We start from the raw sequence: 57671 nt of genomic DNA on the forward strand, positions 1-57671 counted from the left end.
GCGGATCAGTTGATTGGTCCCGGTCACCGCACGCACCACGCCATCCAGCACCACATCCGGCAGGCTGCCGAGCGCACTGCCGCCACGACGCAGGAAGCCGAGAATGCGCTCGCGGCTGTCCAGCTCCGGATGTGCATCCGGATCATGTCCGGCAATCGCCAGCAATGCGCGCAATGCGGCGATGGCATCGGGCTCCGGCTCGGCCCGCCAGCACTCGCTGGGATAGGCGTCCAGCAGCACCAGCTCGCCGACCTCGCGCCCGATCTCATGCAGTCGCACCGCCATCGCCTGCGCGAGGATGCCCCCCACCGACCAGCCCAGCAGGTGCACCGGCCCCTTCGGCTGTAGTGCAACCACGCGCTGCACGTAGTCGTTGGCCATCGCCTCGATGCTGCTCGGCAGCGGCTGCCGCGCGTCCAGTGCCGGCGACTGCAGGCCATACACCGGGCGTGCCGGCTGTAGTGCCCGGGCCAGGGTGCGGTAGTTCCAGGCGATGCCACCGGCCGGGTGCAGCACGAACAGCGGCGTGGTCCCGGCCGCTTCGGTCGCGGCCAGCGCGATCACCGGCCCCAGCGCGTGATCGGCCAGCGTGGGCGGCTCGGCAATACGAACCGCCAGTGCTGCCACGGTCGGCTGGGCAAACAAGGCCCCCAGACCGAGATCGCAGCGCCAGCGCTGCTCGATCGCCAGCAGCAGGTGCACCGCCGACAGCGAGTCACCGCCGAGACTGAAGAAATCCGCATCCACCGCCACCGGTGCCTGGCGCCCAAGCGCCTGGGCGAACAGCACGGCCAGCTCCTGTTCCAGCGGCGTGCGCGGCGCCAATCCGGCAACCTCATTCTGCGGCGGCTTCGGCAGCGCGTTGCGGTCGAGCTTGCCATTGGCGGTCACCGGCCAGTGGTCCACACCGACAAATGCCGACGGCACCATGTAGTCCGGCACGCGCGTGGCCAGATGACTGCGCAGCAGCACAGCGTCGGCAAGCGCGGTTGGCACATAGGCCACCAGCCGGGCATCGCCGGGAACGTCCTGGCGCAGCAGCACTTCCACGCGCTCCATGCCGGGCAGTTCGCGCAGTGCCGCCTCGATCTCGCCCAGTTCGATGCGCAGGCCACGCAGTTTCACCTGATGGTCGCTGCGGCCCAGGTACTCGACCGCGCCATCGCCACGCCAGCGTGCCACGTCGCCGGTGCGGTAGATGCGCTCGCCCGCCAGGAACGGATCAGCCAGGAAGCGTTCGGCGGTCAGGTCATCGCGGCCCAGGTAGCCACGCGCCAGCTGGACGCCCCCCAGGTACAGGTCACCGGGCACGCCCACCGGCACCGGCTGCATGCGGGCGTCCAGCACGTACAGGCGGGTATTCCAGACCGGGAACCCGATCGGCACCGGCCGCGAACGATCCTGCGCCGACGCTGGCCAGTAGCTGACGTCCACCGCAGCTTCGGTCGGGCCATACAGGTTGTGCAGTTCGGCGTGCACGCGTGCATGGAAGCGCTCGCGCAGCGCTGCATCCAGCGCCTCTCCGCTGGTGAACACCCGACGCAGCTGCAGTTCCGCCGAAGCCGGCGCAACGAGGAAGGCATCGAGCATCGAAGGCACGAAATGCGCCGTGGTGATGCCCTGCTCGCGGATCAGCCGGGCCAGTTCAGTGGGATCGCGATGCGCGTCCGGCCCAGCGACCACGAGGGTGGACCCGCACAGCAGCGGCAGGAAAAATTCCCAGACCGAGACATCGAAGGTCGCCGGGGTCTTCTGCAGCACGCGATCATCGGCACGGAAGCCATAGTGCTCGCGCATCCACAGCAAACGGTTGACGATGGCGCCGTGTTCGATGACCACGCCCTTGGGCTCGCCGGTTGAGCCCGACGTATAGATCACATAGGCCGCATCGCTGGGCGCAGGATCGGCCCATGGTGCGGCAAAACTCAGCGCAGTCCACTGCTCCGGCGCAAGCACCGGCACATCGGCCATACGCGCCGAGACGTCCGCAGCGGCCAGCACGCACACCGGCTGTGCCGAGGCGAGAATGCGCGCCAGGCGCTCATCGGGATGGGCAAGGTCCAACGGCAGGTAGGCGGCTCCGGCCCGCAGCACCGCGACCAGCGCGATCACCAGCTCCAGCGAGCGCGGCAACGCCACCGCCACCACGCTGCCCGGGCCGACGCCCATCGCACGCAGCTGTGCGGCCAGTGCGAAACTGCGCGCTTCCAGTGTTGCGTAGTCCAGCGTGGAAACACCGAAGACCAGCGCGGGTGCGTGCGGATCACGGTCCATGCCCTGCTGCAGCAGTTCAACCAACGTTGTCGGTGGCAGCGCATGCGCGGTGGTATTGAAACCATGCACGACCTGCTGCGCTTCTTCGACGGTGGCCAGCGGCACGGCCGCGATGTCTTCAGCCTGCAGTGCCGCCGACACGAAATGCAGCAGCCGCGCCGCGTGCGCCTGCACATCTTCGCGACCGTACAGCGCGGGGTTGGCCTCGATCTCCAGATCCAGCAGGCTCTGGCCATCACCACGGAAGCCCAGCGTCAGGTCATCCACCGGGCCGGTGCACAGCACCTCCAGTGTCGCCTGCACGCCTGGCAGGGCCAGTGGCCTGTAGAACGGCTGCACATTCACCAGCGGACCGTGCAGGCGCTGCTGCGCGCCCACCAGGCCCAGGTCCCGGCGCAGCTGTTCGCCTCGGTAACGGCCGTACTTGCGACCCTGGCTGAGCTGCCGGCCCAACCCGCGGGTAAAGGCCTCGACACTGCCCTCGCTGGCGGCCACGCGCAGTGGCAACACATTCATCACCATCGCCGGCACCCGCGCCGACGCATTGCCGAGCCGCCCCATGTAGGGCACGCCCAGCACCACTTCATCGGCGGCGCTCATCCGTCGCAGGTACTCGGCCGACAACGCGGCCAGTACATCCGGCCAGGGCTGAAGCCAACGCACCGAGGCCTGCAGCAGCTGCCCACGGAACGCCGCATCGAGCGGCTGCACCCAACGCACCGCGTCGTCGCTGGCCGCATGCGTACCGGCCAGGCCCACGCCTGCCGGTGCGCCCTGCATGTGCTCGCGCCACCACTGCCCGGCGTGCGCGCGACGCGGATCGGCACGATAGGCGACGTCATCGGCCAGCACGCCCGCCAGCCCCGGCAGCGGCTCACCGGTACGGCCGGCATACAACGCGCACACGCGATCCGTGAACAGCGCCATGCCGTAGCCGTCGGCAGCCAGATGGTGCACACGCAGGTACCAGACCCAACGCTGCCCGCCCAGATCAAGCAGCAGCTGCTGGCTGATCCGGTCGCGGGTGGGATCCACCGGGCTCAGCCGGTCGGCCTGCATCAGGCCACGCGCCCCAGCTGCGGGATCTGCTTCGGCGGAAACGTCTCGCACCGAAAGCCGTGGCACATGTGCCGGGTCGTACCACTGCAGGGGCTGGCCGTCGTCGCCCTCGGCAAAGCGCAGCGCGAAGGCCTCTGCCTCAACGGCGGCCTGGTCTGCCGCTGCGACGAACGCTGCCACATCCAATGGCCCATCGATCCACACCGCATGTGCCGTGTTGAACGACGGGTTGTCCGGTGCCAGCCGCTGTGCGAACCACAATCCCGCCTGCGCCTCGGTCAATGCCACCGGCGTGGCCAGCGCGACGGCGTTCATGCGCTCTGTGCGGCCTGCAGCTTCTGCACCACGCCCCACCACTGGCGCAGCGTGGTGTGCTCGGCCAGCTGCGAGAACTCCAGCGGCAGGCCGGTGTTGCCCCACGCCAGCACCAGCCCGAGCATGCGCATCGAATCCAGGTCCAGGTCGATCAGGTTGTCGTCGTCACCGATCTCGGCCGGTGTGCACTCCAGGACACGCGCCACGTCGGCACGCATCCGTTCCAGATCCAGCGCCTCACCGGTGGCAGCCATCACAGCACCTCCAGCAGCTGGTCGGTGGTCATCGGCACGCCACTGGTGCGCGCAATCCAGTGCAGCGCCTGATCGTGATCGGCACGCGAAAAATCCGCCACCGCATCGGCGGCAATGAACGCTTCGATGTCGCGCTGGAAGGCTTCCACCACGGTCGCGGTGCAGCCGATATGGGCGTACACGCCGGTGACCAGCAACTGGTCACGGCCGCGCACCCGCATCAGCGTTTCAAGGTTGCTGCGCTGGAAGGCGCTGTAGCGGTGCTTGACCAGCACGTGCTCCCCCGGCTGCGGTGCCAGCGCCTCGATGATCGGCTCGTGGTCGGCACTGCGGCGCATGCCCGGCCCCCACAGGTCGGCCTGCAGGCCACGGTCGCGGCGGTCCTGGTCGCCATGCTGGGCGGTGTAGAACACCGGAATGCCGTGCGCGCGGCAATGCGCCAGCAGGCGTGCGATGTTGTCCACGGCCGGCCGCAGCGGTGCATTGCCGGCGTCGAATGCGGCCAGGAAGTAACGCTGCATGTCGTGCACCAGCAGCGCGACACGATCGCGCTGCGGGCGCCACGGTCCACGCGCCTGCGGCAGTTCGGCGGCGGTCGGCAAGGGATAGTCGGTGATACGGGGCAGCGCCATCAGCGCGTTCCTCCTGTCTGTTGCAGATGACGCGCGCGCAGCTGCGCGCGCAGTTCGCGGCGGCTGATCTTGCCGACCGCAGTGGTATCGAAACTGTCGACGAACACGACCTGGTCGGGCACCTTGAATGCGGCCAGGCCGCGCCCGCGCATCCAGGCTTTCAGTGCCGGGGCCTTGAACGCTTCGCCCTGCGGGATCACGAAGGCGCAGCTGCGCTCGCCCAGGTACTCGTCGGGAATGGAGACCACGGCCGCATCGAACACGCCTGGATGTGCCAGCAGGTGGTCCTCGATCTCCTCGGCGGAGATCTTCTCGCCGGCGCGGTTGATGTGGTCACCCGCACGGCCCTGTACGACCAGGTAGCCACCGGGCAGCTGCTGCACACGGTCACCGGTACGGTAGAAACCGTCGTCGGTGAACGAGCGCGCATTGGCCACCGCATCGTTGTGGTAGCCGCGGATGGTGTAAGGGCCGCGCGTCAGCAGATGCCCCACCTCGCCCTCGGCCACCGGCTGGTCATGGTCATCGACCACGCGCACTTCGTCGTCAGGACTGATCGGTCGCCCCTGGCAGGCCACGATCAGTTCTTCCGGATCGTCCAGGCGGGTGTAGTTCACCAGCCCTTCGGCCATGCCGAACACCTGCTGCAAGGTGCAGCCGAGGCCGTCGATCACCCGCCGCGCGGCTTCCGGCACCAGCTTGGCGCCGCCCACCTGCAGCACCTGCAGGCTGGACAGATCATGCTTGCTGGTTGCGGCCGCCTGCGCCCACAGCAAGGCCAGCGGAGGCACCAGGCCACAGCAGGTCACCCGCTCCCGCGCGATCAGCGGGAAGGCCGCATCCGGGCCGGGGCCCGGGCTGAGCACCACGCGGGCACCGGCGTACAACGCGCCGAAGAAGCCCGGCGAACTCATCGGGAAGTTGTGCGCGGCCGGCAGCGCGACCAGATACACGCTGTCGCGGTCGATGCCACAGATCGCATTGCTGGCGCGGAACGAATAGATGTAGTCGTCGTGGGTGCGCGGAATCAGCTTGGACAGCCCGGTGCTGCCACCGGAAATCTGCAGGAACGCCACCGACTGCGGGTCCGGATCGGCCGGCAACTGGCCGCGATCGCCCTGCAGCGTCTCCAGTGCGGTGTATTCCTGTGCATCGCCATCGATCACCACCTCGCGTATGGCGGGCACTTCAGCCTGCAGCGCCCGCGCCAACGTACGATGATCGAAGCCGTCATGCACGTCGGTGGTGATGTAGGCACTGGCCTCGGCCTTGTTGGCGAAATGCACCAGTTCGGTGACGCGGTGCGCAGGCAGCGCGTACACCGGCACCAGCCCAGCGCGGAACAGGCCACAGACCGTAGTGATGAACCCTGCGCTGTTGCCCAGCTGCACCAGCACCCGCTCGCCCGGCTGCAGGCCGAGTGCCAGCAGGCCGGCGCCGATGCGTCCGGCCTCGTGCCATAGCTGCGCGTAGCTCAGGCGGACATCACCGGCGACCACCGCGATATCGTCGGCGTAGCGCTCCGCCCGCTCACGCAGGAACGCCGGGAAGGTCTCGCCGCGCCAATGCCCTGCCTCGCGATAGCGGGCGACCAGGTCATCAGGCCACACCTGCTGCAGTGGCAGGCGGGAAGAAACAGAGGAAGCGTTCATGCAGCAGGCTCGATGGTGGGCGCCGGCTCATGGACGCCGAGCGCATTCAACAGGGCAGCGAACTTGGCTGCGGTTTCGGCAACCTCTGCCTCGGGTTGCGAGTCAGCGACGATGCCAGCACCGGCATACAGGCGCAGCTGCGCGCCCTGCAGTCGTGCACAGCGGATCGCCACATACCAGTCGCCGTCACCCTGTGCATCCAACCAGCCCACCGCCCCGGCATAGAAGCCACGCGGCACCGGCTCCAGCTCGCGGATGCGTTGCAGCGCCGCCAGCTGCGGCGTTCCGCAGACCGCTGGCGTGGGATGCAGCTGCGCCAGCAGTTCAGCGGCGGACGTCTGCGGATCCTTCAAGGTGGCGTGGATGCGGGTACCGAGGTGCCACATGCTTGCAGTGGCATGCAGCACCGGGCGCGGCTGTGCATCGATGTGGCTGCAGTAAGGCGCCAGGCCATCGACGATGGCCTCGACCACATGCCGGTGCTCGTCATGGTCCTTGGTCGAGGCCAGCAGCGCCTGCGCGGCACGCTCGTCCTCTGCGGCATCGGCGCTGCGCCGGGCGGAGCCCGCCAGCGGGTGCGACAACAGCTCGGCGCCGCGCTTGCGCAGCAGCAGCTCCGGGGTTGCCCCCACCAGCCAGGCTGGCGCCTGACCCGGCTCCACCGGCAGCGGCACAGCATAGGTTGCCACCGAGGGATCTGCACCAAGGCGTGCCAGCAGCACATCCGGAGACAGTGCCTGGCGGGTGCGGGCCAGCAGGCTGCGCGCCAGCACCACCTTGTGCAGGTTCTGCTCGGGCGCACGCAAGGCCTGCACAGCCGCAGCGACTGCGGCGGCATAGTCCTGCGGCGCAGGCTCGGCCAGCAGGGCGCCGTCCATCGGCGGTGCGGCCTGCGGCTGCAATGGCAGAGCCGGCAGCAGCCGCTCAGGCTGGTAAAGCGCATCGTCCGCACGCGGTTCGAACGGCACAGCGCCAACCAGCAGGCCCGGACCGCCGCGCTGCTGCGCAAAGAACTCCGAAACGCGTTCTGCCAATGTCGCCAGTGCACCGGCCGGCAGCGTGGCGCGGCAACCGCGGGCGTGCACGTGCTGGCCGGCATGCTGCAGCAGGAACAGCGACGCGTCGTCACTGCTCTCCAGCGGCACTGGCGCTGCTTCCGGCCACGCCCCCTGCATCAGGGAATCGTTCATGGGGTCTCCTTCATCCGATGCGCTGCGGCCAGTGCGCACAGCAACTGCAGCAGCGCACCGACCAACAGGTAAGGCAGGCTGTGCCCGCCGCGATACAACAGCGTGCCGAGCATCGGCCCGGCCACCATGCCCAGTCCCTGCGCGGCAGCGACGGTGCCAGCGGCAGCCCCCTGCTCGTGCGCTTCCACCGCGTCAGCGGCCAGCGCCTGGAACGAGGGGAATACGAAGCCCATGCCAAACGCCGCCAGCGCGTACGCCGCTGGCAACTGCCAAGCCTGCTGCACGCCTGCCACCGAAGCGAAGCCGATGCCGGAAATCAGGGCACCCACGACGATCCAGCGGCGTGGATGCACGTCCAGCTTCATCACCAGCGCCTGCGCCAGGATCAGGCCGACCCCGACCGCTGTGAGTGCAATGCCGGCCATGCGCGCGCCCGCCGCCGCATCCAGGCCCAGGCGATCGATCGCGAAGAAGCCCACCGTGACCTGCGCGATGGTCACCGAGACCATCGCGATGAACGCCGCCAGCTGTGGCAGGCGAAGGCGGGGGTCGAGGCGACTCATCGGCGTGCGACGCTGTGCGTTGCCAGCGGCCACCGGGGGCGTCGCCGGCAGTCGCCAGGCCAGCAGCGCCAACGCCACCAATGGCAGCAGTGCAGCCACATACAGCGCCAGCGAGAGATTCGTATAGGCCAGCCAGCCAGCGGCGGCCGGGCCCAGCACCATGCCCAATGCATTTGCGCTGCCCAGCCGCGCGAGGAAGCTGGCACGCTGTCCAGTTGGCGCCTTGTCGGCGATCAGAGCCGCAGCGGTGGGCGGCACTGCGGCGTAGAACAGGCCGATCAGGCCACGCGCGCCCACCAGCACCAGTACCGATACCAGCACTGGCGGCACCGCCTGCAGGGCAACGTCGATGAACACCGCCAGCGCGATGTAGACAACGGTGTAGGCACTCATCGCCAGCATCAACACCCGTTTGCGGCCGATGCGGTCGCTGAGCTGCCCCCACGGGCGCGCGGCCAGCATCCACAACACGCCTGCGGCGGTGACTGACAGCCCGGCATGCCACTCGGACAAACCGAGCATGCGGACTACCGGGCCGATCACGGCGACGAAGGACATCATCGCCATGGTGCCGATCAGGGCAGCCAACACCAACGCCGGCAAGCCGGGAACGACGGGACGTGCGTGCATGAAACACCAGCCGTAACAGGAAAGGATGGCCGGGCGCACCTGCGCGCCCCACCCGACACCGGCCCTGCTCAGGACCGGATGCCACCCTCAAATGATAACGGCTCGTATTTGCATTTGATACCCATTCTCTTGAATGGGCGCGCAACAGTGGGTTCAGCGCATTGCACGCAGGCCCAGCAGGCCGCGACGCTTGAACCACCATTCCAGTGGCAGCGTCACCAGCGGCGGGATCGCTGCCAGCAGTGCCAGGGCGCTGGCCCACCACGGCCAGCGCAGGCGCACCGCGGCGAACAGGGTGACTGCCACGTACACCAGGAAGGCCACGCCGTGCAGGGGCCCGAACAGCTTCACCAGCGCCACGTTGGCCATGGGGCCGTACTTCATCCACATGCCGATGAGCAGGCCGGCCCAGGTCACGGCCTCGATGAAAGCGACCGCGGCGAACAGGCGTCCGGTCGGGTGCATGGGGGAACGTTGGGTCACACGGGGCTCCGGCATCGGGATATCAAATGCGAATGATACGCAGATGCGAACATTCCGGACACCGGCGGGTAGCGCCGGGCCATGCCCGGCGAGCGCAGCGGTGGCAACGATAGAGCGTGTCCACCAAGGTGGACACCTACCGGAGCATATGCGGCAGCACCTGCTCTCCAATCTCGCGCAGCACCGCGTCCATCGGCCGCCCGTTGTCGACCAGGTTGAACATCACGTGCCCCACGCCCTGCGCATGCACGCGCAACAGGTAGTCGCGCAGGCCGTCGCGGCCGACCTTCAGCCCCAGCGGCAACGGCTCGGGTGGCGCCTGCGGATCGGCCTGCAGATCCAGCAGCATCGACTGCACGAACGGCTTGGCTGGCCCAGCGCCTTGCGCCTGCGCCTGTTGCCACAGGCCGATGCGTCCTTCCTGCGCGGCCTCTTCGCGGTGATAGGTGGCCCAGCCTTCGGCTTCGCGTGCGATCCACTGCAGGCTCTGCCGCGCCGTGCCCACCACCAGCATCGGAATGCGCGCGGCCGGGGCCGGCAGCACGTCGAAGCCACCGGTGGCCTGCACTACCGCTGCCCTTTCTTCGGCCTCCGGTGACAACGCCGCGCGCAACAACGTCCAGCGTTCGCGGAACGTCGCCGCCCTGCCCTGCAGATCCTCGCCGAATGCGGCGAACTCTTCCGGGCGATCGCCCGAACCCAGGCCCAGCACGAAGCGGCCGCCACTGATCCGGTCCAGGCTCAAGGCCGACTTCGCCACCTGCAGCGGCTGGCGCAACGGCAGCACAATGGCCGCGCTGCCAACCACGATGCGCTCGGTCGCCGCAGCCAGCATGCCCAGCCACAGGAACGGGTCATCCAGCGCGCTCGCTGTCGCGTCCGGACCCTGCGGCACCATCAGTGGCACATCACGCGTCCACAACGCTGCGAAGCCCAGGTCATCGGCCAGCCGTGCGATGCGCCTGGCGTCATGCGGATCGGCCAGCTCATGTGTGGCGACAGGCGTCATCAGGCCCAGGCTCAGGCCCTGTTGCGGAAACAAGGCAGCATAAGCAGGATTGAAATCACTCATGCCCGCAGCTTAGCGTGCAGGCATGGGGCAACGATGACGCGCCGCCCACCACCGGAAGAACACTGCATGCCGAAGATCCGCCCCGCACGTGTCGATGACCTGCCCGCGATCAGTGCGGTGTGCCTGGCCGCGTTCAACGCGGCGGTAGCACCGACGCTCGGCGCGGACGGCATCGCCACGTTCGCCAGTGTCGCCGCCGCCGACGCATTCGGTGTGCGCCTGCAGGGCGACAACCAGATCCTGGTCGCCGAACAGGAGGACCGCGTCGTCGGCGTGATCGAACTGAAGGCGGGCCGGCACCTTGCGATGCTGTTCGTCGATCCCGCCTGCCAGGGCCAGGGCATCGGCCATGCCTTGTTCGAGGCGGTGCTGCCGCAGGTGCGCGAGCCGGTCCTGACCGTGCGTGCTTCCCTCAATGCAGTGCCAACCTACCTGCGCTACGGCTTCGTGCTGGACGGCGATGTCGGCGAGTTCAATGGGCTGGTGTATCAGCAGATGGTGCGGGCAGCGGCCTGAGGGCATCCGCCCGGCAATGCCCGGCGGGCGTCATGCCCTGCTGCACGCCCGTCATGAGCAAACTGAATCAGCAGGCTCCCCGGCCGTTCCTACAATGGCCTGTCACCCCGCCCTTCGAGATGCTGCCGATGCGCGTCGCGCTTTCCGTGTTGCTGCTGGCTTCGGCGCTGAGCGCCTGCACCCCGGCCCCGGTTTCCACCGCCAACTCCGCCGAGGCACCCGCACGGGCCACGGCCATCGCCTGGCGCCAGGGCGATGTGGACGATGCCTTCGCCGAGGCCGCCGACAGCGGCAAGCCGGTGCTGCTGTACTGGGGCGCGGTCTGGTGCCCGCCGTGCAACCAGCTCAAGGCCGGCCTGTTCAAGGACCCCGCCTTCATCGCGCTGACCGGCAAGTTCGTGCCGGTCTATCTGGATGGCGACGAGGAAGGTGCGCAGGCCTGGGGTGAACGCTTCGGCGTGCGCGGCTACCCGACCCTGATCGTGCTCGACCCGGAGCGCAACGAAATCACCCGCGTGGCCGGTGGCAACGATGCAGCCGAACTGACCCGCGCACTGACCCTGGCCGCCGGCCGTCGCAGCGCGGTCGCCGCTACGCTGGCCACCGCGCTCGCCACGCCGGACAGGCTGGCCGCCGAGGATTGGCAGGTGCTGGGCGACTACGGCTGGGAGGTTGACGCCAATCGCCTGGCCGGTGATCGCAAGACTGCCGAGGTGCTGCGCCAGCTTGCCAGAACCGCACCGGATGCCGCCCTAAAGCGCCGCTTCGCCCTGCTGGCATTGGCTACCGCGGAAAAGCAGGATGCACCGCCCACCGAGGTGCGTGAGCTGCTGCAGGCCGTGCTGGCGCAGCCGGCCGAAGTCCGCCGCAACCGTGAATTGCTGGGCTATGCAGGCGCACAGCTGGTCAAGCAGGCCAGTGCTGGGCCGGCTACCAGCAATACGCTGGGCCAGCAGCTGCTGGTCGCGCTGGAGCGCGCAGATGCCGAGCGCGGCGACCGCGCCGACGACGCATTGTCACGTGCGCTGACCGAAGTATCCCTTGCCCGCCAGCAGCAGCCGAAGGGTGCACTGCCCGCCGCGCTGGTTGATCGGGTCAAGCAACGCGCGGCTGCTGCCGACGCTGCCGCCACCGATGCGCATGCGCGCCAGGCCACGATCAGCAGCGCGGTCTACGCACTGCGCCAGGTCGGCGACGACGCAGGCGCCGAGTCGCTGTTGCTGGCAGAGCTGAAGCGCAGCGAGCAGCCGTACTACTACATGCCCGAACTGGCCGAACTAGCCGAGCAGCGCGGCGACACCGCCGGTGCGCTGGAGTGGCTGAAGCGGGCCTACGACGGCGCACAGGGCCCGGCAACCCGGGTGCAGTGGGGCGTGCTGTATGTGGAAGGCCTGCTGAAGCTGGCACCGGACGATGCACCACGCATCGAGCAGGCGACTGCCTCGCTGATCGCCGAGCTGGAGGCACAGCCGTCGGGCTACCACCAGCGCACCCGCCAACGCTTCGAGCGCCTGGCCGGGCAGTTGAAGGCGTGGAGCGGCAAGCACCAGGGCGCGGAGACGCTGGCGCGGTTGCAGCAGCGGATGCAGCAGGCGTGCGGGGAGCAGGTGGATGGCGCCTGCAAGAATTGGTTGAGTTGAGTTGATGAGAACGCCGGCGGCTGGTTCGCCTGCCGGCGCTTTTGTTGATACGTGTGGGAGGGGCGGGGGCCGCACATCAGCGCGCCGGTGAGGTTCGAAAAGCGGGTTCAGTAGTGCCAGCCCATGGCTGGCAGCTCGCATTGCATGAATGCTGCCAGCCATGGGCTGGCACTACTGAACCCGCTCTTCCTCTTGCCTTTGACTCCGTCTCCGCGCCGCCGCAGGGAGCTGTCCTGCTGAGGTTGATGGGAGGAATCAAAGCGACGAACGCGCGCATGTCAATCCCGCCCCTTGACCTCAACCAATGTTGAGGTGCGATAACGATCTCCCCACGGCCAGCCTCTCTGGCCTTCCCCACGGAGATTGCTTCGATGTCGTACTCGCTTCCCCCGCTCCCCTATGCCTATGACGCCCTCGAGCCGCACTTCGATGCGCGCACGATGGAGATCCATCACAGCAAGCACCACCAGACCTACGTCAACAACCTCAATGCCGCCATCGAACAGGCCGGCCTCGCCGATCAGCCGGTCGAGGCACTGATCACCCAGCTCGATACCGTGCCCGAGGCGCAGCGCGGCGCCATCCGCAACAACGGCGGCGGCCACGCCAACCACAGCCTGTTCTGGACCGTGCTCAGCGCCAGCGGTGGCGCACCCGATGATGAACTGGCAGCGGCCATCGACCGCGACCTCGGCGGTTTCGATGCCTTCAAGGACGCCTTCACCAAGGCCGCGCAGACCCGTTTCGGCAGCGGTTGGGCCTGGCTGACCAGCGATCGCGACGGCCGACTGCAGGTGGAAAGCAGCGCCAACCAGGACAGCCCGCTGATGGGTGCAGCCGTTGGCCTGTCCGGCAACACCCCGATCCTCGCACTGGATGTCTGGGAACACGCCTACTACCTGCACTACCAGAACCGCCGCCCGGACTACATCGGTGCGTTCTTCAACATCATCAACTGGGCCGAGGTCGGCCGGCGCTACCGCCAGGCCCGGGCCTCATGAGCGGAGAGACACTGCCGTACGCCGGGCCGTGGGCGGGGGTCTTCCCCGCCCCGGCGCCGGTGCCGTCGGTCGAGATGCCGCCGCGTGCACTGCGGCGGCTGCTCGGTCACTTCCCCACCGGCGTGGCCATCGTCTGCGCGCGCGATGCACAGGGCAAGCCGGTCGGCCTGACCATCAACTCGTTCGTGCCGGTGTCATTGCAGCCGCCACTGGTGCTGTGGAACCTGGCGTTGCACGCACAGAGCCTGTCCACCTTCCAGCGCGCCACCCGCTTTGCAATCAGCGTGCTGGCAGCCGACCAGGAAGCGCTGGCCCGGCGCTTTGCCGATCCGCAGGTCCGCAACCGCTTCGACGGCCTGGCATTGCTGGATGATGACGAGGATGCCCCACCACGCATCGCCGGTGCGGTCGCCCACCTCACCTGTACCCGCCACGCGATGTGGCCGGTGGGCGATCACCTGCTGCTGGCCGGGCGCATCATCGAGGTTCACGAGAACGGCGGCGCGCCGCTGCTGTTCCATCGTGGCCGCTTCCAGCCCGGCCCCACCGAACTGCTGGTGGAGGTACGCTGATGAACATCGAAGCCCTGGAATGCATGCTTGCCAACGGCAAGGACGGCGCGCTGCTGCGCTTCGGCCTGGGCAAGGGCTGGCTGGATGCCGGCAACCCGGTGCGCGCGGCCACCCACCTGGGCCGTTGCGTGGCCCTTGATCCGCAGTACTCGGCCGCCTGGAAGCTGCTCGGCAAAGCCTGGCTTGCCGGTGGCCAGCCGCAGGCGGCGCGCGAGGCGTGGCAGCGTGGACTGAGCGTGGCCGGCAGCAAGGGTGACCAGCAGGCACGCAAGGAAATGCAGGTCTTCCTGCGCCGCCTGGACCGCGAACAGGCGGCCCTGGCGAAGGCGGGCTGAGTCGATCAGCCCGCGTTGGCCGATGCCGGTGCGGACATGATGTCCGACATCGGCAGGCGGCGCGGCTTGCTCGGGAACGCGTGGCGCAGGATGCGCCAGACCACCTGGCCGAACTGGCGCGGCAGCGAGCCGTTGTTGTAGTGCTGGCCGTAACGGCGGCAGATGTCCTTCACTTCCTTGGCGATGGCCGCATAGCGGTTGGCCGGCAGGTCCGGGTAGAAGTGGTGCTCGATCTGGTGGCTGAGGTTGCCCGACAGCACGTTGATCAGGAAGCCGCCGCTGATGTTGGACGAACCGCGCAGCTGGCGCAGGTACCAGTGGCCACGCGATTCATTGCGCAGGCACTCCTTCGGGAAGGTTTCCGATTCGGCGGTGAAGTGGCCGCAGAAGATGATCACGTAGGTCCAGATGTTGCGCAGGCCGTTGGCCACCATGTTGCCGAGCATCACGGTGAGGAAGAACGGGCCGGCCAGCAGCGGGAAGAACACGTAGTCCTTCAACACCTGGCGGGCCATCTTCCGTGCCACCGGGCGGGTCTGCAGCCACATCGCACGGGCACTCATGCGCCCCTTCAGCCAACGGCCCAGGCGCAGGTCCTGCGCGGCCACGCCCCACTGGAACAGCAGCGCGAAGATCGGCGCGATGATCGGCTGCAGCAGGTAGAACGGCTTCCAGCGCTGTTCCGGGAAGATGCGCAGCAGGCCGTAGCCGATGTCATCGTCCATGCCGCGCACGTTGGTGTAGGTGTGGTGGCGGAAATTGTGGGTCTTGCGCCAGTTGTCGGCGGTGGCAACGATGTCCCACTCGTAGGTATTGCCGTTGAGCTTGGGGTCGCCGGTCCAGTCGAACTGGCCGTGCATCACGTTGTGGCCCAGTTCCATGTTCTCCAGGATCTTGGACAGCGCCAGCAGCAGCGTGCCGGTGATCGCGGCCGGCCACAGCAGCGGCATCCAGAACAGCGGCGAGAACGCCGCCAGGAACAGCAGGCCACGGCCACCCACGCCGAACCAGCGCACGGCGGCGGCCACGCGGCGGATATAGCGGGTATCGGAGGCGCCGAGGCTGTCGATCACACGGTCGCGGATCGCGTCGAGTTCCTCACCGAAGGCATGCATCTCGGCGGTGCTCAGTGCACGGTCGGTAGCGCGGGTCATGGCAGGCGTCCTCAGAGATCCAGGGTCAGGTCGGTGGTCGGTGCGCTCACGCAGATCCGCACCGGCTGTGCCGATTCGGACTGCAGGTCGCCGGTGCGCAGATGGCGGGTGGCGCCACTGACGCGATCACAGCTGCAGGTGTTGCAGATGCCCATGCGGCAACCGTGCTTGGGCTTGATGCCATGGGCTTCCAGGCTTTCCAGCAGCGAGCGGCCACGTGGCACGCTCAGCTGGCGGCCACTGCGGGCCAGGGTCAGCGACACTTCGCCCTCACTACTGGCATCGCGGAGCGGCGCCGGCGGGGTGAAGGCTTCGGCCTGGAAGCCGGCCACCTGGTGCACCAGGCGTTCACGCGCGGCGGCAACGAACCCATCCGGGCCGCAGGCCAGCACATGGCGCTGCGCCAGCGGCGTGTCATCGCCTGCCACCTGCAGATCGTGGGTATCGATGCGGGCGGCCGGCGCCGCGCCCTCGCGGGTGGTCAGCAGGTGCACGCGCAGGTTCGGGTGCGCTGCGGCCAGCGCCTGCAGCTCATCACGGAACTGCAGATGGGCGGCGGTGCGCTCCCAGTAGAACAGGTCCACCGGTGCTGCCAGCGGGCGCTGGCAGGCGTCGCGCAACAGGCTGCGCATCGGCGTGATGCCACTGCCGGCCGCCAGCAGCAGCACCGGCGCTGCGGCCGGCATGTGGAACTCGCCGAAGGCGGCATCGAGGCGGAACAGTTCGCCCGGCTGCGCATGGTTGGCCAGATGCTGGCTGACCCGGCCGCCGTCGATCGCCTTGACGGTGATCGCCAGCTCGCGCGGCCCAAACGCGGTGGGGCTGTAGCTGCGCTGCCACAGGCGTCCTTCAATCTCGACGCCAAGGGTGACGTGCTGGCCGGCGCGCATGCCGGCCCAGTGCCGGTTGGTGCGCAGGACCAGGGTCGCCGCGCCCTCGCCGGCCGGCTCGCGCCGGACCAGGCGGGCCATTGGCTCGCGCAGGGTCCACAGGGGATTGAGCTGGCCCGCCCAGAAGTCGAACAGCGACGGCGACAGCCAGCGGTACGGAGAGAACAGGGACGGACGGACGACAGCGCTCATGGGCGCACTATACGGGCGCACATACACCTGTGTATACATGTGTATATTGAACCGGATTGGGTATGATTCAGCCTCGCCCCACCGGAACCCCCATGGCCGCCGCCACCGCCTTGTCGACGCCCGAAGATGCCAACAGCCCGGCCCGCCGTACGGTGAGCCGCGAGGATCTGCTGGCCGCCGCCCTGAAACTGATCGGGCCGCACCGCAGCCTGTCCACGCTCAGCCTGCGCGAAGTGGCACGCGAGGCCGGCATCGCGCCCAACAGCTTCTACCGGCAGTTCCGCGACATGGACGAGCTGGCCGTGGCGCTGATCGATGCGGCCGGCCGCTCGCTGCGCACCATCATCGGCGAGGCCCGCCAGCGCGCCACCTCCACCGCCACCAGCGTAGTGCGCGTTTCCGTGGAGACCTTCATGGAGCAGCTGCGTGCCGACGACAAGCTGCTGCACGTGCTGCTGCGCGAAGGTGCGGTCGGCTCGGACGACTTCAAGCACGCGGTCGAACGCGAGCTGCACTACTTCGAGGAAGAGCTGCAGCACGACCTGGTGCGCTTGGCCGCACTGGATGGCGCGGTGCTGCACGCCCCGGAACTGGTGGCCAAGGCCATCACCCGGCTGGTGTTCGCGATGGGCGCCACCGCCATGGACCTGCCGCCGGAGAGGGATCCGGAACTGGTCGAACAGATCTCCACGATGATCCGCATGATCATCGTTGGCGCCCGTACCCCCGCCGCATTCCGCCGCGGCTGATTCCCAGGCCGCTGCCGGATGGGCAGCGCACGGCCCTGCCGGCGCGAATTCACTCACGTCCCTTTTTACGTCGACTGCTGCGGCGCAGCAGTCCGTCCGCGCCTGCCGGCGGGAACTGAGCGATCCATCACATATCCACATGCGTGAATGGCACTTCGCGCAATTCCGACATGGCCTTCATGACGCCATCACCTGCCGTGCACTATTCCGGCACGGCGACCCATTCAGCTGAATACGTCAATGAACGGCGTTTGAACCCAACCGGTGTCGCTGCAGGCGTTTCAGATTAGTTGCATGGCCCAGGCAAGACCCGAACCTCAGAGTGCCGCCTCCGGACCTGCGGTTGCAGGTCCCTCCCAACAGCTTCAAGGAGAAACACCCATGCGCACGATGCAGTTCACGCCGAAGTTTCCTTTCACTCCCATTCGCTCCGGACTGAGCCAGATTATTGCCATCGCATTGGTTCTGGCCGCTGGAGCGTCGGGGGCGCAGGCCCAATCAATCGGCCCAGGGCAAACACTCTTGATCACGCCGGGCAGCCCTCGCGAAGGCACCCAAGTATCGCTGGCCGGTGGAACGCTCATTGTTCGCGACGCAAGCGTAGACAGGATCAGCTCGGCATCAACTGCAGGTGGTCAGCCGTCAAGCATCCAACTGTACGGCGCAACACTCAACAACACCTCAACAACACCGAGCCAGGTTTCAAACAGCAATGCCATCCTTGATAACTCAACGGTTCTCGGTGGCATGACCCTCTCTTCGCAACGAAATTCCCCCGAGCGCCCCCGCGCTTCAATCACAGCAAACGGAAGCCAGATCAGTGGGCGTCTTTTCGCACTCAATGCAAACGCCGGCGGCACCTTGAATGCCAGCAGGACACAATTGACCAGCGACATGATTGCAATTCGAATTGGCGCTGCTGCAGTCAACCTTCGGAATGGGTCCAGCGCCATTGGCGAAGACAATGGCATTCGCATGAGCTATACCACCGTGCTCGCTGCCGAGTCTCCCGACAGCTCCTACTGGGGACTGCTCGTGGATGATTCGCGACTGGAAGGCCGAGCGGGTGCCGCACTGTCGCTTGCTGCCGGGACGCATCCGGAAGTCATGCGTGTCACCCTGCAGAACGGTGCTGTGCTGGTCGGAGGCAATGGGAACATCATTGACATCGGCAGCGATGCTACCTATGACGTCACCGCCCGCACCTCCAAGCTGGACGGCGACATCACCATCGCCGATACCGCAACCGGCACGCTGCGCTTCCTCGACGGCCTCGACCTCACCGGCCGCATCCTCGGCCCGGCCGACGTCATCGTCGACCAGGGCGGCCGCTGGACGCTGTCCGGCGACAGCAACACCGGCAACCTCACCCTGGGTGCGGGAAGTGACATTTTCCTTGGTGCTGCAAACACTGCGGCCTATCCGCAGCTGACCGTCAACGGCAACTACACCGGCAATGGCGGCACCCTGCACTTCAACACCGTGCTGGCCGGCGACGACGCGGCAAGCTCGCGCATGCACGTCACCGGCGATACCAGCGGCACCACCCAGGTCACCGTCAACAATATTGCCGGCGCCGGTGCCCAGACCGTCAACGGCATTCCGCTGGTGCAGGTGGACGGTGCCAGCAATGGCAGGTTCACCCTGCAGGGCCGCGCCATCGGTGGCATGTACGAGTATTTCCTGCACAAGGGCACTCCGGGTGCCGCCAATGGCAACTGGTACCTGACCTCGGCCTACACCGGTAATCCGTGCGACATCAATCCGTCGCTGCCGGAGTGCCAAGGCACCGGTCCGGTAGATCCGGTCGACCCCGTGGACCCGGTCGATCCCATCGATCCGGTCGATCCGGTCCCCGTGCTGCGCCCGGAGCCTGGCGCGTACCTGGCCAACCAGGCCGCGGCCGTGCAGATGTTCCAGCTGCGTCGCCACGACCGCGGCGAGCCCGGTTTCGACCGCGCCCGCATCGGTACCTGGGTGCGCGCCGGACGCGACCAGCTGCAGGCAAACGTGGCCGGCCAGGTCGATGCCCGCACCCACATCAACACCCTGCAACTGGGCAGTGATGTCTGGCGCTGGGGCGATGGCCGCGGCCAGGTCGGCGTGATGCTCGGCGGCGGCGAGGCGGCCACACAGGCGGTGTCGACGCTGAGCGGTTATGGCACCCGCGGCAAGGTCAAGGGCAAGTCGGCGGGTGTCTACCTGGGCTGGGTGCAGGATGCACAGAGCAGTGCCGGCCTGTATGTGGACGGCTGGCTGCAGGCGGCGCGCTTCGACAACGAGGTGCAGGGCGAAGGCATCGCCCGTGAGACCTACGACTCCAGGACCCGCAGCGCGTCGCTGGAAGCCGGCTATGCCTGGGCCATCCGCAGCAGCGAGGCCAGCACGCTGTACCTGCAGCCGCAAGCACAGCTGACCTGGACCGACTACGACGGCGACAGCCTGGTCGAGGCCAATGGCACCACGGTCGAAGACGGTCGCGGCGGCGGCCTCAACAGCCGCCTCGGCGTGCGCCTGTTTGGCCAGGGCACGCTGCAGGGCAACCGCGTGCAGCCGTTCCTGGCGGCGAACTGGCTGCGTGGCCAGCGCGATGAAGCCATGCGCTTCAACAGCGAGTCGTTGAGCGCTAAGACCCCTGAGAACCGCTACGAAGTGCAGGCCGGTGCCCAGCTGCAGCTGGGCCAGCGCTGGAGCGCATGGGGTGACCTGCGCGTACAGCGTGGCGACAGTGGCTACCGCAACCACGGTGCCCAGGTGGGTCTGCGCGCCGCCTGGTAAGGCCAACGCCGCCCCGGGCCCAGGCCTGGGGCGGCGTTCCTCAACTCCTCTCGCACCCTGCCGTGCATGACATCCGGCAGGGTTCTGGTTCTTATGTGTAATGTTATAACACTATCGTCCGCGATGTTCTGATCCCGCTCTCGGCGTTGTGATTGCACTGACTTATTTATATAGCAATTGCTATATCTATAACCCTCTGCTTTCATATGCGTCAGCCAGGTCGCCCTCGCCGCCTTTCTCCCCACAAGGACGACGCCCCCATGCCCGTTGCCAATCCCCTCTTCCGTCGGCTGCCCTTGGCCGCCGCCATCGCCCTGACCCTGCCGCTGCCCGCACTGGCAACCACACCGAAGCCGACCGAACTGGACCGCGTGCAGGTCAAGGTCAGCACCGCCACCCGCAGCGAACGCCTGCTGTCGGATGTCCCGATCCGCACCGAAGTGCTGCGCAAGGAAGACATCGCGCTGCGCGCGGCCACCGACTTCTCGCGCGCCGCCGAGCTGATCAACGGCCTGCGCGTGGAGAGCAACTGCCAGAACTGCAACACCAGCGAAGTGCAGCTGCTGGGTCTGCCCGGCGCCTACAACCAGCTGTTGTTCGATGGCATTCCGCTGCTGTCCACGCTGGGCAGCGTCTATGGCCTGGAACAGATTCCGGCTGGCTTCGTCGACCGCATCGAAGTGGTCAAGGGCGGTGGTTCGGCGCTGTACGGCCCAGGCGCGGTGGCCGGTGTGATCAACCTGATTCCGCCGCTCCCGGCACGCAGCGGTGGCCATGTGCAGGCCGGCGTGGATGTCCTGAAGAGCACGCCACAGAAGAACGCCGACGTGCGCCTGGACCTGGTGGCGAAAGATGCCGACGCCGGGCTTTCAGTGATTGCCCAGCGCAACTGGAACAGCGGCATCGACTACAACGGTGACGGCTACACCGAAATTACCCGCAAGAATCTCAAGGTCGGCGGGCTGCAGGCCTGGTATGCGCCCACGCCGGGCACGCGGCTGCGCCTGGACCTGCAGGTGACCGATGAAACCCGGCGTGGCGGCAACCGACTGGAGCAGCCGGAATACCTGGCCAACATCGCCGAATCGCTGGATACAAAATACCGCCGCGGCAGCGTGTCGTGGGACCAGGAAATCAATGCTGACGTCGATTTCCGCCTGGCTTACGCCTTCGCCGACATCGACCGCGACAGTTTCTACGGCGGTCTGGGCGACGTCGTTACCGATCCCTCAGCGCCCGGCTATGACCCGTCGCAGCTGGACCACAACGTGGCCGGCAGCGCGGCCTCGCGTTCGTGGCGCCAGTACGGTCGCACCCACAACCCGCTGCACTACATCGACAGCCAGTTGAACTGGCGGCTGGGTGCGCACGCGCTGGCCTTCGGCGTGCAGTACAAGCACGAGGCGCTGCGCGACGACAACCGCACCGGTGACGGGCAGCGTATTGCCGTGCTGGAGGATGCCACCTTCCACAACCTGGGCGCCTTCATCCAGGACGAGTGGAGCCTGCGCGACAACGTTGACCTGGTGCTGGGTGCGCGCGTGGACAAGAGCTCGGAGCTGGACAACGCGGTGTTCTCGCCGCGCATCGCGCTGGCCTGGCAGGCCACGCCGAACCTGAAGTGGCGGGCCGGTATCGCCACCGGCTTCCGCGCACCGGAGATCTTCGTCGAGGATGTGCATGTCGATACGCTGGGTGGCGAACAGGTGCGCGTGCGCAACACCGACGGTCTCAAGGAAGAGCGCGCGTTGACCACCCTGTTCGGCTTCGACTGGCGATCGGACCCGGCCAATCCGGTGTGGAGCTGGGATGCCACCGCCTCCTATGCACGAATCCGCGACACCTTCGCACTGGGCGAGATCCAGCGCGGCGATGACGGACAGTTGAGCCAGCTGCGCTACAACGCTTCCGGCTCCAACGTGCTGGGCGCGGAAACCAATCTCGGTTGGCAGCCATCGCCGCAGTGGCGCCTGACCGCGGGTGCCTCGTGGTACCGCTCGCGCTTCCGCGAACCGCAGCGCATCTTCGACGACACCGGCGACGGTGGCGACACCGTCATCGAAAGCCGCGACTACCTGAAAACCCCGCGCTGGACCGGCCTTGCCCAGCTAAGCTGGATGCCCGCCGAGCCGTGGGAAGCCTTCGTCGCGCTGCGCCATACCGGCCCGATGTCGGTACTGAACAACCGGTTGGGCGAACTGCACCGCACACGCTCGTTCCTGGTCACCGATCTTGGCGCGCGCTGGCACCGGCATCTGGGCGCACAGGCGCAGCAGGAAGTGTCGGTGGCCGCGGGCGTCAAGAACGTGTTCGATCAGCGCCAGAAGGATCTGGAGGTAGGCGCGCTGCGTGACAGCGACTACGTCTACGGGCCGCGTTTCGCGCGCTCGTGGTACGTCAACCTGCGTTATGCGTTCTGAGCCACTACGAGCGCTGTTGCTGGCCTGTGCCCTGCTGCTGGGCGCGCCGGCGATGGCTGCGGACCTGCACGCGCAGGTCTCGGCCTCGCTGATGCGGCCGGAACAGCGCTCGCTCCGGCCGATGCAGTGGACGCCGCCGCCGAAGCTGGTGGCGCTGTACTTCGGTGCTGACTGGTGTGCACCGTGCCATGCCTTCGTACCCACGCTGCGCAGCGTGCGTGATGCGCTGCGCGAGGCCGGCGCCGATACCGAAGTGGTGTACGTCAGTCTGGATGAGGGCGAGAGTGCGCTGCGCCGCTACATGCACGCGCAGGATATGCCGTGGCCGGTGCTGGACCCGCGCCGCGCCGCGCGCATGCCAGCGCTGCAGGCCCTGGCTGGGCTGGCACCACCGAATCTGGTGCTGATCGATGCCGACGGCACGGTGCTGGCCAATGGCTGGCAAGGGCGCCGCTACGAAGGCCTGCAGCCGGTGTTGAAGGAATGGACGAGACGCGCGTGCGCGCAAGCGCAGGCCCGTTGCCCCAACGGCGCCATCCAACCACGGTAGCGCCGGGCCATGCCCGGCGAAAGCCATGAAGGCGGCGACGCGCCCGCCGGGCATGGCCCGGCGCTACCGCTACGGCGCCCCGCCCTCGGCCTTGCGCACGAACGCCTCGAACAGCGCCAGCGTCTGCTCGCTCACATGGTGCTCGATGCCCTCGGCATCACGCCGCGCGGTATCCGCGTCCACGCCCAGCGCCAGCAGGAAACGCTCCACGGTCTGGTGCCGCTGGCGGCTGGCATGGGCCAGCGCATCGCCTTCCGGGGTCAGGAACACGCCACGATACGGGCGCTGCACCACCCAGCCATCACGAGCCAACCGCCGCAGCATCTTCGCCACGGTGGGCTGGGCCACGCCCAGGCGGGTGGCGATATCGACCTGGCGGGCCTCGCCGCCATCGGCCAGCAGGTCCGAGATCAGCTCGACATAGTCCTCCACCAGCTCCATCCGGTGCGCCTCGCGCACTTGCCGGAAGCTCTCGACCTGGCGCTCGGCCTCGATCAAGGGGGTGCTTTTCAGCGATGTCGAATCGTCGGTCTTGCCCACGCCTGCGCCTGTCCTTCCGGTCTACTCCGGGTTTGAAACTGAATTCTGGACCAGTAACGCGATAAAGACGATTGTTTCACATTGCTAATGACTATAGCAGGAGCTATATTCGGACCTATGAACACCCTGGCACCCCGCGACCCTTCGGCCCCCACCCCGGCCAGCCTGGGCGCGCTCAATGCCTCGGTGGCGGTGCCCGACAAGGGGCACTGGTGGTTCCGCCTGCTGGCCTTCCTCGGCCCGGGCTACATGATCTCGGTCGGCTACATGGACCCGGGCAACTGGGCCACCGACCTCGCTGGTGGTTCGCGCTTCGGCTACCTGCTGCTGTCGGTCATCCTCATTTCCAACCTGATGGCGGTGATCCTGCAGGCACTGTCGGCACGGCTGGGCATCGCCACCGGAATGGACCTGGCCCAGGCCTGTCGCGCGCGCTACCCGAAGCCGGTCAATCTGGCACTGTGGGCGCTGTGCGAGGCGGCGATCATCGCCTGCGACCTGGCCGAAGTGATCGGCACCGCGATCGCGCTGAAGCTGCTGTTCGACCTGCCCCTGCTCTGGGGCGCGGTGATCACCGCGCTAGACACGCTTCTGGTACTGCTGTTGATGAACCGCGGCTTCCGCGCGCTGGAAGCGTTCGTGATCGCGCTGCTGATGGTGATCTTCGGTTGCTTCATGGTGCAGATCGCACTGGCCGCGCCACCGGTGATGGAGGTGCTGAGCGGGTTCATTCCGCGCGCCCAGGTGGTAACCGATCCGCACGCGCTGTACATCGCCATCGGCATCATTGGCGCCACGGTGATGCCGCACAACCTGTACCTGCATTCGTCCATCGTGCAGACCCGCGCGTATCCGCGCACCGATGAGGGCCGTCGCAGCGCCCTGCGCTGGGCAGTGACCGACAGCACCCTCGCGCTGACCCTGGCACTGTTCATCAACGCCAGCATCCTGATCCTGGCGGCGGCGGTGTTCCATGCCAATGGCCGCTTTGATGTGGAAGACATCGAGCAGGCGCACCAGCTGCTGGCGCCAATGCTGGGGGTGGGCGCGGCGGCGACACTGTTTGCGATTGCGCTTCTGGCCTCCGGCCTGAATTCGACGGTAACCGCCACGCTGGCCGGCCAGATCGTGATGGAAGGGTTCCTGCACCTGCGCCTGCCGCCGTGGCTGCGGCGGCTGATCACGCGGGCGCTGGCGATCATTCCGGTGGTGGTGGTGATCATGCTGTTCGGCGACCAGGGTGCGGTGAAGCTGCTGGTGCTGAGCCAGGTGGTGCTGTCGATGCAGCTGCCGTTTGCGATCATTCCCCTGGTTCGGATCGTGACCGACAAGGTGACGATGGGTGCGCTGGTGGCCCCGCGCTGGCTGGGTGCGATTGCCTGGGTGATCGCGCTGGTGATTGTGGTGCTGAATGTGAAGCTGCTGGTGGATACCTTCAGTGGAGCCTGACGCCAAAGCACGGACCCTGCCCCGGTAGATCCACGCCATGCGTGGATGCCCTTGTAGAGTCGAGCCATGCTCGACTCATCGCGCACCGCGCGAACGGCAGCCGAGCATGGGCTCGGCTCTACAGAAATCAGGATCGCACGAACGGTCGCCGGGCATGGCCCGGCGCTACCGATGCAACCACCCTGGCCTTATAGGTACAACGCGATCGCGGCCTCGATCTGCTGCGGTGACTGGAAACCGGCCAGGCGCGTGCGTTCGTCGCCGTCACGGAACAACGCCAGCGTAGGCGTCTGGCGCAGGCCCAGCTGCCTGAAGAACGCCTCGCCCAGCACCTCCAGCTGCACGCGCAGCAGGGTGGTGCCCTGCCCCGCACTGCTGGCAGCTACCCGGTGCAGCGACATTTCCAGCATCCGGCAGCCGGGGCACTGGTCCTTGTGGAAATCCACCAGCACCCGCGGGTGTGCGGCCAGCAGCTGCTGGAACTGCTCAGGCGTGGTGGCGTCGATGATCTGCATCGGTGTTGCTCCAGTAGTGGGCCAGGACCGCATCGGTCCAGGCATTGATGGCCTCGGCGTGGCGAACGCCATGCGGCATCTGTTCGATCTCCAGCGGCGGGTAGTCACTGCGGAAGTAGCGGATCAGCCGGTGCACGGCGCCGCAGTAGTACTCCTGCCCCCATTGCGTCTCACCGGTGCCGAACACCGCCAGCTGCCGCGGCCGCTCGCCCCGTTCGGCGATGCCGGCCACCCACCCCTTCATCTCCGACGGCGTGCGGCCGGCGTTGTCGGTCCAGCAGCCAAGCAGCACCAGGTCGGCCTCGTCGGCCGCCAATGGGGGTGCCTGGCGCAGGTCGTCGGCCTCGTGCCAGTGCACCGCATGGCCGGCCGTACGGCAGCGCTCGGCGATCAGACGGCCCAGCTCACGCGTGTTGCCGCTCAGCGAGGCGACCACCAGCAGGATGCGCAGCACCGCGCCCGGCTCAGAGGTCGTCGAAGCCGTTGTCGACGTTGGTCTTCTTGTAGCTTGCATTGCGCATCTCGAAGAAGTCGGTCTTGGTCTCGGTGAAGTTGTCGGCGTAGGCCTTGATCCACGGCATCACGTTGTCGGTGGTGTCGCTGTACAGGCGCTCGATGCCAAGCATGCCGGCCATCTTGTTGGCCCGGTACTTCACGTAGCGCGTCATCTCCTCGACATCGATGCCGTCGATGCCGTCCAGCACTTCCGAGGACCACTGCGTCTCCAGTTCGATCGCATGCTCGAACGCCTGGTGCACGTACGCGGTCAGTTCATTGGTCTGCAGCTCCGGGTTCTCACCAATGATGGCGCGGATCAGCTCGCTGATGAACTTGGTATGGGCCAGCTCGTCACGATTGATGAAGCTGATGATCTTGCCGGTGCCGGTCATGCGGTTCTGCCGCACCATGTTGTAGAAGTAGGCAAACCCGGAATAGAAGTTGATGCCCTCCAGGATCGACGACTGGATCAGCGACTTCAGCAGGGTCTCGGCGGTCTTCTCGCGCATGAAATCGTCATACGCCCCCATGATCGGCGCGTTGCGCTTGATGATGGTCGGGTGGGTACGGGCGATCTCGAAGATGCGGTTCTGGTTCGGCAGGTCGGTGATCGAGGCCAGCACGTAGCTGTAGCTCTCGTTGTGGATCACTTCCTGCTGGCCGATGATGGCCGCGTTGGCATGTGCAGCCGGGTCGGTGATGTACTCGGCCACGTTGTAGATGAAGCGCGTCTGTGGCGAATCCAGCGTGGCCAGCAGGCCGATGATCGAGTCGTAAGCGTTCTTCTCGCGCCCGGACAGCTCGCCGTACTGGCGCGCATCCAGCTTCATGTCCACCTCGTCGGGAATCCAGAAGTTGGTCGACAGCTCCTTGTAGGCCCGATAGAACGAGGGGTACGGAATGTCGTTCCAGTTCAGGATGCCGCTGGTGCGGCCGTTGATGATGCCGGTGCTGCGGTTGGGGTGGCGCGGTTCGAGGATCTTGATGCGGTCGAGGGGGGTTGCCATGGTGTTACCTGCAGGTGGTAGCGCCGGGCCATGCCCGGCGGAATGTGCGACGGCTGCGCGATGCGCTCGCCGGGCGTGGCCCGGCGCTACCGTGGATGGTCAGCTCGAGCACCACTCGCATTCGCTGATGTCGATATCGTTGGAGCGCACGTAGTAGGTGGTCTTCAGACCTTCGCGCCAGGCCGTCAGATGCAGCTCCAGCAGGGTGCTGGCGCGGATGGTGCTGGGCACGTACAGGTTGAAGCTGATCGACTGGTCGACATGGCGCTGCCGCCGCGCGTTCTGGCGCACGCTGGCAAACTGGTCGACCTTGTAGGCGCCCTTCTCGTAGTACGGCCAGGTTTCCAGCGACAGGCCCGGTGCGGCGACCGGCCGCCGGAAGTCCTTCTTTTCCTCGTAGTAGAACGCGCTGTAGATCGGGTCGATGGAGGCCGTGGAGCCGGCAATCTGCGCGGTGCTCATGTTCGGCGCCACCGCAAGCAGCCAGCCATTGCGCAGGCCGTGCGTGGCGACCTCGTGCGCCAGGCTGTCCCACGCGGCGCCGCTGTAGTCACGGTCGAGGAAGTAGCGGCCGTTGTGCCAGTCGCTGCCGGCGAACATCGGGTAGCTGCCCTTCTCTTTGGCCAGTTGTGCGCTGGCCTGGATGGTCAGGAAGTTGATGCGCTCGTACAGGCGGTCGGCCAGCGCCTCGGCGTCCGGCGATTCCCACTGGATCGCCTGCTGTGCCAGCAGATGATGCCAGCCGAACGTGCCCAGGCCGATGGCGCGGTACTTGCGGTTGGTGATCGTGGCCTGCGGCACCGGCAATGCGTTGAGGTCGATCACGTTGTCGAGCATGCGCACCTGGATCGGAATGAGCCGCTCCAGCACGTCGGTGGCCAGCAGGTCATCGGGCGCACTGATCGCACGTCCGAGGTTGATCGAGGACAGGTTGCAGACCACGAAGTCGCCGGCGCGGCGTGTGGTGACGATCTGGTCACCGCTGACGATCTCCTGGATCATCCGCGTCGGGCTCATGTTCTGCAGGATTTCGGTGCACAGGTTGCTGGAATAGACCATGCCCGCGTGCTTGTTCGGGTTCCTGCGGTTGACCTCGTCGCGGTAGAACAGGAACGGGTTGCCGGTCTCCAGCTGGCTGAGCATGATCCGCTTGAACAGGTCGATCGCCTTCACCGTGCGGCGGCTGATGCGCTCGTCGGCCACCAGTTCCGCATAGCGGTCACGGAAGCTGCCTGATCCGCGCTTCTCATCGTAGAAGTCCTGCAGGTACCAGCCCTTGGCGCTCTTCACTTCGTGCGGATCGAACAGGTACCAGTCGGCACGGCGCTCGACCGCCTCCATGAACAGGTCCGGCACGCACACCGAGGTGAACACATCGTGCGCACGCAGGCGCTGGTCGCCATTGTTCAGGCGCAGGTCGAGGAAGGCCTCGATATCGCGGTGCCAGATGTCCAGATACACCGCCACCGCACCCTTGCGCTGGCCGAGCTGGTCCACCGACACGGCGGTGTTGTTGAGCTGCTTGATCCACGGCACCACGCCGCCGGAAGAGTTGGGCACGCCCCGGATCGGCGCACCGCTGCTGCGCACATAGCCCAGGTAGGCACCCACACCGCCGCCGTGCTTCGAAACACGGGCGATATCGGTGTTCGAGTCATAGATGCCCTGCAGGCTGTCATCCACCGTGTCGATGAAGCAGCTGGACAGCTGCCCGCCCACCTTGCCGGCGTTGGCCAACGTCGGCGTGGCCACCGTCATGTACAGGTTGGACAGGGCCCAGTACGCCTCGCCGACCAGCTGCATGCGGCGTTCGCGTGGCTTTTCTTCCTGCATCAGGTACAGCGCGATGGTCAGCCAGCGCTCCTGCGGCAGTTCGTAGACCTCGCGGCTGCGGTCGCTGGCCAGGTAGCGCGTGGCCAGCAGGTACAGGCCGTTGTAGGCGAACAGGCGGTCGCGCTCCGGGTCGATCATCTCGCCGGCCTGCTGCAGTTCTTCCTTGGAATAGCAGCGCAGGATGTCGTTGCTGTAGATGCCGCGGTCGGCCAGGCTTTCCTGCAGGCCCACGTAAGAGCCGTACTTCAGGCTGACATCGTAGAAGCGGTTACGGCTGGCACGCTTGTACAGCCGCCGCAGGTAGATGCGCGCGGCAAACTGTTCCCACTCCGGCGCGACCAGGTCCACGCGCGACTCGGCCTCGCGGATCAGCAGATCGACCAGATCATCGGCACTGAGGCTGGGCTTGCGCTCGACCATCGCCTGCACCACGCGGCGGTAGTCGCTCACATCCAGCTGCGGGAACTCGGCATGCACGGTATCGATGCTGCGTTGCAGGCGCTCGGCGTCGAACGGCAGGCGGCGGTTGCCGGCCTCCTTGGTGATCCAGGTCGGCACACGCTCGCCGCCGGCGCGCAAGGCGTCGCCAGCGCCGGCCAGATCGGCCACGCGGAAGGTACTGTCGGTCATGGTGGTGGAACTCCAGGCTCGCACGCGCTTTGGCGGTCGATGCCGTGGCGGCCCTGCACGCGATACCGGCGCACGGGGCGGTCGGGGTGGGATGCCATAGCGCGGGAACACCAGGTCGTCGGCAATTGCCTGCGCCTGCGGCCGGTATCCGGGCCGTGGGGGCGATCTGGGTCCGCGCGATGGCGGCCGCGTCGACACGGCAAGCCTTCAGGGGCGGGCCGCGGGACGTTTGCTGCATGTCCGGCGGCGGCGGCTGACCGGGAGTGACGGCCACAACATAGTGGGGATGGTCCGAGCCGTCAACACAAGATGCGGTAATCAGCACATGTCGCGACGATCAGTCGCAGGATGCCGTGTTGCACCTGCGGCGCCTTGTCGACATCGCGCGCGTCCCCAGTTCGGTACAACATCAACTTTCCCCGGAACACCGCCCATGCGCGCTGCCCTTTATTCCTCCTTCGGCGATCCGGCCGATGTCCTGGCCGTCGGCGAAACGGCCCTGCCCGAACCCGGCCCGGGCGAAGTGCGCATCCGCACCGTACTGGCCTCGATCCACAACCACGATCTGCTCACCGTACACGGCCTGTACGGCTACAAGCCGACGCTGCCGGCGATCGGGGGCAGTGAAGCGTTGGGGGTGATCGATGCCCTTGGCGAAGGTGTCGACGGCCTGCAGATCGGCCAGCGCGTTGCCGCCGCCTCGGTACACGGCACCTGGGCCGAAGCGTTCATCGCACCGGCGCGCATGGTGATTCCGATGCCGGAGGCAATCCCCGACGAAATGGCCGCACAGCTGATCGCGATGCCGCTGAGTGCGCTGATGCTGCTGGAATTCCTGCATGTCGAAGCGGGGCAATGGGTCGTGCAGAACACCGCCAACGGCGCGGTCGGCAAGTCGCTGGCGATGTTGGCAAAGGCGCGTGGCGTGCACGTGGCCAACCTGGTGCGCAACGCCGCCGCCGTGGCGCAGTTGCAGGCGCTCGGCATCGATCATGTATTCGACACCTCGGTAGAAGGCTGGAAGGATCGCGTGCGTGAAGCCACCGGCGAAACGCAGGCCGCAGCCGCGGTGGATTCCATCGGCGGCGACGCCAGCGGTGACCTGGTCGACCTGCTCGGGCACCACGGCACGCTGGTGTCGTTCGGTGTGATGAGCGGCGAACCCATGCGCATTCCCGCTGGCGGCCTGATCTACAAGGAAGCCACGGTGAAGGGCTTCTGGGGCAGCAAGGTCAGCCAGGCGATGGCGGTGGAAGACAAGCGCAGGCTGGTCGGCGAGCTGCTGAAGCGTGCGGCGCAGGGTGAATTGACCCTGCCGGTGGAGCAGATCTTCGCGCTGGACGATATCGCCCAGGCAGTGAAGGCCGGTGCCGGTTCGGGGCGCAATGGCAAGGTGCTGCTGCGGCCGTGACAACCGGGGTCAGATCCCTTTCCGTTGGAAAGGGATCTGACCCCAGGAGGAGTGATGCGGCAGCAGACGGCGCTGTCCCGGTAATGACGCTGCCCCGGTAAAGACGCTGCCCCGGTAATGGCACTGCCCCGGTAGAGTCGACTGTCAGTCGACTCTCGCGCGTAGCGCGGGGGGATGATGTTTCCGGCAAGGGGACGGAAGAGCAGTCGACTAACAGTCGACTCTACCCAGTCGACTCTACCTCCTCCTCGGTTCCGGGAACGCCTGACGCGGTTCCATCCCAGAACCAGGACGCGCACGAACGGGGCATCCCGGTCGTTAAGAACCTGTGATGTATAACTGAATGCGCTTTCGTCATTGGAAGGCGCACACGGTCGCATGCGGTACTGACGGCTCCTCCCCCGTTCGGCGTTGTCGCTTCCATGTACCGCACCACCCTGAACCTGCTTGCCGGCGCCATCGCGCTGAGCCTCACGGCTGGCACTGCCAGCGCCGCTGAAACCGCCGATGCCGGCAAGGACAGCACCACCCTCGGCGCCGTGCTGGTGACCGGCTCCAACATCAAGCGCAGCGATACCGCCGGGCCGAACCCGGTGCAGATCGTCAGCCGCGAACAGATCGAGCAGACCGGCCGCTCAACACTTACCGACGTGCTGCGCAACCTGTCGGCCAATGCCGGCAACAGCTTCGACGAGCAGTACACCGGCAGCTTCGCCGCAGGCTCGGCGTCGATCGGCCTGCGTGGCCTGTCGCCGAAGAACACGCTGGTGCTGGTCAATGGCTACCGCGTATCCAACTTCGGCTTCGCGCTCAACACCCAGGACACTTTCGTCGACCTCAACGCACTGCCGATCAGCGCGGTCGAGCGCATTGAAGTACTCAAGGATGGTGCCTCGGCGGTGTACGGTTCCGATGCCATCGCAGGCGTCATCAACATCATCCTGCGCAGGAACTTCCAGGGCGTGGAAGTCGGTGGCGGCTTCGGTACCGCCACCCAGGGCGGCCTGAACGAACGCAAGGCCAACCTGCTGGCCGGCTTCGGCGACCTGGAACAGCAGGGCTGGAACGTACTGTTCGGGCTGGACCTGCTCAAGCGCGACCGCCTGGATGCCGACCAGCGCGCCTACACCCGCAGCGGCGATTTCCGCGACAAGCCCGGCGGACGCCTGGCCGGCTGGTCCACCGCCGGTGGCAACTGGCTGTCCAACCCGCGCGCGCCGCAACCGTTCGCCAACTGCCCTGATGGCAGCCAGCTGCGCCCGTACAGCGACTTCGGCAGCACCCTGCCCGGCCAGGCCTGCGCCTTCAACGCGCAGCCATTCAAGACCCTGCAGCCCGGCGCCGAGCGCCTGCAGGCCTCGCTGAGCGCGACTTACCGCTTCAATGACAGCGTCGAGGCCTTCGCCGATGTGCTGTACAGCCACAACAAGGCCGACCAGATCTTCAGTGCGCCGCTGACCGTCGGCCCCGGGCTGCGGGCGTACAACCCGGCCACCGGCACGCTGATCGACGTGCCGGCGGTGCTCCCGGTCGGGCACCCGAACAATCCGGGCAGCACGCCGCTGCCGTTCGAGTACACCTTCTTCGACCTCGGCCCGCGCCTGAAGGACAACACCCAGGTGTTCTACCGTGCACTGGCCGGCGTGCGTGGCAGTGGCGAGCGCTGGGACTGGGAAGTGGCGGCGCTGACCTCGCAGAGCGCGCAGCGCGAATACGTCGACAACTTCGTCAACCGCTATGCGTTCGAGCAGATCCTGCGCGACGGCAGCTACAACTTCCTCAACCCGTCCAGCACGCCGGGCACGCTGGATGCCCTGCGGCTGCAGACAAAGCGCCCGGGCTGGTACAAACTGCACGCGTTGAACGTGAAGGCCTCGACCTCGCTGTGGGAGCTGCCGGCCGGTGCAGTCGGCTTCGCCTGGGGCGCTGAGTTCCGCAAGGAATCATTGGATGCGCGCACCAGCGCCCAGGTGCTGTCGGGCACCGAACTGCGCCCGGCGATCAACGTGGTCAACGGCGAGCGCCAGGTCAGTGCTGCCTACGCCGAGCTGAGCGTGCCGCTGCATCGCACGCTGGAACTGCAGGTGGCCGGCCGTGGCGACCACTACGACGACTTCGGCAAGGCGTTCTCGCCGAAGGTGGCGCTGCGCTGGCAGCCGTTGGACAGCCTGCTGCTGCGTGGTTCGTTCTCGCGCGGGTTCCGCGCACCTTCGTTGCCGGAGATCGCGCCCGGCCAGACCGTCAGCTATGGCTCGGTGATCGATCCGCTGGATCCGCTGCAGCCCGGCGGCAGCCGTGGCGTAACCAACATCCGCACCGGCAACCCGGACCTGAAGGCCGAGCGCTCGCGCAATTTCAACGTGGGTGCGGTGTGGTCGCCGGATGGCGATACCAGCATCGGCCTGGACTGGTACCGCATCGAACAGGACAACCTGGTCAAGCCGGACAGCGCGCAGTTCATCGTCGACAACCCGACCCTGTTCCCGGGCCGCGTGCAGCGTGATGCGCAGGGCCGCATCCAGTTCATCACCAACCAGTACGCCAACCAGGGCGAACTGACCACCTCGGGCCTGGACCTGGACGCCAGCCGCACCTTCCGCACCGACGGCTGGGGCAACTTCACCGTGGCCGGCAGCTGGACCCACCTGCTCAGCTTCAAGCAGCCGCTCGTGGCCGGCCAGGCGCCCTATGACGGGGCCGGCAACAACCGCCACGGCGCGCTGCCTCGCACCCGCGGTACCACTTCGCTGAACTGGGCGGTGGGCGACTGGAGCAGCACGCTGAGCCTGCAATACGTGAGCGGCTACGACCAGCGCGTGGCGACGGCGACCAGCAACCCGGGCCTGCGCGACCGCATCAAGCCGTATCAGCAGCTGGACCTGTACGTAGCGTACGAGGGAATTCCGAATACCACGCTGTCGCTGTCGGTGCTGAACCTGACCGACAAGGATCCGCCGTTCGATCCGGCTGGCGGTTCCAACGGGTTCGACATCAGCCAGTACAACCTGCGCGGGCAATTCGTCTCGCTGGGGGCGCGCTACCGGTTCTGATGCGGCAACGGGGCGGCGATGATGCGCCGTCCCTCCCGGTGGAGTCGACTGACAGTCGACTCTGCCCACCGAGGCGTTCCTGCATCACCGGCCCAGGTGCAGGCCCTCTCCCGGTAGAGTCGACTGTCAGTCGACTCGCGCGCGAAGCGCGGGCTTTTCGATGTCCGCAAGCAGGAGCAGTCGACTGACAGTCGACTCTACCCATCCAAGCACATCCAAGCGTTCCTGCATCACCGGCCCAGGTGTACGCCCTCTCCCCGGTAGAGTCGACTGTCAGTCGACTCGCGCGCGAAGCGCGGGCTTTTCGATGTCCGCAAGCAGGAGCAGTCGACTAACAGTCGACTCTACCCATCCAAGCACATCCAAGCACATCCAAGCGTTCCTGCATCACCGGCCCAGGTGCAGGCCCTCTCCCCGGTAGAGTCGACTGTCAGTCGACTCGCGCGCGAAGCGCGGGCCTTCCGATGTCCGCAAGCAGGGGCAGTCGACTAACAGTCGACTCTACCCATCCAGGCATTCCTGCATCACCCATCGAAGCGTTCCCGCATCACCGGCTCAGGTGCAGGAACTGCAGGTGCCGTTCGTACTGGCTGATGATGTCGTTGATGATCTGCTTGCGGCTGTAGCCGACCAGGTCGTAATCCTGGCTGCCTTCGAACAGGTGCACCTCGGCGCGGTAGTAGCGCTGGTTGCGCAGCTGCTGCGCGGCGAACGACGGGGTCAGGTAGCCGCTGAGGATCACCCGGTACAGGAAGTCCTGCTGCTCGCCGTGGTTGACCGTCAACTCCATGTCGCCGGCCTCGAAGCGCGTGGCCACATCCCAGCCCTGCCCGCGCAGCTGCTCGGCCACCGCCTCCATCGCCGGCTTCACCGTGTCATCCATGAAGCGGTAGACCTGGTCACGCACCGGGAAGTGCATGGCCTGGCTCAGGCGCTGGCGCCAGCCCTGGTGGTGGCGATCGTCTCCGATCAACGGCGACGGCCGGTACTGCAGCGCGCGCTTGCGGTGCGACTCGTCACTGAAGGCGCGGGTCAGCCCCCACATCATCAACAGCAGGATCGCCGAGAACGGCAACGACGCCAGCACCACCGCCGATTTCAGTGCGTCGATGCTGCCGGCCAGCAGCAGGCCGGCGGTCAGCACCGCGATCACGGTGCCCCAGAACACCCGCAGCCAACGTGGGCCGTCGTCCTCGGGTGCGCCGCCATGCGACGACAACGTGGACAACACCACCGCGCCCGAGTCGGCCGAGGTCACGAAGAAGATGAAGCTGACCAGCACGGTCACCGTGATCACCGCGCGGCTCCAGGGGTAGCCGTCCAGCAGCGCATACAGCACGGTCGGTGGATCATCCACCGCCAGCTGCGCCAACTGTTGCTGGCCGTGGTGCAGCACCTGGTCCAGCGCGCTGTTGCCGAAGATCGACAGCCACGCCAGGGTGAAGCCGAGCGGGATCAGCAGCACGCCGAACACGAATTCGCGGATGGTGCGGCCACGCGAGATACGTGCAATGAACAAGCCCACGAACGGTGCCCAGCCGATCCACCAGGCCCAGTAGAACACCGTCCAGCCACCCAGCCATTCGGGGCGGCCGCCGTAGGCATACACATCGAAACTCTTGCCGACCACGCTGCCCAGGTAGTCGCCCAGGTTCTGCATCAGCGTGCTGAACAGGTACTGCGTCGGCCCGGCGAACAGCATGAACAGCACCAGCGCGATCGCCAGCAGCATGTTGATGTTGGCCATCCAGCGCACGCCCTTCTCCACGCCGGAGACGGCCACGGCCACCGCCGCGCCCATCATCGCCACCACCAGGATGATCTGCACCAGGTTGGAATGGGGGATGTTGAACAGGTGCGCCAGTCCCGCATTGAGGTGCAGCACCCCGAAGCCCATGTCTGCGCCGATGCCGAACACGGTGGCGACGATGCCCAGCGCGTCCACGGTGTAGCCGATCGGGCCGTTGATGCGCTTGCCGATCAGCGGGTACAGCGCCGAGCGCAGCGCCAGCGGCAGGTTGTGGCGGTAGGCGAAGTAGGCCATCGCCATCGCCGCCAGCGCGAACACACCCCAGCCGTGCAGGCCCCAATGCAGGAACAGCAGCTGCATGGCCTGGCGCGCACCGGCCTCGCCCGCGGCCGGATCGCCCTGCGGCGGCTGCAGGTAGTGGGTCAGCGGTTCGGAAACGCAGAAGAAGAACAGCGTGATGCTGATGCCCGCCGCGAACAGCATGCCGGCCCAGGAGAGGTAACTGAACTCCGGTTCGTCATGGTCGGCGCCGAGCTTGATGCCGCCGTACTTGGACAGCGCCACACCGACCACGAATACCAGGTACAGGGTCATCGCCAGCAGGTAGTACCAGCCCACATTCAGTGCGGCCCAGTCCTGTGCCTTGACCAGAAGGCGGCCCGCACCGAGCGGAAACAGGCTGACGAACAGCGCGAACGCCACGACAACGATCGCCGCGAAGGCGAACACAGGCCGAAGGGTGCGCACCGGGGATTGTTGCGGCTCCAGTACATCCATGGGGCGGCGTTCTCCGGTAGATCAAGGAATTAGCCGACCGATTCTGGCTGAACCGCAGTGGACAGAGCATGAAGTTGCGGCCTGCGGTCACGGCCTGCGCGCGTGGTTTCGTGCTATCACGCGCGCGCCGCCCTGCCCACAGTGCGTCACGACATCACATGCACCGCGCACAGCTTGTTTCCATCGGGATCGCGCAGGTAGGCCAGGAACAGCTGGCGCCCGGCCATGTTGCGGATGCCGGCCGGGTCTTCGATGGCGGTACCGCCCTGGGCTACACCGGCATCCTGCCACTCACGCACGGCCTCGGCACTGTCAAGGGTGAAGCCGATGGTGCCGCCGTTGGCGTGGCATGCCGGCTGCCCATCGATCGGCGCGGTGACGATGAACATGCGGCCATCCTTGAAGTACACCAGCCTGCCCTTGTCATCGAAGACGCCGGGGCGTGCGCCCAAGGCGGTGAACAGCGCATCGTAGAAGCGATGCGCGACATCCATGTTGTTGGTCCCAACGGTTACGTGGCTGAACATGCGGGCACTCCCTGTGGAAAACCGCAGTGTCGGCGAGCGCGCCGGGCATCGCAAATCCGGCGATCTCCCTCTGCTGCGTGCGCAGGATTTGTCGTGCGCCGCTCGATCACCCTATAATGGGAATCATTCTCATTAATGATCCATGCCCATGGCCGTGCCCGCCACCTCCAGCACCGCGCTGGCGGGGTTCTACCGCGAACACCATGGCTGGCTGCTGGGCTGGCTGCGCCGCCGCACCCACAATGCCGACTGCGCCGCCGACCTGACCCAGGACACCTTCCTGCGCCTGCTCAGCCGTCGCATCGATCCGTCCGAACTGCGGCTGCCACGTGCTTATCTCAGCACCATCGCACACGCCCTGCTGGTCAACCACTGGCAGCGCGCAGACCGGGAGCGCGCCTATCTGGCCGCGCTGGCCGCACAGCCGGAGCCGGTGCATCCCTCGGCCGAGGAGCGCACGCAGGCATTGCAGCTGCTGCACGCCGTCGCCGACATGCTGGCCGGGCTGGCCGAGCGACCCCGACGTGCCTTCCTGCTGGCGCGACTGTCCGGCCTCGGCTATGCGGAGATCGGCCAGCAGTTGGGCGTGTCCGAGCGAATGGTCAAGAAGTACATGGCGCAGGCGATGCTGCATTGCCTGCGCCTGTCCGGCGACACCACAGCGTGAGCGCTGCATTGACCAGCCCGGCGCTGGAGCAGGCCGCCGAATGGTTCGCGTTGCGCCAGCAGGGCTGGAGTGACGACGAGCAGCAACACTGGTACGCCTGGCTGCAGGCCGATGCCCGCCACGCCGATGCGTGGCAGCGGGTCGAATCGGTCTGGCAATCGTTCGCGCCGCTGTCGGCCCCTGCTGCCGCGAGCGCGTTGGGCGCCGCAGGCCGCCGCCGCCGGCAGGTGCTGCGCGGCCTGGGCGGCGCCCTCGCCATCGGTGGCGTCTCGCTGCTGGGCCTGCGCGGGCTGCAACTCCAGCGAGGGCTGCAGACCCAGCGTACCGCCGGCGGCCACACCGGGCATTGGACGCTGGCTGATGGCAGCCAGCTCTGGCTCAACGCCGACAGCGAAGCAGCCATCGACATCGGCGGAGACCGGCGCGCCATACACCTGCTGCGCGGCGAACTGCTGCTGCACACCGGCCACCAGCCCGCCTACGCAGGCCTGCCCTTGACCGTGCACGTGCCGGGCGCCCGCCTGCAGCCGATCGGTACCCGCTTCGCGGTAGGCCGCGAGGGACAGGAAAGCCGCCTGGATGTGTTTGAAGGTGTGGTGCGCTGCCTGCCGCAGTTCGGCACGGCACGGGATGTACCCGCCGGCAGTGCGGTGCGGATCGGCCCGATGGGCGGGCTCGTTCCGCTTGAAGCGGATCCGCTGCGCGGGGATTGGCAGGACGGACGGCTGCAGGTGCAGGACATGCCGTTGATCCGGGTGATCAACGAGCTGGCCCGCCATCACCACGGCTATCTCGGCTGTGATCCTCGCCTGGCCGCACTGAACGTCACCGCTGTCCTGCCGCGGCTGGACAGCGCTCAGTCCCTGCAGTTGCTGGCACGCGCCCTGCCGATCCGCGTCGAACAGCGCTGGCCGTGGTGGACCGTCGTGCGTCCGCTCTGAAAACGCGGTTCCCCTTTTTCGCGCTCACCGGGCAGTACAGGGGAACCCATTGCGGATGTTGCCGCCTCCATGAAACTGCCTTGCCCCTCCCCCCGCCCTCTGGCCATTGCCCTCTGCCTGGCCCTGGCCAGCCCCTGTCTGCTGCCCGCCACCGCCTTTGCGCAGAACACCGCAGCGACGGTGCGCTGGCAGATTCCGGCCGGTCCGCTCGACCAGGCCCTGACCGCGTTCGGCCAGCAATCGGGGCTGTCCATCGCCGCCGATGCACGCCTGACCCGTAGCCGCCACAGCAATGGCGTGCAGGCCACACTCGATACCGATGCGGCATTGGCGCAGCTGCTGGCTGGTACCGGCCTGGCCTTCCAGCGCGATGACAGCGGCGTGGTGCTGCAACCCGCGCCAGCGGCTGAAGCCGGCGTGCGCCAGATCGGTACGCTGCGGGTCGCCGGCCAGGCCAGCGAAGGCGCATCGCCGTGGGGCCTGGCCGATGCCGATGCGGTTTACCGCGACAGCGGCTCGCGCGTGCACCTGGACCGCCAGCAACTGGAGCGGTTCCGCGGCCAGTCGATCGGTGATGTGCTGGCCGGTGCGGTCGGCGTGCACACCGCCGACGTGCGCAATGGCGGTGCGCTGGACGTGAACATCCGTGGCCTTCAGGGCCAGAACCGGGTGCCGGTGATCATCGACGGCGGCCAGCAGGCCATCGACGTATACCGCGGCTATGCCGGCGTGCAGCAGCGCAGCTACCTCGACCCGGACCTGATCAGTTCGGTCAGCATCGAGAAGGGGCCGAGCCTGGCCGCCAACGCCGCCAGCGCGATCGGTGGTGTGGTCTACATGGAAACGCTGAACGTCGATGACATCCTCGACGACGACCAGGCCTGGGGCCTGCGTGTGCGTGGTGGCGTGGCCGACAACAGCATCGACCGCACCCGCACGTTCAAGCAGATCGCGCGCGGCAGCGACAACCGCAACAGCCTGCGTGATCCGCGCGACTGGAACGGCAGCGTGGCCTTCGCCCAGCGTGGCGAGGATTGGCAGCTGGTGGCGGCCTATGCGCGGCGCCGCCAGGGCAACTACTTCGCTGGCAGCAACGGCGCCCACCGGTACGACAACCAGCACCTGTCCAGCGGCGGAACCGGCATGTCCAGCCAGGCGGTCTCGGACATGTACCACCCCGGCGATGAGGTGCTGAACACGCATACCGACAACGAATCGGCGCTGCTGAAATTCACCTGGACGCCCAACCCCGACCAGCGCCTGGAGCTGAGCCACCGCTACTTCAACTCCAGCTTCGGCGAGATCATGCCCTCGGCGATCGGCCGCGTGGGCGAGTCCAACGAATGGGTGACCTACGTGGACAAGGCCAACACCATGTTCCAGTTCGAGCCCGGGAAAATGCGGCTCAACGCCACCTCGCTGCGCCACCGCTACCGGCCCGAGGCACACCCGTGGCTGGACCTGAGCAGCACGCTGTGGTTCACCACCGCCACCAGCCGCATGTTCAACAGCAACATCGCCAACACGCCGCTGTTCAAGGACGTGCCCAACGACCAGATGCCGGACACGCTGGGCGAGACCTATGGCCCGGGCCTGCAGTCGGACGTGAAAACCCGGCGCTGGGGCGTGGACAGCAGCAACACCACCCGCTTCAACAACAGCCTGGGCGACTGGACGCTGCGCTATGGTGCTGCGTTCCAGCACGAGGACACCGCACCGAACTCGCCGGTGCTGCCGGTGGACTACAACAACAACCGCTACCTGCGCTCCGGCACGCGCCGCGAAGCCAGCGTTGTCGCCTCGCTGCAGTGGCAACCGTGGGACTGGCTGTCGCTGACCGCTGGTGGCCGCTTCATCGACTACCGCACCCGTGACCGCAACCGCGTCGCCTTCGTCAGTGAATCGCGCGACCTGCGCTACACCTTCGCGCGCCTGAGCAAGGGCGGGCAGCTGCTGCCGGGCTGGTACAAGGAGTGGTACCCGGATGCGCAGGGCAACTACACCTACGACTCGCTGCGGGCCACGCCCTATGGCGACAGCACGCTGGGCCAGAGCTACGACTTCGATGGTTTCATTCCCGACCCGCGCGGCGCCAACGGTTTCTACACCAAGCAGATTCCCACCGCGTGGGGCTACAAGCCAGCGATCCGCCGTTCCGGCCACGGCTTCGCACCGTATGCCGAGGCCCGCTTCAACCTCGACGAGGACATGTTCTTCTACGTGAAGTATGCGCAGGGCTGGAAGATGCCCAGTCTGTTCGAATCGACGCTGGGAAACAGCACCTCGGCACCCGTGGCCGACCTGAAGCCGGAAAAGAACCGCTCCTGGGACATCGGCTTCAGCCTGCTCAAGCAGGACCTCTGGCGCGATGGCGACCGCCTGGCGTTCAAGGTGGCGTGGTTCAAGAACGATATCGACAACGCGATCACCCGCCGCTTCGACTCCAGCAACTGGGCGTTCTACGTCGACAACGTGGACAACTACACGGTGTCGGGCTACGAGCTGCAGTCCGGCTATGACGCCGGCATCGCCTACCTGGATCTGTCGGCCAGCTACTACCAGCGTGCGCGCACCTGCGATGCGGCCACTGCCAAGCGCCTGCGCGAAGACCCCTATGCGAAGTGGAGCAAGCTGGACACCACCCCTGACTGCGTAGATGGCGGCTTCGGCACCTCGTTCGTCAACGCGCAGAATCCGCCGAAGTACTCGATCCACAGCACGCTGGGCTTGCGCCTGTTCGACAGGCGGCTGGATACCGGCATCCGCCGCACCTACAACAGCGGCCCCACCCATGAACTGGACAAGCCCTGGAACACCACCGGCTCGACCGGGTTGCAGAACATCTACCTGCCGACCGCGATCTATGACTTCTACGCGCGCTGGCAGTTCACTCCGAAGGCCGAGGTGGAGCTGGTGGTCAGCAACCTGCGCAATACCTACTACATGGATACGCTGGCGATGAGCCTGATGCCCGGCCCGGGGCGCACTACGCGGTTGAATTTCACCGCACGCTTCTGAGTCCGCCGGAAACGGCAACGCCCCGGGGAGACCCTCCCCGGGGCGCCTGCACGAGGCGGCTCACGCTCTGGCAGGCGCCAACCTTTCAGCTCCGGTAGGTGCCAACCTTGGTTGGCACAGCGAAGCGCTACTTCGCGGTACTCAGCAGCAGCACCGCAACAGTGACCAGGCCGATACCGATCCAGCCGATCGGGCGCAGGCGGTTGCCGAACAGCAGGCGGCCGCAGGTGGCGGTACCGATCACGCCGATCGCACCCCACATCGCATACGCAGTAGCCAGGTCCATGTAGCGCACCGCCTGGCCCAGCAGGGCGAAGGCGATCCAGACCATGACGATCGCGCCGACACCCCAGCGCCAGCGGCGGAAGCCTTCCGACTTGGCCACCATCATGTTGGCGGCGACGTCGATCAGCGCAGAACAGATCACGAAAAACAGGGCCAAGGTATTCATCAGTGCGCCTCCCCAAGGGTTACGCAGACGATGCCGACCACCGCCAGTACCAGGCCGGCCAGCTGCTGCAGCGACAGGCTCTCGCCGAACACGGTGAGGCCGACCACGGTCAACAGGGTCAGGCCCAGGCCTTCCCACACCGCGTAGGCGACACCGACCGCGATGCGGCGCACCGACAGGGCCAGGAAGTAATAGGACAGCGCCAGCGCGCCGGCCATGATCAGGTAGCCGGTCCAGCCGCCGTCGCGGGCGGCATGGGCCATGAACGAGGTGCCGACCACTTCGGCGACGATCGCCACGGTCAGGCAGGCCCAGGCGACCAGCGCGCCACGGGCGGGAACAGTACGGGACATGTGAAACTCCTTGCGGGACGGGGGTCGTGCCCCGCCATCAGTAGATCCACGCCATGCGTGGATGATCCGTAACGCCCCCGCTGACAGGGGCGACGGCGGCCAGTATCATCGCCTTTTACGGTCGATTCAAAATGGATTCCATCGACTGGAGCGATGGATCAATGCCCTATTCCCCTGAATCCCTGCAGGCCTTCGTCGAAGCGGCCGCGCTGGGCTCGTTCTCGGCAGCCGCACGCCGGTTGCGCAAGACCCAATCGACGGTCAGCACCGCCATCGCCCACCTGGAGGCGGACCTGGGCGTCAGCCTGTTCGACCGCAGCGGACGCTACCCGCAGCTGACCGAGGCCGGGCGCCAGGTGCTTGGCCACGCGCAGGAAATCCTCGCCGCCGATGCACGGCTGCAGCAGTTGAGCGTGCGCCTGGCGGCGCCGGTCGAGGCGCGGCTGACGGTGGTGTTTTCCGATGTGTACCAGCTCGATCCGGCGCAGCGTGTGTTGCAACGCTTTGCCGAAGCGTTCCCCGAGATCGAACTGGAATGGCTGGATGCCGAAGGCGACGACGTGCTGGAACTGGTCGGCAGTGGTCGCGCCGCGCTGGGCCTGCTGCCACGCCAGGAAGGCTATCCGGACGGCCTGGTGGCGCGACCGTTGGCGCACCACAGCGAACTGTCGGTGTATGTGGCGCGCGGCCATCCGCTGGCCGACGCCGGCCGGCGCGCGGCTGCCCAGCTGGCACGGCACCGGCAGGTGCGGTTGAGCGCGGAGGTCGACCACACCCGCGCGGCCACGGGCCTGGCATGGACCGCCACCGACTACCTGATGGTGATGGAGATGGCCGAGGACGGCATCGGCTGGGCCGAGCTGCCACGCGCGCTGGTACGGCGCTACGACCGCGGGCAGCTGGTGGAACTGACCCTGCCCGGCTGGCCACGACGCATCCACAGCGACCTGCTGTGGCGCCGCGATACGCCGCCGGGGCCGGCCGGGCTGTGGTGGGCCGACGCGTTGGGGTGACACACCCACCACCGCGCCATCCACGCATGGCGTGGATGGAATGAGAGCCCGGTAGATCCACGCCACGCGTGGATGGGATGCCGGTTATCCGATCAACGATGCGCCAACGCGTAATCCAGCGCCGAACACACCGCGGCCACCTGCGCGTCATTGCACTGCTGCGGCGTGGCGCGCGGGCTGTCCGGGTAGACCTCGGTGGTGGTGGTGTAGGTCGCACCGGTGATGCCGGCACACAGGCCCAGCTTCACCAGCGGGTACTCGATCACGCCATGGGCGACCACCGGCGAACCGATGATCTCGCCCGTGTCGTCGGCCGGGGCGATGTGGGTGACCTTCTCCACCTCGGCAATCACCGCCTGCTGGAAGGCCGGTTGCGGGTTCTCGCTGTCGTCCACCAGATAGAAGCCATCCGGAATCAGGCCCGGCTCGAACGGCTTGCCGTCACGTGCGGCCAGCGCCGGGCGGAACTCGCTCTCGTCGCTGTCGGTGGTTTCGTGCAGGTCGATATGCAGCACGAACTGTCCCTTGTACGGCGCGATCAGCTCGATGACAGCGGTCGATTCGCGTGCCGGACCATCGGCGCGGAAATTGCGGTTCGGATCGATCGCATCGAAGTTCCAGCGGTTGATGCGCTCGAAACCCCACGGGTTCACGCACGGCGCCACCAGCAGGTTGGCTTTGCCGGCATAGTCGTCGGCGTGCTTCTCAAGGAACTCCAGCGCGCCCATCACGCCGCTGGTTTCATACCCATGCACGCCACCTGTTACCAGCGCGGCCGGCAACGCCGGGTTCCAGTCGCGGCTGCGCAGGGCGAACAGGGTGTAGGTCTCGCCAGCGTAATCGAGCTGCCCGTAGGCCACCTTGTCGAAGCGAGAGGCCAGCGCCTCGATGCGCGGCAGCACCTCCTCGTCGTAGCGACGCAGGCGCTGCTGGCGACCGCGCCACGCCTCCCGTTCCGCCGCTCCCCACGGCTGGCCAGGGGTTCCGACGGGGTAGAAGGCGGCTTGGGACATGGCGGATCTCAGCGAGTCAGGAAGCAATCGCCCACTCTACCACCGGGGAATCAGCGTGAACCGGCGGCGCATTCCATTGACGAATGGAATCAGCAATAATTCTCATTTACCACCTTCCACAGCCCGCACCGATGCCCATCCCTGCCCTGCAACCGGCCCGCCTGCCGCTGGCCGCCGCCCTTGCCCTGTGCCTGCTCCCGGCCGTCACCGCCTTCGCCCAGGACGGCGCCACCACGCTGGACAGCATCCAGGTCTCCGGCAGCTGGCTGGGCACCGGCCTGCATGACAGCGTGAAGAGCTTCGCCGGCGCTCGTACCGTGGTCGACCGCCAGCGCATCGAGGCCAGCGGCGCGGCCAGCATCGGCGATGCCATGCGCCGCATCCCCGGCGTGCAGGTCACCGACAACTCCGGCACCGCCGGCAGTTCGGTGTCGCTGAACATCGGTGTGCGTGGCCTCACCGGCCGCTACTCGCCGCGCTCGACCGTGCTGCTCGATGGCGTGCCACTGGCAGTGGCGCCGTACGGCCAGCCGCAGCTGTCGTTCGCGCCGACCAGCCTGTCCAACATCGAGTCGATCGACGTGGTGCGCGGCGGCGGCGCGGTGCGCTACGGGCCGCAGAACGTGGGCGGCATCATCAACTTCAGCACCCGCGCCATTCCCACCGAGGCCGGCCTGCACGGCGAAGCGGGCGTGCGCTACACCGCCTACGACCATGGCGGCGGTGACAGCACCCAGTACAACGCCTTCCTCGGCGGCACCGGCGACAACGGTCTGGGCGCCGCCCTGCTCTACTCCGGCCAGGATGGCCGCGGCTGGCGCCAGGGCAGCGATGACCGCTTCAACGATCTGGCGCTGAAGTTCGCCTATGCCATCGACGAACAGCAGGAGCTGCGCGCCAAGCTGTCCTACTACGATGTGCGCTCGCTGACGCCGGGCGGCCTGACCCGCGCGCAGTACGAGGCCGATCCGTTCCAGAACACCCGGCCGACCGATTTCTGGAAGGGCCATCGCACCGGCATCGACCTGGGCTACACCAACACGCTGTCGGCCAACAGCGAGTTCGAGGTGCTGGCCTATTACAACGAGAGCACCCGTGCCAGCTCGCTGATCAACGCCGCCAATACCCAGTTGACCGTGCAGCCGCGCGACTACCGCGTGCTTGGCATCGAGCCGCGCTATACCCAGCGCCTGCACTGGGGCAGCACGATGCATGACATCACCGCCGGCTACCGCTTCCTGCGCGAGCGCGGCAACGACCGCAGCTACACCGTCACCCGCCGTACCGGCGCGGCCAGTGCCACCACCCGCTTCGACAACGCCACCGATGCGCACGCCTTCTACATCGACGACCGCATCGCCATCGGCCAGTGGCGGATCACACCCGGCGTGCGCATGGAATGGATCGACATGGACCGCCGCCAGGCCGGTGGCACGGCGACCTTCAGCAGCCGCAACGACAAGGCGCTGCCCTCGATCAACGTCGCCTACCTGCTGACCCCGCAGCTGACTGTGTTTGGCAACTACACCACCTCGTTCGGACCGGTGCAGAACATCCAGCTCAATTCGCAGACCGCCAGCAACCCACTGAACCCGGAAGTGGCCAAGACCACCGAGCTGGGCGCGCGCTGGCAGGACGGTGCACTGCGCGCGGAAGTGACCGTGTTCAAGATGCGCTTCGACAACCAGATCCTGCAGGTGCCGGGCGTCACTCCGCCGACCTTCCAGAACATCGGCGCCACCGACCACAAGGGCGTGGAGAGCGCACTGGAGTACCACTTCGCCGAGGACAGCGCGCTGGCCGGGCTGGAGCTGTACGCCAACTACACCTGGACCAAAGCGATCCAGCAGTCCGGCGACAACCGCGGCCTGGACGTGCCGTTCTACTCGCGCGACACCGACAGCGTCGGCGCCCGCTACGCGCTGGCCGGCTGGACCTTCAACGTCTCCAGCACCCACCAGAGCGGCCAGTTCTCCGACGCCGCCAACACCTGGGCCGAGAGCGCCGACGCGCGCGTGGGCCGCGTGCCGGGCGTACGCCTGTGGAATGCCCAGGTGGCCTGGCAGGTGCCGGGGCTGGGTGACAGCGAGATCGCGCTGGGCGTGAACAACCTGGCCGACAAGCGCTGGTACACCCGCAACGTCGATGGCAACGCCGGCCGCATGGTGGCCGCCCCGCGCACCTTCTACGTGCAGGGCCGCTACCGCTTCTGAGCCGGTAGCCGCCCGATGCGGTGACGGTGGCGCTCACGGTGGCGGCGTATCATGCCGCCACCATGTCTTCGCCTGTTTCGCCATCGCGCCTGCATCTGGCCTTCCAGGGCCTGCGCCTGCGCCTGCGCGGCAGCGATCTGTGGTTCATCGCACTGGCGCTGCTGGTCGGCCTGATCGCCGGCTACCTGACCCTGCTGCAGTCGGGCATCGCACGTTGGTTGCAGGGCACGCTGTATGGGCTGGACGAAGGCATGCGCCTGAGCTCCCTGCCCTCGCTGACCTGGACTGCGCTGCTGGTGCTGCCACTGGGCGGGCTGCTGGTCGGCCTGGTCAGCCTTGCGGCGACGCGGCTGAAGCGACCGCTGCTTGATGCGGTCGAAGCCAATGCCCTGCACGGCGGCCGCATGTCGATGCGCGACAACCTGATCGTGCTGACCCAGACCCTGCTGTCCAACGGCTGCGGCGCGTCGGTCGGCCTGGAGGCTTCGTATACGCAGATGGGCGCGGGCAGCGGCTCGCAGCTGGGCCGGGTGATGCGACTGCGTCGCAACGACGTGCGCATCCTGGTTGGCGCCGGTGCCGCCGGTGCCATCGCCGCTGCGTTTGGTGCGCCGCTGGCCGGTGCGTTCTACGCCTTCGAGATCGTCATCGGCGCCTACACCCCGGCCGCACTGGCGCCGGTGGCCGTCGCCGCGCTGGCTGGCGCCTTCGTGGCCGACCAGGCCGGCATCGAGGCCTATCTGCTGCCAGCGGCCTCAACCATCGACGTGCACGCCGCCGACTACGCCATCTACGGCCTGCTCGGCTGCTGCTGCGCGATGGTCGGCATCGCCATCATGCGCCTGATCGCCTCGATCGAAGGCACGGTCAAGCGCAGCCCGCTGCCCGCGTGGGGCCGGCCGGTGGTCGGCGGCCTGCTGCTGATTCCACTGGCACTGGCCAGCCCGCAGGTGCTGTCATCCGGCCACGGCGCCCTGCACCTGGACCTGACCACGCACCTGCCGCTGATCTGGATCGGCGGCCTGCTGACGCTGAAGTGCCTGGCCTCGGGCATCTCGCTGGGCTTCGGCTTCCGTGGCGGCCTGTTCTTCGCTTCGCTGTTCATGGGCACCCTGGTCGGCGCGCTGTTCGCCGGGCTGCTGGGCATGGCCACCGGCGTTCCGGTGGTCGACGCCACCTCGGCCGCCCTGGCCGGCATGGCCGCGCTGGCCGCCGCCGTGGTCGGTGCGCCGATGACGATGGCCATGCTGGTGCTGGAAGGCACCCACGACTTCCTGCTGACCAGCGTGGTGATGAGCGCGGTGCTGGTGTCCAGCACGCTGGTAAGGCAGTGGTTCGGCTACTCGTTCTCGACCTGGCGCATGCACCTGCGCGGTGAAACCATCAAGAGCGCCCGCGACGTCGGCTGGGTGCAGAACCTCAATGCCGGGCGCCTGATGCGCAAGGGCGTGGCCACCGCCCCGGCCGATCTCGATGTGGCCTCCTTCCGCCAGCGCTTTCCGCTGGGCTCGGGCACCCGGGTGATCCTGATCGACAGCGAGGGCCACTATGCCGGCATCGTGCAGATTCCACGGGTCTACGGCGATGGCGTGAAGCCGGAAGCCCTGATCGGCGAACTGTCCGAGAACCGTGACGTCTCGCTGGCTCCATCCTCCGACGTGGTCAGCGTGATGCAGCGCTTCGACCAGACCCAGGCCGACGAGCTGGCCGTGGTGGCTGCCGACGGCCAGGTATTGGGCGTGGTCTCTGAGGCCTTCGTGCGCAAGCGCTATGCCGAAGAACTGGACAAGCGCCAGCGCGAACTGATGGGCGAGCGGGTCGAGGACACCGACTGATCCCGAAAAGGGGACGGAGGGGATCAAGTCGTTTGTGGCCCATCCGGGTATCCACGCATGGCATGGTTCCACCGTCACATGACCGGGGTAGACTCCGGCCATGCGCTTCATCGAAACCTTCCAGGCCGGCCCCTTCGCCGACACCGTGGTCAGCCTGCTGGCCGCTTTCGTACTGGGCACGCTGATCGGCGCCGAGCGCCAGTACCGGCAGCGTACCGCCGGCCTGCGCACCAACGTACTGGTGGCCGTGGGCGCGGCCGCCTTCGTCGACCTGGGCATGCGCATCGCCGGCAGCGCCGAAGCCGTGCGGGTGATCTCCTACGTGGTCTCCGGCGTCGGCTTCCTCGGCGCTGGCGTGATCATGAAGGAAGGCATGAACGTGCGCGGCCTGAACACCGCCGCCACCCTGTGGTGCTCGGCGGCGGTGGGCAGCTGCACCGGTGCGGACATGCTGGCCGAAGGCGTGCTGCTGACCGTACTGATCATCGCCGGCAATACCCTGCTGCGGCCGCTGGTAAACGCGATCAACCGCATTCCGATCAACGAGGCCGCCACCGAAGCCACCTATGAAGTGCGACTGAGCGTGGATGCCGAAGCCGTGCCGCGGGTGCGCGAACGGCTGGTCGACGCGCTGGAAGCGGCACAGTACCCGGTAGGCGACGTGCAGGTGGTCGAGCATGCCGACGCGCCCTCCGATGTGATCGCCGTGCTGGTCAGTACCGCTGTGAGTGCCGACGAGCTGGATGTGGTGCTGGCGCGGATGGAGCACGTACCGGGCGTGCTGCATGCCACGTGGGAAGTCAGCACCCGCGATTGATTCATACACGCATGGCGTGGATCTGCCGAAGCCGTGGTGCAGTAGATCCACGCCATGCGTGGATGCCCTCCTCTCACCCACCCATTCGCTGCTGCGCGCGCAACAGTTTCCGGAACGAACCGCACTTCCGGGCATCCTCTGCCTGCGGGCATGCCGCAGCCCGCTGCAGATGCCGCCGTACCCGCTGCAGCTGGGTGATCTGCCGTTGCAGCACCTCAGCCTGCGCCAGCAACGCCTCGCGATCCAGGGTGATACAGCCCTGCCGTGGCAATGACAGCCCGATCTGCTGCAACGACAGCCCAGCGGCCTGGCCCAGCCCTATCAGTGCCAGCCGTTCCAGCACCTGCTCGTCATACTGCCGTCGCAGGCCACGGCGCCCCAGCGCCTGCAACAGCCCCAGCTGCTCGTAGTAGCGCAGGGTCGAGGCCGGCACCCCGCTGCGCTTCACCACCTCGCCGATATCCAGTTCACGCATGGGCTTGACCTCAAGTCGTCTTCAAGCAGCAACCTATGGGCCACTTCCGGACAAGGCAAGGCCATGGCCAGCACATCCCCCGTTGATCAGAACACCCTCTGGAATGGCCCCGGCGGCCAGATCTGGGTCGCCCAGCAGGCCATCCTCGACGGCCTGTTCCAGCCGATGGCCGACCTGCTGGTCGCCGAGTTGCCAGAAACCATCACGCAACTGCTCGACATCGGATGCGGCACGGGCGCGAGCCTGCTTGCCACCGGCGCGGCACGCCCGGCCGCCCACTGCACCGGCCTGGACATCTCCGCACCGATGCTGGCAATGGCGCGCAAGCGCGCAGAAGCGGCGGGGCTGGACGCTGACTTCATCGTCGCCGACGCGCAACAGCACCCACTGCCCTCTGGGCACTTCGACTGGATCCAGTCGCGGTTGGGGGTGATGTTCTTCGAGGATACCGGGGCCGCATTCGCCAACCTGCATCGTGCAGCCAGGCCAGATTCGGGCCTGCGCTTCATCGCTTGGCGCAGCGCAGAAGAAAACCCGTTCATGACGACCGCCGAACGGGCCATCGGTGATGAGCTGGATCTGCCGCCGCGGAGACCTGGCGCACCCGGGCAGTTCGCCTTCGCCGACGGTGAACGCATCCACCACCTGCTGCAGGCCGCCGGCTGGAAGGACGTCGAAGTGACTGCGGTGGACCTGTCCTGCTCGCTCGCCCGCAATGAACTTCCGACCTATGTGGGGCAGCTCGGTGCGCTGGGTCTTGCCCTGCGAGACCTGCCCGGAGAACGCGCCGCCGCGCTCCGCGACAAGGCGCTGGCAGCATTCACGCCATTCATCGAGGGCGATCGGGTCCGCGTGGATGCTGCCTGCTGGTTGATCCGCGCACGCGCATGACACAGAAAAGGGGACGGAGGGGATTAAGTCGTCAATGCCCCAGCCGTACCGGAAACGACTTGATCCGCTCCGTCCCCTTTTTCTTCTACAGCGCCTCGCCGGCGTCGGCCAGGCGCGATTCGATCAGCGCATACCACTGCTGCAACACGTCGATGAGCATGTCCAGCTCGGCGTCGGTGCGCTGTGCGCGGCCGCTGCGCAGGCAGGCCTGGGCTTCCTGCAGCTGCGCCAGGAACCCGGCCACGGTATCGGCCTGCAGGATCAACCCTGGCAGGCGCCGCCCGGGAATGCGCACCACGGCATGGTTGCCGAGCTGGCCATACACACTCAGTGTGGCTTCCGTCTTCATGGAAAGAGGCAGGAATTGGGCATTCATCGCGTGCACCATGGAGAAAACCTGAGCCGCCGGCAGTCGTGGTCGACGGGGGAGACGTAACCACGTCCTGCCGGCGGTCAGGGGGGACTCGGTATACCGGGACACTTCCCCGGCGTGGAACTGTCAGCGCGGCTGGGCCATCCCGGCGATCTGAACGCGCCGGTTCGGTGCCAGGCACGCGATCAGCTCGCGACGGTTGCGCTGCTCGCACTGCACGATCGGCTCGGCCGCACCCCGCCCTTCGGCACTGATCGCGGTGGCGGGCACCCCGCCCTGCACCAGGGCATTTCGCACGGCCTCGGCGCGGCGCTGCGACAACGTCTGGTTGTAACTGGCGCTGCCAATGCGATCGGTGAATCCGGTCACCCGGATCGACTGCACCTGCGCGGCCTCGCGCACCTGCGCCAACACCCCCTGTACCGCACGCTGGCCTTCTGCGCTGAGCACTGCACTGTCAAACCCGAACAGCGCGTCGGCCGACAGCCGCAGCGGCTGCTCCGGTAGCGGTGCCGGCGGCGGCGGGGGTGCGGGTGGCCGTGGTGGCTCGAGCACGGCCGCGCACGATTCCGGCTTCCAGTAGCCGCCCTGGGCGATGCCCTTGCTGTCGAATCGCACCTGGAACTGGCAGGTGAAGTATTCGGCACCCTGCGCCGTCCGGAAGTTGAACAGGTAGTTCCACTCGCGCACGCCCCACATGCCTTCGTTGAAATGCGGCGTGCCCAACAAGGTGTAGAGCTGGCGCTTGCTCATGCCCGGCGCGAAGCGGCGCAGGTCGGCGACATCGGGATAGATGCCCTCCTTCAGCGAGGCCTTCGAGGCGTCCGGGAAGTGGACGGCGGTGGCTTCGGCCGGACCGTCGGCGGCCGGCGCATGGCTGCGGCACGCGGCCAGCAGCCCCATCCCCAGGATCAGGCCCAGCGTAGCGGCCAGCCGGCCGGTGCGGGCGATGCGATGCTGTTTCATGTCGTTCCCCCTGTAGACGTTTCCGCGATGCCGGGCCGCACATGCGACCCGGCGGCGGGGATCACCACTGGATGCCGGCACCGACGGCCACGCCGGCCTCGCCACGGCTGTTGGTGGAGCCGCTGAACTTGTAGATCCAGCGACCACCTTCGGAGACTCCGGAGATACCGATCGCCACGCCCGACTCACCGTTGTAGCTGCCGGCTGCGACCGAGGCCATGCTGCGGCCCGCTTCGCTGGGCTGCGGCAGGGCAGCGGTGGCCATCGCCGAAGCGATACCGGCCGAAGCGCGGTTGTCGGTCTTGCGCAGGTCGCGCTCGAAGCCGCCCATGCGCTCGTCGGTGTAGGCCTTGGACCAGTCCAGGGTCTGTGCCATGCCCGACTTCAGCTGGTCCACGTTGACCGCATCGGTTCCGGCGGTGCCCGCGGCGACATTGCGCACCGTGGTCGGGCCGCTGGTGGTGCTGCCCAGGGTGACGCTGTTGTAGTTGGTCGCGCCGTTCACCGTGGTGTCGTAGCGGATCGTGCCCTGCTGCGAGGCCTGCAGCTGGCGCACGTTGACCGCATCGGTGGCCTGCGAACCATCGGCCACATTGACTACCTGGCGTTCGGCACCACTGGCACCGACCGATACCGTATTGGCCCGGTTCGCAACCGAACCCGCACCCAGGGCCACCGAATTGTCGGCCTGTGCCTGCGACCCATTGCCCAGCGCCGTCGAATTGGCACCGGCAGCGGTGGAGCCTGCACCACCGGCGGCCGAATTGGCACCGCTGGCGGACGGGTCGGCCAGGTTGTTGGTGTTGTTGGCGCGGAAGCTGCCGGCCACATTGGTGATGTTCTTGATCTTCTGGTCGGTGTAGGACTTGGACTGGTCGATGGCGTAGTTCACGCCATTCTTCAGCTGGCCGACATTGGTCGCGTCATGGTCGTCGGAGCCATCGGCAACATGGGTGATCTTGCGCTCGCTGCCGCTGCTGCCGACCGACACTTCACCGGCCGAGTTGCTGGCACCGGTCTGGCCGTAGGCGCCGGTATAGCCGCTCTGCGCACCGACGCTGGCCACCGAACCGGCACCCAGCGCCACGCTGTTGCCCGCGCTGGCACTGGCGCCATTGCCGACCGCCACGCTGCTGGCACCTGCGGCACTGGCCTGCGGGCCGACCGCCACCGCCTCCGCGCCAGCCGCCGTTGCAGCCGCTGCCGTCGAGTTCACCGCCAGGTAGGCACTGCCACCGCCACCATTGGTGATGCGCTGGTTGAGGACCTTCAGCGAGCCGTCCACAGCGGTGAATGCGGCGGTGACGTTGTTGTAGTCACCGCTGGTGAAGGTGCCATCGGTAGCGATGCTGGAGATGCTGAACTTCGGTGCGGTCCACACGTTGGTGGTGCCGTTGTAGGCGGTGGTGCCACCGAAGTAGTTGGCGATGGTGCTGTTCGTGCTGAACAGCTGGTCGCCGGTGATGGCATCACTGCTGCCGGCCAGGATGCTGCCGGCGGCGACGTTGGTGATCTTCACCGCACCGGTGCCGGTACCCTTCAGCGAGACGCTGTTGATCACGTTGCCACTGCCATCGACGTCGTACTTCACGGCCAGCTTGTCGATCTCGCCGGTCTGGTCGGCCACATTGGCCAGCGAGTTGCTGACCGCGTCGAAGGCCGTGCCGACGTCGTTGTAGTTGCCCTTGGTGATCGTGCCGTTGGCGGCGACGTTGTTGATCGAGTAGGTCGGTGCGGTCAGCACGCCGCTGGCGTTGACCGCTGCACCACCACCGAGGTGGGTGGCCACGGCCTGGTTGGCGGCGAACAGCTGGGCACCGTTGATGGCTTCACTGCTGGTGGCACTGACCTGGCCCGGGCCGAGGTTGCGCAGCGTGGTGGCGGTGCCGGTCTGGCCAAGCGTGGCGCTGGCGTAGTTGACGCTGCCGTCGCCGTTGAGGTCGTAGCGCAGGGCGCCCTGCTCGGATGCCTGCAGCTGGCCCACGTTCACCGCATCGGTCGCCGCCGTACCGGCGGCCATGTTGGTGACCTGGCGCTCGGCACCGGCCGCGCCGATGGAGACACTGTTGGCACGGTCAGCCAGGCTGCCGGCGCCCACCGCGATGCTGTTGGCGGCGGTGGCGCGGGCGTTGGTACCGACCGCGATTGAATCGGTGCCGCTGGCCACGGCCTCGGTGCCGGTGGAGTTCACACGCAGGTACTTGGTTCCGCCATTGCGGATGTCGGTGATCTGCGTGTTGAGGTTGACCAGCGAGCCATCGACGGCCGCGAACGCGTCGGTGGCGTTCTCATACAGGCCCTTGGCGATGGCGCCACCGGTGGAGATGCTGCTGATCTCGAACAGCGGTGCGGTGAAGACACCACTGGCCGGATCGAACGCCGCGCGGCCACCGAAGAAGCTGGCGATGGCTGCATTGGTACCAGCCAGCTGGCCACCGTTGACCGCCTCCAGGCTGCCTGCGGTGATCGCGCCGCCGGCCAGGTTGCCGATGGTGGTGGTGCCGGTACCGGCGCCGAGGGTGACGCGGCGATAGTTCGGATTGCCGCCCGCATCCAGGTCGTAGGTCACCGCAGCATCGGCCACGCCGTTGATCAGGCTGATCGCACCCTTCAACTGGGCCACGTTGACCGCATCGGTGTTGACGCTGCCGGCAGCCACGTTGGTGATCTGGCGCTCGCCACCACCGGCGGTGCCCACCGACACTTCACCGGCCGAGACCTGCGGCGCAGTGAGGCCATACGCGGTGTAGCTGGCCTGCGCACCGCGCAGTGCGGCCGAACGATAGCCCAGGGCCACCGAGTTGGCCTGGTTGGAGGTGGCTTCAGCACCCAGCAGGGTCTGGCCGTTGGCCGTACCCACGGCACTGTCACCGACGATCACCGAATGGCCCAAGCGCGCAGCGTAGTCGGCGGTCGGCACACCGGTCGGGTTGCTCGGGTCGTTGACCCCATCACCCGGGAATGCCACGTTGGCATCAACCTTCGGCAGCTCGTGGCGTGCGTTGGCACCAATCACCACTTCCTTCGAACCGTTGGCGAACGCACCGTCGCCCATCAGCACCTGGTAGTCCTGCGCGGCGTTGACCGCCCAGCACGAGATGTCGGCCAGGGCGATGTCCAGGCACTTGGCTGCCCAGGCAGGCGAATCCTTCGGCAACAGCAGGCCCAGCAGGCCGCCCGGGTTGCCGTTGTTGATGTTGTAGATGTAGCTGTCGGAGGTGACACCACCGATCAGGGTCAGGTGCGAGCTGCCACCGGTAACGGCACCGCCCAGCCCGTTGAGGGTGCTGCCGACCGGCGACAGGTTCACCACCGGCAGGCCCAGCACGTTGACCGTCGAATAGGTCTGCATCACGTTGGCGTTGCTGAGCTTGAGGTTGCCGTTGCTCAGGTAGCCATTGCCACCGAACAGGCTGGTGGTGGTCGGGCCGATCAGCTGGCCGACATTGCCGACCAGGCCGCCGGTGCCGATGACCAGGCCCGCATTCGGATCCGCCGCGGCAGGGGCCTTCGGGCTGGTGGGGGGAATCGCGGAGGGCTTGGTCAGGCCCAGGCCGCTCAGCGTGCCACCGACCAGGCCGCCGACCGCGCTGCCCAGATTGCCAAGAGTGCCGTTGAGGTTGCCGTTGAGCAGGTTGCCCACGGCGCTGCCGACGTTGCCGAGCGTGTTGCCCAGCAGGCCACCCAGGCCAGTGCCGGAGCCAGTGGCGCCATTAAGCAGGCCGCCGACGGAACCGACCGTGTTGTTGAGCGTGCCGCCGACCGCAGTGCCGACACTGCCAACCGTGCCACCGACGGCGCCCACGGTGTTGTTGAGCGTGCCGCCCACTGCGCCGCCCACACTGCCGACGGTGCCATTGAGAGCTCCGCCAACAGCGCCTCCGACCGCGCCGACAGTGCCCGCCGCACCATTCAATGCGCCACCTACGGCGCCCACAGTGTTGTTGAGCGTGCCGCCTACGGCGCCGCCCACACTGCCGACGGTGCCATTGAGAGCTCCGCCAACAGCGCCACCGACCGTGCCCACAGCGCCGTTCAGTGCGCCACCGACTGCGCCCACCGTGTTGTTGAGCGTGCCGCCTACGTTGCCGACAGTGCCGTTGAGGGCTCCACCCACCGCACCGCCCACGGTGCCTACGGCGCCATTCAGTGCGCCACCCACGGCGCCTACAGTGTTGTTGAGCGTGCCGCCTACGGCACCACCCATACTGCCGACGGTGCCGTTGAGGGCTCCGCCCACCGCGCTGCCGACCGTGCCCACAGCGCCATTCAGTGCGCCACCCACGGCGCCCACCGTGTTGTTGAGCGTGCCGCCTACCGCACCGCCAACGCTACCGACCGTGCCGTTGAGGGCTCCGCCAACTGCACCACCGACACTACCGACCGTGCCGACGGCGCCGTTCAGTGCGCCGCCGACGGCGCCTACAGTGTTGTTGAGCGTGCCGCCCACGGCGCCGCCCACACTGCCGACGGTGCCGTTGAGGGCTCCGCCCACCGCGCTGCCGACCGTGCCCACAGTTCCATTCAGTGCGCCACCCACGGCGCCCACAGTGTTGTTGAGCGTGCCGCCCACGGCGCCGCCCACGCTGCCGACGGTGCCGTTGAGGGCTCCGCCGACCGCGCCACCGACCGTGCCGACCGTGCCGTTGAGCGCGCCACCGACGGCGTTGCCCGCCGCGCCGACCACGCCGCCCACCAGCCCCCCGACACCCAATGCGCTGTTCTGCGCCGCAACCGTTGCCTGGCCCGCCAGCTTCAGATTGCGATCGGCAACCACTTCCTGGCCATCCGGCGCCTGCACGCGCACCTTGCCCGCTGCACCGGCATCGAATGCTGCGGTGATTGCGCGATCGTGGGTTTCTCCCGGCAGTTCCTCCTTGGCGGGCAGCGTGATCGCCGCCGTCGCCTTTGCCTGGCCCTGGGCGTCGATCTGATGGCTTGCCACCTTCAGCTTCGAATCCAGCGCCCCATCAACAGAGGCCTTCAGACCCCGCAGTGCACCCGCCGGCGCGCCGCTGATGCCGGCGGCCGCTTTTGCACCGGTATCGATGGATGCCACCTGCGCACCGCCCAGGCCGATGTTGGCTTTCGCGCGGACTTCCGCAGCAAGCCCCGGGACGGCGACCTGCTTCGGCGCCGTGTTCGCGGCCAGCTTCACCTGCACGGTGGCCGGCAGCACGTCACGCACCACCGGCAGCGACGCGGTGCTCAACTGCAGGCCGACGCGCGCATCCGCGCTGATTGCCGGGCTGCTCTGGGCCTGGCTTGCGGCAGCCGCAAGGGCCACCTCGGCATCGACCTTGACCGGCATGGGCTGGGTGTACTTGGCTGCAAGTGCCTGCAGATCACGCAGCGACTGATTGGATTCGGAGGCCCCTGCGTGGCCACTGGCCAGCGCACACAGCAGGGCCAGGGCGAGCGTGGTGGGCATCAGCAGGAAGGCGCGCGGATCCCGCGCGGCACTGCCACCGCTGTCGCCGGTGGCCAGTTCGGAGGCCACGACCAGAGCATTGAGCTGGCGGTTCCATACACGCCGGTAGATGCGATTCATGAGCACTTCCCCCGTAGGCGAACAACTGGAATGTCAGTGGACTTGCCGTTTGGCAGGTGATTGACATTTCAGCGCTCGCGGCGGCGGCTGCGCACTTCATTCCGGCACGGCAATCGCGCATTCCGGCAAATCCACGGCCGGAATCGGCAGCGGGTTATGCAGAAGCGGCAACGATATCGGCAAGCG

General features: G+C 67.3%; 45 protein-coding genes (1 of these 45 cut by a window edge). 20 read left to right on the forward strand and 25 right to left on the reverse strand.

The window, feature by feature from the left end:
• From QP552_RS12020 to QP552_RS12055, 8 genes are all read right to left on the reverse strand, one after another.
• Positions 1-3648 carry the 5' portion of an enterobactin synthase subunit F gene (locus QP552_RS12020; RefSeq protein ID WP_286073717.1) on the reverse strand. The gene continues 243 nt to the left of window position 1, outside the view, so only the first 3648 of its 3891 coding nucleotides appear in the window; its start codon is at positions 3646-3648; the stop codon falls past the left edge of the window.
• Positions 3645-3902, reverse strand: coding sequence for a phosphopantetheine-binding protein (locus QP552_RS12025; RefSeq protein WP_106550551.1), 258 nt, complete (start codon positions 3900-3902; stop codon positions 3645-3647). The genes QP552_RS12020 and QP552_RS12025 overlap by 4 nt, the downstream gene beginning before the upstream one ends.
• Complete coding sequence (locus tag QP552_RS12030; protein WP_024958585.1) at positions 3902-4534, reverse strand: isochorismatase family protein; 633 nt, start codon at positions 4532-4534, stop codon at positions 3902-3904. The genes QP552_RS12025 and QP552_RS12030 overlap by 1 nt, the downstream gene beginning before the upstream one ends.
• Positions 4534-6186, reverse strand: a complete 1653-nt coding sequence (locus QP552_RS12035; RefSeq protein WP_286073718.1) for an AMP-binding protein — start codon at positions 6184-6186, stop codon at positions 4534-4536. The genes QP552_RS12030 and QP552_RS12035 overlap by 1 nt, the downstream gene beginning before the upstream one ends.
• Positions 6183-7376 carry an isochorismate synthase gene (locus QP552_RS12040; protein WP_111111971.1) on the reverse strand — a complete coding sequence of 398 codons (1194 nt, stop codon included), beginning with the start codon at positions 7374-7376 and terminating at the stop codon, positions 6183-6185. Before QP552_RS12040 ends, QP552_RS12035 begins: the two co-directional genes overlap by 4 nt.
• Positions 7373-8569: an MFS transporter gene (locus tag QP552_RS12045; protein WP_286073719.1), complete on the reverse strand. Its 1197-nt coding sequence runs from the start codon at positions 8567-8569 to the stop codon at positions 7373-7375. The genes QP552_RS12040 and QP552_RS12045 overlap by 4 nt, the downstream gene beginning before the upstream one ends.
• A gap of 153 nt (positions 8570-8722) precedes the next feature.
• Positions 8723-9034, reverse strand: coding sequence for a DUF3817 domain-containing protein (locus tag QP552_RS12050; protein WP_032129991.1), 312 nt, complete (start codon positions 9032-9034; stop codon positions 8723-8725).
• Between the two features lie 154 nt (positions 9035-9188).
• Positions 9189-10124: a TIGR03571 family LLM class oxidoreductase gene (locus QP552_RS12055; protein WP_286073720.1), complete on the reverse strand. Its 936-nt coding sequence runs from the start codon at positions 10122-10124 to the stop codon at positions 9189-9191.
• Between the two features lie 66 nt (positions 10125-10190).
• Here QP552_RS12055 and QP552_RS12060 point away from each other — a divergent pair, with 66 nt between their 5' ends.
• The 5 genes from QP552_RS12060 to QP552_RS12080 all read left to right on the forward strand — a co-directional run bounded on the left by QP552_RS12060 (position 10191) and on the right by QP552_RS12080 (position 14188).
• Complete coding sequence (locus QP552_RS12060; RefSeq protein WP_111203838.1) at positions 10191-10640, forward strand: GNAT family N-acetyltransferase; 450 nt, start codon at positions 10191-10193, stop codon at positions 10638-10640.
• 119 nt (positions 10641-10759) lie between these two features.
• The gene (locus tag QP552_RS12065) at positions 10760-12280 is read left to right on the forward strand and encodes a thioredoxin family protein (RefSeq protein WP_286075933.1); all 1521 of its coding nucleotides are present in this window, start codon (positions 10760-10762) and stop codon (positions 12278-12280) included.
• 371 nt (positions 12281-12651) lie between these two features.
• On the forward strand, positions 12652-13281 hold the full coding sequence (locus QP552_RS12070; RefSeq protein ID WP_286073721.1) for a superoxide dismutase: 630 nt from the start codon (positions 12652-12654) through the stop codon (positions 13279-13281).
• Complete coding sequence (locus QP552_RS12075) at positions 13278-13853, forward strand: flavin reductase family protein (RefSeq protein ID WP_286073722.1); 576 nt, start codon at positions 13278-13280, stop codon at positions 13851-13853. Before QP552_RS12070 ends, QP552_RS12075 begins: the two co-directional genes overlap by 4 nt.
• Positions 13853-14188: a tetratricopeptide repeat protein gene (locus QP552_RS12080; protein WP_106550542.1), complete on the forward strand. Its 336-nt coding sequence runs from the start codon at positions 13853-13855 to the stop codon at positions 14186-14188. The genes QP552_RS12075 and QP552_RS12080 overlap by 1 nt, the downstream gene beginning before the upstream one ends.
• Before the next feature lie 5 nt (positions 14189-14193).
• On the opposite strand, the gene QP552_RS12085 is transcribed toward QP552_RS12080, so the two are convergent.
• Both QP552_RS12085 and QP552_RS12090 read right to left on the reverse strand, forming a co-directional pair.
• Positions 14194-15342 (reverse strand): acyl-CoA desaturase, encoded by a 1149-nt coding sequence (locus tag QP552_RS12085; RefSeq protein ID WP_106550541.1) that lies wholly within the window; start codon positions 15340-15342, stop codon positions 14194-14196.
• Positions 15343-15353: 11 nt separating this feature from the next.
• Positions 15354-16424: a ferredoxin reductase gene (locus QP552_RS12090; protein WP_286073723.1), complete on the reverse strand. Its 1071-nt coding sequence runs from the start codon at positions 16422-16424 to the stop codon at positions 15354-15356.
• 92 nt (positions 16425-16516) lie between these two features.
• On the opposite strand from QP552_RS12090, the gene fabR reads away from it, so the two are divergent.
• Entirely contained in the window at positions 16517-17173 is a 657-nt protein-coding gene (gene fabR / locus QP552_RS12095) for an HTH-type transcriptional repressor FabR (protein WP_111111963.1), read from the forward strand.
• A 635-nt stretch (positions 17174-17808) separates the two neighbouring features.
• Here the strand turns inward: fabR and QP552_RS12100 are convergent.
• Positions 17809-18069 carry a hypothetical protein gene (locus tag QP552_RS12100; RefSeq protein WP_286073724.1) on the reverse strand — a complete coding sequence of 87 codons (261 nt, stop codon included), beginning with the start codon at positions 18067-18069 and terminating at the stop codon, positions 17809-17811.
• Between the two features lie 79 nt (positions 18070-18148).
• On the opposite strand from QP552_RS12100, the gene QP552_RS12105 reads away from it, so the two are divergent.
• The 3 genes from QP552_RS12105 (at position 18149) to QP552_RS12115 (ending at position 22921) form a co-directional block, all read left to right on the forward strand.
• Complete coding sequence (locus QP552_RS12105; protein ID WP_286073725.1) at positions 18149-19951, forward strand: autotransporter outer membrane beta-barrel domain-containing protein; 1803 nt, start codon at positions 18149-18151, stop codon at positions 19949-19951.
• Between the two features lie 260 nt (positions 19952-20211).
• Entirely contained in the window at positions 20212-22371 is a 2160-nt protein-coding gene (locus QP552_RS12110) for a TonB-dependent receptor (RefSeq protein WP_286073726.1), read from the forward strand.
• Entirely contained in the window at positions 22361-22921 is a 561-nt protein-coding gene (locus tag QP552_RS12115) for a thioredoxin-like domain-containing protein (RefSeq protein ID WP_286073727.1), read from the forward strand. Before QP552_RS12110 ends, QP552_RS12115 begins: the two co-directional genes overlap by 11 nt.
• Before the next feature lie 69 nt (positions 22922-22990).
• Here QP552_RS12115 and mntR read toward each other — a convergent pair whose 3' ends face one another.
• On the reverse strand, positions 22991-23461 hold the full coding sequence (gene mntR / locus QP552_RS12120; RefSeq protein ID WP_286073728.1) for a manganese-binding transcriptional regulator MntR: 471 nt from the start codon (positions 23459-23461) through the stop codon (positions 22991-22993).
• A 117-nt stretch (positions 23462-23578) separates the two neighbouring features.
• Here mntR and QP552_RS12125 point away from each other — a divergent pair, with 117 nt between their 5' ends.
• Positions 23579-24910, forward strand: coding sequence for an Nramp family divalent metal transporter (locus QP552_RS12125; RefSeq protein WP_111111960.1), 1332 nt, complete (start codon positions 23579-23581; stop codon positions 24908-24910).
• A 188-nt stretch (positions 24911-25098) separates the two neighbouring features.
• Here QP552_RS12125 and QP552_RS12130 read toward each other — a convergent pair whose 3' ends face one another.
• The 4 genes from QP552_RS12130 to QP552_RS12145 all read right to left on the reverse strand — a co-directional run bounded on the left by QP552_RS12130 (position 25099) and on the right by QP552_RS12145 (position 29393).
• Positions 25099-25425, reverse strand: coding sequence for a thioredoxin family protein (locus QP552_RS12130; protein ID WP_111111959.1), 327 nt, complete (start codon positions 25423-25425; stop codon positions 25099-25101).
• On the reverse strand, positions 25397-25876 hold the full coding sequence (locus tag QP552_RS12135; RefSeq protein WP_181453965.1) for a flavodoxin: 480 nt from the start codon (positions 25874-25876) through the stop codon (positions 25397-25399). Before QP552_RS12135 ends, QP552_RS12130 begins: the two co-directional genes overlap by 29 nt.
• Positions 25877-25889: 13 nt before the next feature.
• Complete coding sequence (locus QP552_RS12140) at positions 25890-26930, reverse strand: ribonucleotide-diphosphate reductase subunit beta (RefSeq protein WP_049428423.1); 1041 nt, start codon at positions 26928-26930, stop codon at positions 25890-25892.
• Positions 26931-27029: 99 nt separating this feature from the next.
• Complete coding sequence (locus tag QP552_RS12145; protein WP_286073729.1) at positions 27030-29393, reverse strand: ribonucleoside-diphosphate reductase subunit alpha; 2364 nt, start codon at positions 29391-29393, stop codon at positions 27030-27032.
• A gap of 433 nt (positions 29394-29826) precedes the next feature.
• On the opposite strand from QP552_RS12145, the gene QP552_RS12150 reads away from it, so the two are divergent.
• Both QP552_RS12150 and QP552_RS12155 read left to right on the forward strand, forming a co-directional pair.
• Complete coding sequence (locus QP552_RS12150) at positions 29827-30804, forward strand: zinc-binding dehydrogenase (RefSeq protein ID WP_286073730.1); 978 nt, start codon at positions 29827-29829, stop codon at positions 30802-30804.
• Positions 30805-31226: 422 nt separating this feature from the next.
• Complete coding sequence (locus tag QP552_RS12155) at positions 31227-33854, forward strand: TonB-dependent receptor (protein WP_286073731.1); 2628 nt, start codon at positions 31227-31229, stop codon at positions 33852-33854.
• 547 nt (positions 33855-34401) lie between these two features.
• On the opposite strand, the gene betT is transcribed toward QP552_RS12155, so the two are convergent.
• Together betT and QP552_RS12165 are read right to left on the reverse strand one after the other, a co-directional pair.
• Positions 34402-36381, reverse strand: coding sequence for a choline BCCT transporter BetT (gene betT / locus QP552_RS12160; RefSeq protein WP_106550530.1), 1980 nt, complete (start codon positions 36379-36381; stop codon positions 34402-34404).
• Between the two features lie 146 nt (positions 36382-36527).
• Positions 36528-36908, reverse strand: a complete 381-nt coding sequence (locus QP552_RS12165; protein ID WP_111111954.1) for a VOC family protein — start codon at positions 36906-36908, stop codon at positions 36528-36530.
• Between the two features lie 148 nt (positions 36909-37056).
• Between QP552_RS12165 and QP552_RS12170 the strand changes: the two genes are divergently transcribed.
• The 3 genes from QP552_RS12170 to QP552_RS12180 all read left to right on the forward strand — a co-directional run bounded on the left by QP552_RS12170 (position 37057) and on the right by QP552_RS12180 (position 41534).
• On the forward strand, positions 37057-37575 hold the full coding sequence (locus QP552_RS12170) for a sigma-70 family RNA polymerase sigma factor (RefSeq protein WP_111111953.1): 519 nt from the start codon (positions 37057-37059) through the stop codon (positions 37573-37575).
• Complete coding sequence (locus tag QP552_RS12175; protein WP_286073732.1) at positions 37572-38516, forward strand: FecR domain-containing protein; 945 nt, start codon at positions 37572-37574, stop codon at positions 38514-38516. The genes QP552_RS12170 and QP552_RS12175 overlap by 4 nt, the downstream gene beginning before the upstream one ends.
• Before the next feature lie 69 nt (positions 38517-38585).
• Positions 38586-41534: a TonB-dependent receptor gene (locus tag QP552_RS12180; protein ID WP_286073733.1), complete on the forward strand. Its 2949-nt coding sequence runs from the start codon at positions 38586-38588 to the stop codon at positions 41532-41534.
• Positions 41535-41661: 127 nt separating this feature from the next.
• On the opposite strand, the gene QP552_RS12185 is transcribed toward QP552_RS12180, so the two are convergent.
• Positions 41662-41985: an SMR family transporter gene (locus QP552_RS12185; protein ID WP_053494475.1), complete on the reverse strand. Its 324-nt coding sequence runs from the start codon at positions 41983-41985 to the stop codon at positions 41662-41664.
• Entirely contained in the window at positions 41985-42338 is a 354-nt protein-coding gene (locus QP552_RS12190) for an SMR family transporter (RefSeq protein ID WP_019659945.1), read from the reverse strand. The genes QP552_RS12185 and QP552_RS12190 overlap by 1 nt, the downstream gene beginning before the upstream one ends.
• Positions 42339-42499: 161 nt before the next feature.
• Here QP552_RS12190 and QP552_RS12195 point away from each other — a divergent pair, with 161 nt between their 5' ends.
• Entirely contained in the window at positions 42500-43351 is an 852-nt protein-coding gene (locus QP552_RS12195) for a LysR family transcriptional regulator (RefSeq protein WP_111203855.1), read from the forward strand.
• 92 nt (positions 43352-43443) lie between these two features.
• Here QP552_RS12195 and QP552_RS12200 read toward each other — a convergent pair whose 3' ends face one another.
• Positions 43444-44364 (reverse strand): M14 family metallocarboxypeptidase, encoded by a 921-nt coding sequence (locus tag QP552_RS12200; protein ID WP_111111949.1) that lies wholly within the window; start codon positions 44362-44364, stop codon positions 43444-43446.
• A gap of 131 nt (positions 44365-44495) precedes the next feature.
• Between QP552_RS12200 and QP552_RS12205 the strand changes: the two genes are divergently transcribed.
• The 3 genes from QP552_RS12205 to QP552_RS12215 all read left to right on the forward strand — a co-directional run bounded on the left by QP552_RS12205 (position 44496) and on the right by QP552_RS12215 (position 49229).
• Entirely contained in the window at positions 44496-46577 is a 2082-nt protein-coding gene (locus QP552_RS12205) for a TonB-dependent siderophore receptor (protein ID WP_286073734.1), read from the forward strand.
• Positions 46578-46639: 62 nt separating this feature from the next.
• The gene (locus tag QP552_RS12210; RefSeq protein ID WP_286073735.1) at positions 46640-48412 is read left to right on the forward strand and encodes a chloride channel protein; all 1773 of its coding nucleotides are present in this window, start codon (positions 46640-46642) and stop codon (positions 48410-48412) included.
• Between the two features lie 100 nt (positions 48413-48512).
• Positions 48513-49229 carry an MgtC/SapB family protein gene (locus tag QP552_RS12215; protein WP_049427162.1) on the forward strand — a complete coding sequence of 239 codons (717 nt, stop codon included), beginning with the start codon at positions 48513-48515 and terminating at the stop codon, positions 49227-49229.
• A 73-nt stretch (positions 49230-49302) separates the two neighbouring features.
• On the opposite strand, the gene QP552_RS12220 is transcribed toward QP552_RS12215, so the two are convergent.
• Complete coding sequence (locus QP552_RS12220) at positions 49303-49704, reverse strand: MerR family transcriptional regulator (protein WP_049427164.1); 402 nt, start codon at positions 49702-49704, stop codon at positions 49303-49305.
• A 63-nt stretch (positions 49705-49767) separates the two neighbouring features.
• Here QP552_RS12220 and QP552_RS12225 point away from each other — a divergent pair, with 63 nt between their 5' ends.
• Positions 49768-50595 (forward strand): class I SAM-dependent methyltransferase, encoded by an 828-nt coding sequence (locus tag QP552_RS12225; RefSeq protein ID WP_286073736.1) that lies wholly within the window; start codon positions 49768-49770, stop codon positions 50593-50595.
• Positions 50596-50680: 85 nt separating this feature from the next.
• Here QP552_RS12225 and QP552_RS12230 read toward each other — a convergent pair whose 3' ends face one another.
• The 3 genes from QP552_RS12230 to QP552_RS12240 all read right to left on the reverse strand — a co-directional run bounded on the left by QP552_RS12230 (position 50681) and on the right by QP552_RS12240 (position 57485).
• A complete protein-coding gene (locus QP552_RS12230; protein ID WP_014037513.1) occupies positions 50681-50971 on the reverse strand; it encodes a hypothetical protein in 291 nt (96 codons plus the stop codon).
• Positions 50972-51094: 123 nt separating this feature from the next.
• Positions 51095-51934: an OmpA family protein gene (locus QP552_RS12235; RefSeq protein WP_286073737.1), complete on the reverse strand. Its 840-nt coding sequence runs from the start codon at positions 51932-51934 to the stop codon at positions 51095-51097.
• A 61-nt stretch (positions 51935-51995) separates the two neighbouring features.
• On the reverse strand, positions 51996-57485 hold the full coding sequence (locus QP552_RS12240) for an ESPR-type extended signal peptide-containing protein (RefSeq protein WP_286073738.1): 5490 nt from the start codon (positions 57483-57485) through the stop codon (positions 51996-51998).
• Between the last annotated feature and the right edge of the window lie 186 nt (positions 57486-57671).

It is taken from the genome of Stenotrophomonas sp. 59 (genome assembly GCF_030291095.1).
Classification (GTDB): domain Bacteria; phylum Pseudomonadota; class Gammaproteobacteria; order Xanthomonadales; family Xanthomonadaceae; genus Stenotrophomonas; species Stenotrophomonas maltophilia_Q.

Excerpts from the sequence above, each read along its gene's own strand:
- QP552_RS12025 (WP_106550551.1), bottom strand. The coding sequence starts at position 3,902 with ATGGCTGCCACCGGTGAGGCGCTGGATCTGGAACGGATGCGTGCCGAC.
- QP552_RS12030 (WP_024958585.1), bottom strand. The coding sequence starts at position 4,534 with ATGGCGCTGCCCCGTATCACCGACTATCCCTTGCCGACCGCCGCCGAA.
- QP552_RS12035 (WP_286073718.1), bottom strand. The coding sequence starts at position 6,186 with ATGAACGCTTCCTCTGTTTCTTCCCGCCTGCCACTGCAGCAGGTGTGG.
- QP552_RS12040 (WP_111111971.1), bottom strand. The coding sequence starts at position 7,376 with ATGAACGATTCCCTGATGCAGGGGGCGTGGCCGGAAGCAGCGCCAGTG.
- QP552_RS12045 (WP_286073719.1), bottom strand. The coding sequence starts at position 8,569 with ATGCACGCACGTCCCGTCGTTCCCGGCTTGCCGGCGTTGGTGTTGGCT.
- QP552_RS12050 (WP_032129991.1), bottom strand. The coding sequence starts at position 9,034 with ATGCACCCGACCGGACGCCTGTTCGCCGCGGTCGCTTTCATCGAGGCC.
- QP552_RS12055 (WP_286073720.1), bottom strand. The coding sequence starts at position 10,124 with ATGAGTGATTTCAATCCTGCTTATGCTGCCTTGTTTCCGCAACAGGGC.
- QP552_RS12060 (WP_111203838.1), top strand. The coding sequence starts at position 10,191 with ATGCCGAAGATCCGCCCCGCACGTGTCGATGACCTGCCCGCGATCAGT.
- QP552_RS12065 (WP_286075933.1), top strand. The coding sequence starts at position 10,760 with ATGCTGCCGATGCGCGTCGCGCTTTCCGTGTTGCTGCTGGCTTCGGCG.
- QP552_RS12070 (WP_286073721.1), top strand. The coding sequence starts at position 12,652 with ATGTCGTACTCGCTTCCCCCGCTCCCCTATGCCTATGACGCCCTCGAG.
- QP552_RS12075 (WP_286073722.1), top strand. The coding sequence starts at position 13,278 with ATGAGCGGAGAGACACTGCCGTACGCCGGGCCGTGGGCGGGGGTCTTC.
- QP552_RS12080 (WP_106550542.1), top strand. The coding sequence starts at position 13,853 with ATGAACATCGAAGCCCTGGAATGCATGCTTGCCAACGGCAAGGACGGC.
- QP552_RS12085 (WP_106550541.1), bottom strand. The coding sequence starts at position 15,342 with ATGACCCGCGCTACCGACCGTGCACTGAGCACCGCCGAGATGCATGCC.
- QP552_RS12090 (WP_286073723.1), bottom strand. The coding sequence starts at position 16,424 with ATGAGCGCTGTCGTCCGTCCGTCCCTGTTCTCTCCGTACCGCTGGCTG.
- fabR (WP_111111963.1), top strand. The coding sequence starts at position 16,517 with ATGGCCGCCGCCACCGCCTTGTCGACGCCCGAAGATGCCAACAGCCCG.
- QP552_RS12100 (WP_286073724.1), bottom strand. The coding sequence starts at position 18,069 with ATGTCGCTGGTCAATTGTGTCCTGCTGGCATTCAAGGTGCCGCCGGCG.
- QP552_RS12105 (WP_286073725.1), top strand. The coding sequence starts at position 18,149 with ATGAGCTATACCACCGTGCTCGCTGCCGAGTCTCCCGACAGCTCCTAC.
- QP552_RS12110 (WP_286073726.1), top strand. The coding sequence starts at position 20,212 with ATGCCCGTTGCCAATCCCCTCTTCCGTCGGCTGCCCTTGGCCGCCGCC.
- QP552_RS12115 (WP_286073727.1), top strand. The coding sequence starts at position 22,361 with ATGCGTTCTGAGCCACTACGAGCGCTGTTGCTGGCCTGTGCCCTGCTG.
- QP552_RS12125 (WP_111111960.1), top strand. The coding sequence starts at position 23,579 with ATGAACACCCTGGCACCCCGCGACCCTTCGGCCCCCACCCCGGCCAGC.
- QP552_RS12130 (WP_111111959.1), bottom strand. The coding sequence starts at position 25,425 with ATGCAGATCATCGACGCCACCACGCCTGAGCAGTTCCAGCAGCTGCTG.
- QP552_RS12140 (WP_049428423.1), bottom strand. The coding sequence starts at position 26,930 with ATGGCAACCCCCCTCGACCGCATCAAGATCCTCGAACCGCGCCACCCC.
- QP552_RS12145 (WP_286073729.1), bottom strand. The coding sequence starts at position 29,393 with ATGACCGACAGTACCTTCCGCGTGGCCGATCTGGCCGGCGCTGGCGAC.
- QP552_RS12150 (WP_286073730.1), top strand. The coding sequence starts at position 29,827 with ATGCGCGCTGCCCTTTATTCCTCCTTCGGCGATCCGGCCGATGTCCTG.
- QP552_RS12155 (WP_286073731.1), top strand. The coding sequence starts at position 31,227 with ATGTACCGCACCACCCTGAACCTGCTTGCCGGCGCCATCGCGCTGAGC.
- betT (WP_106550530.1), bottom strand. The coding sequence starts at position 36,381 with ATGGATGTACTGGAGCCGCAACAATCCCCGGTGCGCACCCTTCGGCCT.
- QP552_RS12165 (WP_111111954.1), bottom strand. The coding sequence starts at position 36,908 with ATGTTCAGCCACGTAACCGTTGGGACCAACAACATGGATGTCGCGCAT.
- QP552_RS12170 (WP_111111953.1), top strand. The coding sequence starts at position 37,057 with ATGGCCGTGCCCGCCACCTCCAGCACCGCGCTGGCGGGGTTCTACCGC.
- QP552_RS12180 (WP_286073733.1), top strand. The coding sequence starts at position 38,586 with ATGAAACTGCCTTGCCCCTCCCCCCGCCCTCTGGCCATTGCCCTCTGC.
- QP552_RS12185 (WP_053494475.1), bottom strand. The coding sequence starts at position 41,985 with ATGAATACCTTGGCCCTGTTTTTCGTGATCTGTTCTGCGCTGATCGAC.
- QP552_RS12190 (WP_019659945.1), bottom strand. The coding sequence starts at position 42,338 with ATGTCCCGTACTGTTCCCGCCCGTGGCGCGCTGGTCGCCTGGGCCTGC.
- QP552_RS12195 (WP_111203855.1), top strand. The coding sequence starts at position 42,500 with ATGCCCTATTCCCCTGAATCCCTGCAGGCCTTCGTCGAAGCGGCCGCG.
- QP552_RS12200 (WP_111111949.1), bottom strand. The coding sequence starts at position 44,364 with ATGTCCCAAGCCGCCTTCTACCCCGTCGGAACCCCTGGCCAGCCGTGG.
- QP552_RS12205 (WP_286073734.1), top strand. The coding sequence starts at position 44,496 with ATGCCCATCCCTGCCCTGCAACCGGCCCGCCTGCCGCTGGCCGCCGCC.
- QP552_RS12210 (WP_286073735.1), top strand. The coding sequence starts at position 46,640 with ATGTCTTCGCCTGTTTCGCCATCGCGCCTGCATCTGGCCTTCCAGGGC.
- QP552_RS12215 (WP_049427162.1), top strand. The coding sequence starts at position 48,513 with ATGCGCTTCATCGAAACCTTCCAGGCCGGCCCCTTCGCCGACACCGTG.
- QP552_RS12220 (WP_049427164.1), bottom strand. The coding sequence starts at position 49,704 with ATGCGTGAACTGGATATCGGCGAGGTGGTGAAGCGCAGCGGGGTGCCG.
- QP552_RS12225 (WP_286073736.1), top strand. The coding sequence starts at position 49,768 with ATGGCCAGCACATCCCCCGTTGATCAGAACACCCTCTGGAATGGCCCC.
- QP552_RS12230 (WP_014037513.1), bottom strand. The coding sequence starts at position 50,971 with ATGAATGCCCAATTCCTGCCTCTTTCCATGAAGACGGAAGCCACACTG.
- QP552_RS12235 (WP_286073737.1), bottom strand. The coding sequence starts at position 51,934 with ATGAAACAGCATCGCATCGCCCGCACCGGCCGGCTGGCCGCTACGCTG.
- QP552_RS12240 (WP_286073738.1), bottom strand. The coding sequence starts at position 57,485 with ATGAATCGCATCTACCGGCGTGTATGGAACCGCCAGCTCAATGCTCTG.